Here is a 56516-nt window from a genome sequence, read left to right as displayed (position 1 = left end):
GTGGCGCGAGAGCGTACGTCAGTCGGACCAGGGATCGATGACGGGCACCCCCGCGGCCTCGAAGTCGGCGACATCGCGGGTTACGACTGTAAGCCCATGCCTGACCGCGCTCGCGGCGATTAACACGTCAGGATGGCTGAAGGTATGGCCACGCTTACGGCCGGATTCGATGATGAGGCTGCCACTGCAGCAGGGTGTCTTCGCAGAGGGGCAGGATGCGCTCTTCGAACATCGGGCGCAGGCGCGGATCGAGCCAGCGTGTCGACTTATCGCGGCGCTGGCGCCTTGCGACGAAGCTCGGAGAGGATGTTCGTGTCCAGCAGCCAACCGCTCACAACGCGACATCTCGGACAGGACCCCGCGTCTTCGGTTGTCCGAATTCGACATCAATAAGCTCGGCCTCGGCAAGCCGTTGGACTAGCACATCGCCTTTGGGCTCGCCGCACAGGCGCCGGTAGTCCTCTGCGGACAAGATGACAGCCTTCTCCTTGCCATTGACCATGACACGCTGGGAACCCGCCTCGCTCGCAAGCCGCTCCAACTCGCTGAATCGCGCCTTGGCATCTTGGAGTTTGCAAGGATCCTGCCTCTCGGCAACATCCTCGAAGTCCGTCTTAATTCAGTGGGTTAGAGACTGCGCAAATCGCAAATGTCTCGCTCCCCCGATGACAAGCGCGCGGTGCTCGCTCAATGCTGCCGCAGCGTAACAGCTCACTGACTCTTGCCACCAACCGACACCGCACGCCGCTGGCACGCTGAACCCAGCGATCACGGGCGAGGCGCGTGACTATCGACTCTTAATTGAAGAGCTGATGCTGATGGAGGAGGCCGGGTTCAAGAACCTCGACGAAGAGTGGTGGCACTTTACGCTCCGCGATGAGCCCTATCCGGAGACCTACTTCGACTTTCCAGTGCGCTAGAATGCCATCAGCTCTCGCTCTCGCCTTAGATTCAGACTCGATCGCCGTCTGAGGCCTCTACCGTTCTGCCCATCAATTACTCATACTACAGGCATGCAGCTGGAGTATGACCCTGACAAACGCGTCCTGAATCTGCGCAAGCACGGCGTTGATCTAGAGGACGCGAGCATCGTCTTGTCTGATCCCCGCGCACTGATCCGCGAGGATGCAGACGCGCTGGAGAAACAACGGTTCATCGCCGTTGGGTCCGACGCACTAGCGCGACTGCTGACTGTCGTCTATACCTATGGTCCGCCCGACATCATTCGGTTGATCTCGGCGCGTCGGGCGAGCGCCAAAGAACAGAGGGCTTATGAGAGCTGAATACGATATGACCGAGGGTCGGCGCGCAACCGAAGTTGATCATCTCAACCAGCTGCGCGCCAGTAAGACTCGAATCACCATGATGATCGATGACGACATCCTGGGTGCTTTCCGGCAAAAAGCTGAGGAACAGGGAACGGGATACCAGATGCTGATCAACCTTGCGCTACGCGAATTCCTCGGCAAACGGCCCATCGACGAAGAGTCGCTGCGTCGGGTTTTACGCGAGGAGCTGCACCGGGCTGCTTGACTGAAGCGGTATCAGGACACCTACTTCGTCTTCCCGGCTCCTTCGAACATAGGGCGCAGGCGATGGTCGATCTACCGGAGGATCTCAGAGAGTTCGATATCCTTTTCAAGCATATCGTTCACCATGTCGCCGATCGGCTGGCCGGTTGCCTGCGACCGAGCCTCTAGGTAGGCAAGCACGTCATCGCGCAACGTGACAGACACGCGCACCCGGCCAGCAAAACGATTCGACCTCGCGCGTGAGTAGTCGAGATCGTACTCGGGAAGCATGTCGTCAGGACTGTCGCTCATAATCTCGCTGCTCTTTTGGCGTCGCCAATCTTGCGCTGATGAGCCGAACATCACCATCGTGCGTCTCGGCAAACACAACAAGGCAGAGTCTGCGACCGTAGGTGTGGCCGATGATAATCTCGCGGCGCTCACCCTGTGAATGCCAGTCATCTGCAAAGATTTTCGCCAGCGGATCTTTGAAGACCTCAACGGCATCGTTGAAGTCGACACCGTGCTTGCGGAGGTTGCTAGCCGCCTTCGCTGAGTCCCACTCGAAAATCATGCCTTACACCGAAGACCCAACCTTCAAGTGAGCTCAGTCAGGTAAGCTCAGCTCAATGGTCATCGCCCGGAGGCTAAGCTAGGGCTCGGCTCAGTTGTTCTGAATCACAATCCGCGGGAACTTGGCCGCATAGTCCTTGGCCTGCAGCGAGAGCTTGGCGGCGGTCTTGCGGGCGATCTCGCGGTAGAGTTCGCTGATGCGCGAGTCCGGGTCCGCGACCACCGTCGGCTTGCCGCCATCGGTCTCCTCGCGGATCTGGATATCGAGCGGCAGGGCGCCGAGCATGTCGACACCGTACTGCTGCGACATGTTTTCGCCGCCGCCCTCGCCGAAGATGTGCTCTTCGTGGCCACAGTTGGAGCAGATGTGGATGCTCATGTTCTCGACGATACCGAGTACCGGCACCTCCACCTTCTGGAACATCTTCAGGCCCTTGCGGGCATCGAGCAGCGCGATGTCTTGCGGCGTGGTGACGATGACCGCGCCGGAGACCGGCACCTTCTGCGCCAGCGTCAGCTGGGTATCACCGGTGCCCGGCGGCAGGTCGATGACCAGGTAGTCGAGCTCGGACCAATTCGTGTCATTAAGTAACTGCTCGAGCGCCTGGGTGACCATCGGCCCGCGCCAGATCATCGGCGTCTCCTCCTCGATCAGGAAGCCGATCGACATGGTCTGCAGACCGTGGCTGGTCATCGGCTCCAGGCTCTTGCCATCCTTGGATTCCGGCTTACCGGAGACGCCGAGCATGCGCGGCTGCGATGGCCCGTAGATGTCCGCGTCCAGGATACCGACCTTGGCACCCTCGGCCGCCAGCGCCAGCGCCAGGTTGACCGCGGTGGTCGACTTGCCGACGCCGCCCTTGCCCGAGGCGACGGCGATGATGTTCTTGACGCTATCGATCGGCTTGAGCGACTTCTGCACCGAATGCGCCTTGACCTGCCAGCCGACATCGACCTGTGCCATGCTGACGCCATCCATGCCCTCGACCTGCGCCTTGACCGCATCGGCGATCGCTTGCTTGACCCCATTGGCCGGGAAGCCGAGCAGGACCTGGACCTTGACCTGATCGCCCTCGACCTCGATACCCTTGATACAGTTGGCGGAGACCAGATCCCGTCCCAGATGCGGCTCGGTATAGCCTTTGAGGGCGGCTTCGACAGTCTCTTTGGTCACTTCGGTCATGGGAAACTCCGTTGTCTATGGCGACCGCGGTAGCCCGCGGGCTGGCCTAAATCTGTAGGATGCGAGCGCCTTGCTTCGACGGCGATAGCTGACGAACCGGCCCCGACGCTGGCCATGGAACTGGTATCAGCAAGCGCTAATTCAAGCCTGCTTGGCGATCCGCCAGGCGCTGTCCGATAATGTTGGGCGCGTTTCAGCCACTTCGAGCACTGTTTCGGACGCACACGCTGTCTCGCCCCATTCCCTTGCCAACCTCAGAGCCCTCTGCAATGCGTCAACCCCGCGACATCCTGGTCACCAGCGCACTCCCCTACGCCAACGGCCCGATCCACATCGGCCACCTGGTGGAGTACATCCAGACCGATATCTGGGCGCGCTTCCAGAAGATGCGCGGCGAGCAGTGCTGGTACGTCTGCGCCGACGACGCGCACGGTACGCCGATCATGCTCAAGGCGCGCCAAGAGGGCATCACGCCCGAGGCGCTGATCGCGCGCGTCGCCGAGGAGCATCGCGCCGATTTCGATGGCTTCCGGATCGGCTTCGACAACTACCACTCGACCCATTCCGACGAGAACCGCCACTACGCAAGCCTGATCTACGCGCGCAACCGCGATGCCGGCCACATCGCCAAACGGACCATCGAGCAGGCCTATGACCCGGTCGAGCAGATGTTCCTGCCCGACCGCTTCATCAAAGGCGAGTGCCCGAAGTGTGGCGCTGCCGATCAGTACGGCGACAACTGTGAGGCCTGTGGCGCCAGCTACTCGCCGGCCGAGCTGAAGAACCCGCGCTCAGCGGTCTCCGGCGCCGTGCCCGAGCAGCGCAGCTCCGAGCACTATTTCTTTCGGCTCGCCGATTTCGAGCCGATGCTCAAGGCTTGGACCCGAGGCGGCGGCCTGCAAGGACAGGTCGCCAACAAGCTGGATGAATGGTTCGAGGCCGGCTTGCAAGAGTGGGACATCTCGCGCGATGCGCCCTACTTCGGCTTCGAGATCCCGGACCATCCGGGCAAGTTCTTCTATGTCTGGCTCGATGCGCCGATCGGCTACATGGCCAGCTTCCAGAACCTCTGTGACAGCGCCAAGGGTCGCGCGGCCGGGCTTGAGTTCGATCATTATTGGGCGCCCGAGAGTCCGGCCGAGGTCTATCACTTCATCGGCAAGGACATCATCTATTTTCATGCGCTGTTTTGGCCAGCCATGCTGCATGGCGCCGGCTTTCGCAGCCCCACTGCGGTCTTCGCGCACGGCTTCCTGACCGTCGATGGGCAGAAGATGTCCAAGTCGCGCGGCACCTTCATCAAGGCGCGGACCTATCTGGACCATCTCAATCCCGAGTATCTGCGCTACTACTTCGCCGCCAAGCTCGGCGCCGGTGTCGACGACATCGACCTGAGCCTGGACGACTTCCAGGCGCGGGTGAACTCGGATCTGGTCGGCAAGGTGGTCAACATCGCCAGCCGCACCGCCGGCTTCATCAGCAAGCGTTTCGACGGCCGACTCGCCGCCGAGCTGCCGGATTCCGCGCTGTTCGAGACCTTCGTCGCCGCTAACGCCGTCATCGCCGAAGCCTTCGAGGCACGCGAGTATAGCCGCGCGGTGCGCGAGATCATGAACCTCGCCGATCGCGCCAATCAGTACATCGACGAGCAGGCGCCTTGGGTGGTCGCCAAACAGGATGGGCGCGAGGCCGAGCTGCAGGGCATCTGCACCCAGGGGCTGAATCTGTTCCGACTACTGATCGGCTGGCTCAAACCGATCTTGCCCGGCACCGCCGAGGCCGCCGAGCAGTTCCTGCAGATCGCGCCGCTGAGCTGGGATCAGCTCGAGCAACCGCTGCTCGATCATGAGATTGCCAAGTTCAAGCCGCTGATGACCCGCATCGAGCCAAAACAGATCGCCGCCATGCTCGAGGCGTCGAAAGAGGACCTGAGCGCAGCGCCCTAACGCCGTCCGTCATCCTGACGGCTCAGCGCGGGTGCTCCAACGGGGTTGTCAAGGTTGGCAATCCGCACAATCTTTGCTCGGAAGCGCGACATACCATCAGCCGGTCCACCGCCGCCTGCCTCAAGCACTGAACACGAGTGAGCCATGTTTGACATTCATATCTATGCCGTTGGACTTGCCGTTGTGCTGTCGATCGCCGTCACCGCCTGGCTGGTCAGTATCCCGAAGCAGAATGTCAGCTTCGTCGATAGCCTCTGGTCGCTGTTCTTCCTGGCACTAACGCTGGTCTATATCACTTGGGCGCCAACCTTAGAGGCTCGCGCGTACATTCTGCTGTTCGTGGTCACGGTCTGGGCCACCCGGCTCTCGGTGTTCATCACGCTGCGCAATCGTGGCCAGCCCGAGGACCGACGTTATCAGGCCATCCGCGCCGAGAACGAGCCTGGATTCTGGTACAAGAGCCTGTATATCGTCTTTGGCCTGCAGGCGGTCTTGGCTTGGATCATCTCCCTGCCCCTGCTCGGTGGCATCCTGGGCGCCTCACCTTTGGGGTTACTGGATTATGCGGCCGTCCTACTCTGGCTCGTCGGTTTCGGGTTCGAGGCGATCGGCGACCAGCAGCTCGCGGCCTTCAAGGCCAATCCGGCCAACAAGGGCCAGGTGCTCGATCGCGGGCTCTGGCGCTACACCCGGCATCCGAATTACTTCGGCGAGGCCTGTATCTGGTGGGGCTTCTATCTGTTCGCACTCTCGGCCGGCGCCTGGTGGAGCATCATCGGCCCGATCCTGGTCACCATCCTGCTGCTGCGCGTCTCCGGGGTGAGCCTGCTCGAGAAAGACATCGGCGAGCGCCGGCCGGCCTATCGTGACTATATCCAGCGCACCAATGCCTTCTTCCCCGGCCCGCCGCGCGCAAGCGCCGAATCCGACTAACTGGCAACGAATTCAGCATCGACCTCTGGTATAACGACGCGCTGGGCCGGGTGCGTTTGACCAGTGACACCGGCAAAGGCGCCACATTGATCTACCGGAGACTCTGATGCAGAGATTCCAACCAACACGACCGTTGCTGCTCGCGGCCAGCATCCTCATCAGCCTGCTCAGCGGCTGTACCGAAACCGGAGGTGACCCGATGAAGACCGTCGATCATGTCGACCTGGAACGATTCATGGGCGACTGGTACGTCGTCGCGAATATCCCGACCTTCGTCGAGAAAGGCGCCCACAATGCCGTCGAGTCCTACGCCCTGAACCCGGACGGGACCATCGCTACCACCTTCACCTTCAACAAGGATGCGTTCGACGGCCCGCAGAAAGTCCATCATCCGAAGGGCTTCGTGCTGGATACGACGACCAATGCCCACTGGGGGATGCAGTTCATCTGGCCGATCAAGGCCGACTTTCGCATCATCTCTCTCGATGATAATTATCAGAACACAGTCATCGGCCGCGCCAAGCGGGACTATGTCTGGGTGATGTCGAGAACGCCTGAGTTCAGCGACGCGGAATTCGAGGAGATGAAGGCCTTCATCGAAAGCGTCGGTTACGATCCCAGCAAGCTCGAGCGCGTCCCGCAACAGGCTGGCTGAGGCGACGGTGGCAGCCGTGGTCATGGGCATGACTTAGGGTGACCCCAGGGCCGGCAGCGCGAATCGGGCCACGCCTGGTGATCGAGACTTGTTACAATCGCCAGCCAGTTGGACATGGCCCTGACCTTTGCCCGCGCGTCTGACGCGCCACTAGCGCTCGATCCGCAACACGCTTGACTGCTCCCCGCACACTGCTGGATGACCAAAAGCCCCTCGCCGCGCGCTGGCTGCGGCTTTCGGTCGGCCTTGGCCTCGGCAACGGGGTGCTGCTGATCCTCCAGGCCTGGTTGCTGGCCCAGGTGATCGATGCGCTGGTCTTCACCAACGCCGCACTGGCCGATGTCACAGGCTGGCTCTGGCCCCTGCTGGCGCTGTTCGCGCTGCGCGCGCTCCTCGCCTGGGCCTCCGAACAGAATGCCTTCCGCGCCGCCGCACAGGTCAAGATCAGCCTGCGCGATCGGCTCTATCGCCACATCCAGGCCGCCGGTCCAGCCTGGATGGCCGGCCAGCGCAGCGGCGCCATCGCCGAGGATCTCACGCGCGGCATCGAGGCCGTCGAGGCCTACTACTCACGCTATCTGCCGGCGATGTCGCTGACCGCGCTGATCCCGCTCACGATCCTGATCGTGGTGCTGCCGCTGGATTGGCTCTCGGCGCTGATCATGCTGGTGACCGCGCCGCTGATCCCGATTTTCATGATCCTGATCGGCAGCGGCGTCGAACGGCTGAATCAGCAGCTCTGGAAAGACCTCGCCCGAATGGGCGCGCATTTCCTCGACGTGATCCAGGGCATGACGACGCTGAAGCTGTTCAATGCCAGCCGCCGCGAGGCCGAGGTGATCGCGCGCATCTCCGAGGACTATCGCGCCAGCACCATGCGCGTGCTGCGCGTGGCCTTCCTGACCTCGGCGGTGCTCGAGCTGTTCTCGACCCTGGGGATTGCGATCATCGCCGTGTTCATCGGCTTTCGGCTCTATCAGTTGGAGCTGCCGATCCCGGAGCTGATCGCCCCGCCCGAGATCAGCTTCGTCACCGGTTTCTTCATCCTGCTGCTAGCGCCCGAGTTCTATGCGCCGCTGCGCAACCTCGGCACCCATTACCACGGCCGCATGGAGGCGATCGCCGCCGCCGAGCGCCTGGTGGCGGTGATGGAGACCGAACTGCCGGCGCCGCCGAAACAGGTGGCGAGTCTGAGCGCGGACAGCCCGCTGCAGATCCGCTTCGAGGGGGTCTCGTTCAGCTACGAACCCGGGCGACCCGCGCTCGCGGGCGCCCAGTTCGAAATCAATCCCGGCGAGCGCATCGCCCTGGTCGGGCCGAGCGGCGCCGGCAAGACCACGGTGGCGAGCCTCCTGCTCGGCTTCATCCGGCCCGAGGCGGGTCGCATCAGCGTCGATGGCGAGGATCTCAACGCGCTGGCGATCGACGACTGGCGCCGGCGCCTGGCCTGGCTGCCGCAGCAGCCGCGGCTGTTCCAAGGGACCATCGCCGACAACATCCGACTCGGCCTGCCCGATGCGACCCTCGATGAAGTCCGCCAAGCCGCCGAGCGCGCGCAGGCCACCGAGTTCATCGAGCGCCTGCCCCTCGGCTACGACAGCCCGGTCGGCGAGCGCGGTTCCGGGCTCTCGGGCGGTCAGATCCAGCGCGTTGCCCTCGCGCGCGCCTTCTTGCGCGATGCGCGGCTGGTGATCCTGGATGAGGCGACCGCGAGCCTGGACCCGGCCAGCGAGGCCCTGGTGCAACGCGCGGTCGATCAACTCGCCGAGGGCCGCTCGATGCTGATCATCGCCCATCGGCTGAGCACGGTGCGCAACGCCGATCGCATCCTGGTGATCGACGACGGGCGCATCGTCGAAGCCGGCACCCATGCCGAGCTGATCGAGCGCGATGGGCCTTATCGACGCATGGTGCGACTGCTGGAGCCGGGAGGCGCCCATGCCTGAGCTGATTCGGCTCTGGCACCTGTTCCGGCCTTATCGGGGCTGGATGCTCGGTGGCTTTGCGGTCGCGCTGATCACGCTGCTGGCCAATGTGACATTGATGGCCATCTCGGCCTGGTTCATCACCGCGATGGCGGTCGCCGGCGCGGCCGGGGTGGCGATGAACTATTTCACGCCGGCAGCCATCATCCGCGGCAGCGCCATCGCCCGCACCGCTGGGCGCTATTTCGAGCGCCTGATCACCCACGAGGCCACGCTGCGTCAACTCGCCGGGCTGCGGGTCTGGTTCTATCGGCATCTGGAGCCGCTCGCCCCCGCCCGGCTGATGGCGTACCACAGCGCCGATCTGCTGACCCGCATCCGCGCCGACATCGATGCTCTCGATAACCTCTATGTGCGGGTGCTGGTGCCGGTGCTGGTCGCGATCACCGCTGGGCTCGCGTTCTTCGTCTTCACGGCGCTGTTCGATCTGGGGCTCGCGCTGCTGTTGCTGGGCATGCTGCTGATCGCCGGCGTGCTGCTCCCCTGGTGGGGCCATCGGCTCGGCAAGCAGCCGGGCCGGCGCATCGTCGAGATCCAGGCCGAGCTGCGCCAGGCCGGCATCGACGGCACCCAGGGCCTGTCCGAGCTGCTCATCTATGGCGCCGCCGACAGCCATGCCCGGCACATGGATGCGCTCAGCCGGGCGCTGGTCGCCGAGCAGGCACGCATGAGCCAGCTCACCGGTATCGCTCAGGCCGCGACTGGACTGACCGCCAACCTGACCCTCTGGGGCATGCTCTGGTTCGGTATCCCGCTGGTGCATGATGGCAGCTTGGCGCCGCCGCAGCTGGCGATGCTGGCGCTGTTCTCGCTGGCGACCTTCGAGGCCGTCGCGCCCTTGCCGATGGCCTTCCAGCAGCTCGAATCGACGCTGACTGCCGCGCGCCGGCTGTTCGCGATCGTCGATACCGAGCCGGCGGTACCCGAGCCGACGGGTCCCACGCCACAACCGCGCGATCACGGGCTGTCGATCGAGGGGCTGCGTTTCCGCTATCCCAGCCCAGTGGCCGGCTCTGGCTCCGGCGGCTCAGACAGCCCTGATCCTGGCATGAGCTTAGGCTCCAGCTCAAGCTCGGGCATGCATTCGGACACCAAGCCACCGGCAATACTCGATGGCATCGACCTCGAGCTACCGCCAGGCCGGCGGGTCGCCATCGTCGGCGCCACCGGCTCCGGCAAGACTACGCTGTTCAATCTGTTGCTGCGCTTCTGGGCGCCGGAGGCCGGCTCCATCCGCCTCGGCGGCGAGCCGCTCGAGCATTTTCCGGGCGAGGACCTACGCCGCCGCATCGCCCTCGTCTCGCAGCATACGCATCTGTTCGATACCAGCATTCGCGAGAACCTGCTGATCGCCGCGCCGGAGGCGCCGCAGGGCCTGCTCGAGCAGGCCTGCGCGACGGCCCAGATCCACGACTTCATCGCCGAGCTGCCCGAGGGTTACGACACCTGGGTCGGCGAGACGGGAGTGCGGCTCTCCGGCGGCCAGGCGCGCCGCATCGCGATCGCGCGGGCGTTGCTGCGCGATGCGCCGATCCTGCTGCTGGATGAGCCCACCGAGGGCCTGGATGCCGTGACCGAGCGCGCGCTGATGGATGCGGTGCAGCGGCTGATGACCGGGCGCACGGTGCTGCTGATCACTCATAAGCCGGTCGCGCTGGCGCAGATGGACGAAATCCTGGTCCTCGATCAGGGCCGGGTCATCGAGCGTGGCACCCACGCCGAATTGCTCAAGGCTCCGATCTACCCGCGCCTGCTTGGATTGGATCTCGACGCCTGAGCTTGGCGGGCGCCCGCTGATGCCACCCTAACTGACCGGGCCCGAGGAGCCCATGGGGCCTTCAGCCAAGCTGCTCCTGCAAAAGTGCTAGGATCTGCTCGGCGGTCGCCGAGGTATCGCGCTGGCCGGCGTCGTCGTACACCCTGACCCGGCTCTCTTGGCCATCGCCCTCGACGCGGATCTGATAGGTCTTGGCGCCATCCGCACCATCGCCTCCTTTCCAGAACGCCATCTTCGATAGAATCCCCTTCTTTTTCTCACGCTTGCTCGGGTCGTCGTAGCGGACGAAGAATACGCCGGCGCTGCGATCGCGGTCCTCGACCGCAAACCCGGTGCGGTCGAGCGCAAGCCCAGTGCGCCTCCAGGCACGCCGGAACTCTTCCGCGATCACCAGCTCGCCGCCAGCCCCGGAGGTCACCAGTCGCGCGGCCGCGGCTTGTGGCGCCGAGGTCGTCGCCGTGGAACCACCGCCCTGTACCAGCATGCGCTGGGCGTTGCTGTCGGAGACACCGAGGAAGAGCATCAGCCGCCGCAGCATCTCCGCTTCTTTGCCAGGATCAGTCGGTGCCGGTTCCCAAATCGTCGTCGAGCCTTCGCCAGCGGTATTGCGCACCAGCCGCTCTTCCATACCACGGTGTGTGAGATAAACCTCGGCGGTGTCGGCGCGCGGCCCGGAGTCGATTCGGACCCGATACTGATCGCGGGTGGAGGTTGCATACAGACCACCGGCCACCTTGCGCAGCATATTGGTCACGAAGTCCTTGCGCAGTTCGGCGCGGTTCTCGAGCCAGTCGGTCTTCATGACGCCAACGGCCGGATCTTGTTCCTCGAGCAGAATCCCCTGCTGACGCCAGAAGGCGACGACCTTGGGCCAGACCACCTGCGGCGAGGCCTCGACCTCGAGCCAGCGCTGGTCGCCGGAGCGCTCCAGACTCACGCCGGAGACTTCGGGCAAGACCTCACTGCTGGCGGTCATCCGCTCACGCGACTGCTGTCCGCCGGCATAAGAGGAAAAGGTGGCCGTACCGCTCGGCCCCGGGATATCCAACGCGTCATTAAAACCGCTGCCGGCAAGATCGGGCGGCAGCTCGAGATTTTCCTCCGCTTCGCGTGACTTCTTGTACTCGACGCGGCGATCTGGCAGGTATTGGTCCAGCTTCTGCGCGCTCCCGCAGCCGGTCAACAGGAGTGTGGGCAGCGCCCATGTCGTGATGAGCATGGCCGCGCCCGGCAAGAGACGGCAGCCACCGGCAAGCTGGCGTAAAGGGCGTGCGGCGGCTCCATCGCAGGCACTCGCGAGTCCTCGCATCGAGAAAGCGGCTGTTTTCATCGGAGTCAGGTCAAACCATTCAGTTGAGGGGCACGCGCTTGCTTCATAAGACGCCCGCCTCGACCAGGGCCTCGCGGACCACGGCATGCTGCGATGGCGACAGCCAGGTGAGCGGTAGTCGAATGCCGGCCGGGATCTGCCCCATTTCATGGAGCGCCCATTTGACCGGTATAGGGTTGGATTCAACGAATAAGCGCTGGTGAAGCGGGTCCAGGCGCGCATTCAGTGCCCGCGCTTGCTCCACATCGCCGGCTAACGCCGCCGCGCACAGCTTGGCCATGAGCGCGGGCGCGACATTAGTCGTTACCGAGATCACCCCGTCTCCACCCTCGAGCATCAGCTCACAGCCGGTAGCGTCGTCACCACTGTAGATGGCAAACTCCGCGCCGGCGCCCGCGCGTAGCTCCGCGACCCGCCCCAACTCGCCGGTCGCGTCCTTGATGCCCACGATGCGCGGATGCCGAGCGAGTTCGATCGCCGTTGTCGGCAGGAGGTCACAGGCGGTCCGGCCGGGCACGTTATAGAGAATCTGCGGGATATCGACCGCATCGGCGATCTGCGTATGATGCGCGATCAGGCCGGCTTGGGTTGGTTTGTTGTAGTAGGGCGTCACCAATAAGGCCGCGTCGGCGCCGGTCTCGGCGGCACAGCGCGTCAGGCGGATCGCCTCCACAGTCGAGTTCGCGCCGGTGCCGGCGATGACCGGAATGCGGCCCGCCGCGGCCGCGACAGTGCGTGCTAGCACGTCGCAGTGCTCGTCCTCGTCCAACGTCGCCGACTCGCCGGTGGTGCCGACGGAGACGATGGCAGCGGTACCAGCCTGAATGTGTCGCTCAACGAGCTGCTCAAGCACCTCGCCGTCGACTTCGCCCTCTGCGCTCATCGGCGTCACGAGAGCGACGATGCTGCCTCGTATCATACCGTCCTACCCTCGGCAAAAAACCAGAACGGCATGGTATCTTGGTGGCTCGAAGCTTTACAAGCGCGGTCCGCGCTCGGCGCGGCAACGTTTGGCCGGACCTCATTGCTTGCTGCTACACTTCGCGCTCCCCGCCGCGAGCGCTCAGGAATTCAGCGATATGGCCACGCACAAGACTTACCTCGTCATCTCCGCGGTCGGTGCCGACCATCCCGGCCTGGTCAACGACCTCTCGCGCAGCATCCTCGAGCATGGGTGCAATATCGAAGACAGCCGCATGACGGTGCTCGGCGGCGAATTCGCGGCCATCTTGTTGGTCGAGGGTAAATGGAACACCCTCGCGAAGGTGGAGAACGCGCTGCCCGAGCTGCAACGCTCGCTCGATCTCACCCTCGTCTGCAAGCGCACCGGCGCGCGCGCGCAGGGCGAGGGCAAGCTGCCCTATGCGGTGGATGTGATCGCGATGGATCATCCCGGCATCGTCAACAACCTTGCCGGTTTCTTCGCCGAGCGGCGCATCAATATCGAAGACATGGCCACCACCACCTATGCCGCCGCGCATACCGGCACGCCCATGTTCGCGGTGCACATGACCGTCGGTATCCCGGCCGATACCCACATCGCCACCCTGCGCGAGGAATTCATGGATTACTGCGACGGGCTCAACCTGGATGCCGTGCTGGAGCCGCAGAAGGCCTGATGCGTCACCCGCCGGCGATAGCCTACTGTCATTGTCGGCGTCTCGGCCTGATCTGAGCGTGACACCCTCTGGTGTCGACGCTGTCGATCGATGGCGGCGGCCCCATGTTACTGGGTTCATGCAACGCCAACCTTGAGGAGAGCTTCGATGACCGTCGCAATCAACCAGCCGGTGCCCGATATCACCCTGCCCGCCACGGGCGACAAACAGCTCAAGCCGAGCGATTTTCGCGGCCAGCGCCTAGTGTTGTTCTTCTACCCCAAGGCGAGCACCTCCGGCTGCACTCAGGAAGGTCTCGACTTCACCGCCGCCGCCGAAGACTTCGCCGCCGCGAATACCGCCCTCCTCGGTGCCTCGCGCGACGGCCTCAAGGCGCAGGAAAACTTCAAGGCCAATCAACACTTCAGCTTCGACCTCCTTTCCGATCAGGACGAGGTGCTGTGCAAGGCGTTCGACGTCATCAAGCCCAAGAAGATGTATGGCAAGGAATCGCTCGGCATCGAGCGCAGCACCTTCCTGATCGATGAGCAGGGCACGCTGATCCAGGAATGGCGCGGGGTCAAGGTGCCGGGCCATGTCGACGAGGTGCTCGCCGCCGTGCGCGCACTCGGCTGAGATCAGGCTCGATGATCAAGCGCGACAGCGACCACTGCCTGTTCGTGCTCGACACCAATGTGTTGATGCACGACCCCACCGCCCTGTTCCGCTTCCAGGAGCACGATATCTACCTGCCGATGATCGTGCTCGAGGAACTCGATGCCGGCAAGAAGGGACTGTCGGAGGTCGCGCGCAACGTGCGTCAGGTGAGCCGCTTCCTCGATGAGCTGATGAGCGATGCCGATCGCGACGAGATCGAGGCCGGTCTGCCCATCCATCCGCTGAGCGAATTCGGACGCGGTTTCACCGAGGCGCCGACGGGTCGCCTCTTCTTCCAGACCGAGCGCCTGGGCACGGACTTGGCCAACGTGCTACCCGGCACCTCGGCCGATAACGATATCCTGGCCACGGCGCTGGAGCTGCAGCGGCGCGAGCCCTCGCCCGCGCGCTCGATCGTCATCGTCTCCAAGGACATCAACCTGCGCATCAAGGCCGCCGTGCTCGGGGTCGCCGCCGAGGACTACTCGAACGATCAGGTCCTCGATGATGTCAACCTGCTGTACACGGGCCAGGCGACCTTGCCCGGCGACTTCTGGGAGCACAATGCCAAAGCCGTCGACGCCTGGAAGGAGGAGGGGCGGACCTTCTACCGGATCAGCGGCCCGGATGTCTCGGAGTGGTACGTCAACGAATGTCTCAACCTCGAGGGCGACGACGCCTTCGAGGCGATCGTGCGCGAGAAGCACAGCGAGACCGAGGCGATCATCGAACTCGCCGAGGACTATCGCGTCCAGCGCCACAATGTCTGGGGCATCACCGCGCGCAACCGCGAGCAGAACTTCGCGCTCAACATGCTCATGGACCCGGATCTGGATTTCGTCACCCTGCTCGGCACCGCCGGCACCGGCAAGACCTTGCTGGCGCTGGCCGCCGGACTGGCGCAGGTGCTCGACCGCGGGCGCTACCGCGAGATCATCATGACCCGGGTCACGGTGCCGGTCGGCGAGGACATCGGCTTCCTGCCCGGCACCGAGGAAGAAAAGATGACGCCCTGGATGGGCGCCTTGATGGATAATCTCGAGGTGCTGACCCAGACCGAAGGCGGCGACTGGGGCCGCGCGGCGACCAATGACCTGGTGCGCAACCGGATTCGCATCTCATCACTGAACTACATGCGCGGTCGCACCTTCTTACATAAGTACATCATCCTCGATGAGGCACAGAACCTGACCGCCAAACAGATGAAGACCCTGATCACGCGCGCCGGCCCCGGCACCAAGATCGTCTGCCTGGGCAACATCGCGCAGATCGACACGCCCTATCTGACCGAGACCACCTCGGGGCTGACCTATGTGGTGGACCGCTTCAAGGACTGGGACCACAGCGGCCACATCACCCTGCGCCGGGGCGAGCGCTCAAGGCTCGCGGACTTCGCCTCGGACGCCCTATGACACCACCAAACACTGTGCAGAGGAGTACAACAAGATCATGCACCAAACACTACGTCACCTCCTGCTCGGCCTGTGCCTCCTGCTCGCCGCCGGCAGCGCCGTCGCTGCCGATGACATACTCGATGTGGTCTATCACATCAGCGATGAAGACAAGGTCGGGTTCGCGCTCAACAACATCCAGAACCATATCGATGGCGTGGGCGGACCCGAGAAGATCAACATCGTGCTCGTCGCGCATGGCCCGGCGGTGAGACGCTTCCATGACATCGAGGCGGTGAACCGGGTGCGCGAGAACGTCGCCAAGCTGCAGGAGCAAGGCGTGACCTTCGAGGCCTGCGCCAGGACCCTGGAGTTGATCAACTTCGACCGCGATGAACTGCTCGAGGGCTTCCTCATCGCCGAGCAGGGCGGCGTGACCCGCATCGCCGACTTGCAGTCGCAGGGCTATGTCTACATCCGCCCCTGAGGCGACCTCGGCCGGCGTCAAGGACGACGCCAGGCTGTCTCGCATCGGCCCGGTCGCCCTCACGCCCGGCGTCACCCGTCTCAACGGTTATACCTTTCTGCTCTCGGCCTTTCTGTCGATTGGCCTGATGACCTTCATCACCGCTGGGCAGACCTATATCCTCAATGCCCATCTGGGGGTTCCCCAATCGGCCCAGGGCACCCTCACCGGCGACCTGGTCTTTTTCACCGAGATCATCACCCTGCTGCTGTTCATGCCGGCCGGCATCCTGATCGACCGGATCAGCCGGCGCGGGGTGTTCGCCGTCGGCTTCCTGATGCTCGGTGCGACCTACGTCCTCTATCCGCTCGCCACCGGGGTGGAGTGGCTGTTCGCCTCGCGGGTGCTCTACGGCATCGGCGTGGTGGCGGTCGCAGGAGCGCTCTCGACGGTGCTGGTGGACTACCCCATCGAGCGCTGCCGGGGCAAACTCGTGGCCATGGTCGGGGTGCTGAGTGGCCTCGGCGTGGTGGTGATGAACCAGGGGTTCGGCTCGCTGCCGGAAGTGCTCACCGTGCGCGGCTTCGGACCCGTGGAAGCCGGGCTCTTGACCCATTTCGGGGTCGCTGGTCTCTGCGTCCTGGGCGCACTGGCGGTCCGTGCCGGGCTGCGCGGCGGTGTGCCGGTGCATCGCGAGGAGCGCCCGTCGGTGCGCGCGCTGTTGCTGAGCGGCTTCGCTCAGGCCCGCAATCCGCGCATCCTGCTCGCCTATGGCGCCGCCTTCATCGCCCGTGGCGATCAATCGGTCAACGCCGCCTTCCTGATCCTCTGGGGCACGCTCGCCGGGCGCGCCGCCGGCATGACCGACGCCGAAGCGGTGATGAACGGCACCCTGATCTTCGTCATCGCGCAGATCTCGGCGCTGGTCTGGGCACCGGTGATGGGGCCGATCCTCGATCGCATGGACCGCGTCACCGGACTTGCCATCTGCATGGTGCTGGCGGCCATCGGCAATCTCGCCCTGATCCTGCTCGCCGACCCCTATGGCGATTATCGGCTGGTCTTCTTCATCCTCCAGGGCATCGGTCAGATCAGCGTGTTCCTTGCCGCCCAATCGCTGATCGGCCAGGAGGCGCCCCGTAACCAGCGCGGCTCGGTGCTCAGCGCCTTCAACATCTCTGGCGCCCTCGGCATCCTGATCATCACCGCGATCGGCGGGCGGCTCTTTGACAGCGTTGATCCGCGCGCGCCTTTCGTCGTCGTCGGCGCGGTCAATCTCTTGCTCTTCCTCGCGAGCCTTTATGTGCGCCTGCGCACACCTCGACCGCCGCTGCGAGGCCAACCAGCTACCGACAGTCAAAGCCTCTCGGTTTGAGCTTCCCCCTGCAGGCACGACGACGCACCCGATCTGCCCAACACGCCACTCGCCCCAGGGGGGTGAACGCGCATGATCACGGCTTATCCTGCTGTGGGGTTTTCCCACCGAGAGCGGATCGCAAAATCGTAGCTGAGATAACCGTGATCCAGCTCTGTTGCCGGGGCCTTGCGTCGACAATGCTCCAGCACCCGCTCGGCCTGGCAGTAGAAGAAGCGCTCATCATGGGCGAAATGGCGCTTGCCCTCCGCGGAAAGCAGATTGAAGGCCACGCCCTGGGCTGCGGTCTGATACATCTGCTCAACCATCGCGAACACGAAGTCGTAATGATCCGGATACTGCTCATTGACCAGATTCAGCGCCCCTGACGAGAGTACGAAATCGTAGGTTCCCGCCTGCGGTCCCAGCCGGAGAAAGTCACCGGTGACGAAAGTGGCCTCGGGATAGCGGGCCGCGGCATGGTCAGTGAACTCGGGCATGATATCAATGCCCGTGTAGTCGATGTTGCGGTAACCCGCCTCGAGCAGAAACCCATACAGATCAGCGAATCCACAACCGACATCAAGCAGCGAAAACGCCGCATCCAGAGCTGGCGGCAACACCGGGAGCAACGCCGAGAAGCGCATGTGCTGGGTCGATACTGACGAAAACGACAACGCCCGGCAAGAGGTGCCATGACGTTGCAACAACCCGGCATAAAACTGCTTCGTCGCCTCGGACATTCGAAAACCTCCCGGCAAGACTGCTTACAACAGCGACTGCTGTCGTGCTTGGAATGGACAAACAAAAAGGGCCCAAGCTGGTGCTTGGGCCCTTTGGATTGGGGTGGACGATGGGAATCGAACCCACGACCGCAGGAGCCACAATCCTGTGCTCTACCAACTGAGCTACGTCCACCATCGACACGAAGCCGGCTAATTAATCTCAAGCATTCCATGCACGTTGTCAATAAGCGCATTGGGGACGCATTGGCGCGCCCGGCAGGACTCGAACCTGCGACCAACGGCTTAGAAGGCCGTTGCTCTATCCAGCTGAGCTACGGGCGCTCATTCTACCGCTCGCCTAGGTGCCGGGTCTCCCGACATGCGTGTTGGTCGGGGTAGAGGGATTCGAACCCCCGACATCCTGCTCCCAAAGCAGGCGCGCTACCAGACTGCGCTATACCCCGAGCTGTGCTATTTTCTTGCTTACCGGCCCATACAGGGTCGCCTAGCAAGCCCTTTAGAATACGCCCTGAGAGCGAAGGCGTCAACGCATGGACGCCCTCGCCTGCGCGAGACCCATGCAGGAATCCCGCCGCAAGGTTAGGATGCAGCGCTGAGCCAGAGTGGGACTGCGAAGCGGGACTGAGAGGAACGAGATGAGTGCAAAGATTTTAGACGGAAAGGCCATCGCGGCCGAAGTCCGTGCCGAGGTGGCGACCAAGGTCGCCGAGCGCCGGCGAGCAGGCAAACCAAGGCCAGGGCTTGCCGTAGTGCTCGTCGGCGATAATCCGGCCTCGCAGGTCTATGTGCGCAATAAGCACAAGGCCTGTGCCGAGGTCGGCTTCCACTCCGAGCTGCATGAGCTTCCCGCCAGCGTTTCCCAGGACGAACTGCTTGAAGTCGTCGACGCGCTGAACGCCGATCCCGCCATCAACGGCATCCTGGTACAGCTGCCGCTGCCGGCGCAGATCAATCCCGAGGCGGTGATCGAGCGCATCCTGCCGACCAAGGATGTCGACGGCTTCCATCCTTATAACGTCGGTCGGCTATCGTTGCGCATGCCGGTGCTGCGGCCCTGCACACCCAAAGGCGTCATGACGCTGCTCGAGCGCACCGGGCAAGCGCTGGAAGGCCTGGACGCGGTCGTCATCGGTCAGTCGAATATTGTCGGTCGACCGATGGCTCTGGAGCTGCTCGCGGCACGCTGCACGATCACCGTCTGTCATAGCCGGACCAAGGACCTCGCCGAAAAGGCGCGGGCGGCGGATATCCTCGTGGTCGCGATCGGCCGCGAGCGGTTCGTGCCCGGCGATTGGATCAAGCCCGGCGCGATGGTGATCGATGTCGGCATGAACCGAGACGCCGCCGGCAAGCTCTGCGGCGATGTCGATGTCGACGCTGCTCGCGAACATGCAAGCTGGATCACACCCGTCCCCGGTGGGGTTGGTCCCATGACCATCGCCAGCCTGCTCGAAAATACCTTGCAGGCCGCGGACCTCGCGGGTTGAGCAGGCCGCGATGTAGCGGGACCAATGCCGACGTCTCGCCTGTGGCTGGACACTTGTGCTATATGCGGCGCCAGGAGGTGCCGCCGGCGCCATCTTCAAGTTGAATCCCGGCCGCCTGGAGCTGGTCGCGGATGCGATCGGCTTCGGCGAAGTCGCGCGCCCAACGAGCCTCGGCACGCGCCGCGATCAGCGCCTCGATCTCCGCATCACCCGGCCCCTCCGTGCTGTCACCGCGCAGATAAGCCTCCGCATCCTGTTCCAAAAGTCCAAGCACAGCGGCGAGTTGGCGCAGTTCGGCAGCGAGCGCGGCCGCGGCCCGTGGATCAGCATCGCGCACACGGTTGATCTCGCGCGCAAGATCGAACAGCACCGCGAGCGCCTCGGGGGTGTTGAAATCGTCATTCATGGCGGCGGCGAAACGCGCGCGCGCCTGCTCGCTCCCAGGTGCCGCTGCAGTTGCCCACCGAGGCGCCCCCTCAGCCGCCCCTGCAGGCACTCGATGCATCCCATCAACCGTGCCTCCAGCCACCGCATCTCCAGCCACCGCCCCGGCTGCTTCCTCGGCTGGCTCCCAGATGGGCTCACCATCGGGCTCCTCGACAGCCGGCAAGCCGCGCAACGCCGTGTACAGGCGCGTGAGCGCCGCTCGCGCGCCATCGAGCTGACTATCATCATAATTGAGCGGGCTGCGATAATGACTGGTCAGGATAAAATAACGGATCTCCTCGGCCTGGTAGCGCGCCAGGATCTCGCGCACGGTGAAGAAGTTGCCCAGTGATTTGGACATCTTCTCGTCGTTGATGCGCACAAAGCCATTATGGATCCAGACGTTGACGAAGGGCTCACCGGTCGCCCCCTCGGACTGGGCGATCTCGTTCTCATGGTGCGGGAACTGCAGATCGGCTCCGCCACCATGGATGTCGAAATGATTGCCGAGCCGGCAAGTCGACATCGCCGAGCATTCGATGTGCCAGCCCGGTCGTCCCGCGCCCCAGGGCGCTGCCCAGGCCGGCTCACCCGGTTTTGCGGCCTTCCAGAGCGCGAAGTCGAGCGGATCCTGCTTGGCATCCTCGACATCGACCCGAGCCCCAGCACGCAGATCCCTGGGGTCCTTGCCGGACAGGCGTCCATAGCCCGGGAAGCTTGCGACGGCATAGTAGACATCGCCATTCGCGGCGACGTAGGCATGCCCATTTTCGATCAGACGCTCGATCATCGCGATGATCTCGTCGAGATGGGCAGTGGCGCGCGGCTCATCATTAGGCGGCAGGACACCGAGCGCCGCCGCGTCCTCGTGCATGGCGCCGATGAAACGCTCGGTCAGGGCCGTGAAGGGTTCATCGCTTTCGACAGCACGGGCCAGAATCTTATCGTCGATATCGGTGATATTGCGCACATAGGTCACCTCATAGCCGCTGCGCATCAGCCAGCGGTAGATCACATCGAAGACCACCAACACCCGCGCATGGCCGAGATGACAATAGTCGTAGACCGTCATGCCGCAGACATACATGCGGACCTTGCCGGGCTCGATCGGCTGAAAGGGTGCTTTGCGGCGGGTCAGGCTATTGTGGATGTGTAACATGAGAGGAGTGATCCCAAGCGACTGAGTAATCGATGCTAACAAAGGGGTCAGGTCTACCAAACCGCGGCGTCGGTGGATACCCTGAATGTGCGAACGGGCGAATCTCGCGGCCAGTTTTGATAAGCTGGCCCCGAAACCATGGAGAATCCTTAATGATTAAACTCAAGACCAATCACGGCGACATCTTGCTCGAGCTCGATCACGAGAACGCCCCGACCACGGCCGCGAACTTTGAGCAGTACGTGCGCGACGGCCACTACGATGGCACCCTGTTCCACCGCGTTATCAATGGCTTCATGATTCAAGGTGGCGGCATGGACGTCAACTTCGCGCCCAAAGCGACACGCCCCCCGATCGAGAACGAGGCCAACAATGGGCTCAAGAACAAGGTCGGCACCATCGCCATGGCCCGCACCAACGACCCGCATTCGGCCTCGTCGCAGTTCTTCATCAATGTGGCCGATAACAGCTTCCTCGACCACCCCGGACAGGATGGCTGGGGCTACTGCGCCTTCGGCAAGGTGACCGAGGGCATGGACGTCGTCAATGCCATCAAGGAGATCAAGACCGGCGGCCGCCAAGGTCATCAAGACGTTCCCGTCGAGGATGTCATCATCGAGAAGGCCGAGATCCTCGACTAACCCCGGCCGTGCAAGAGGCCACGCAGCAGCCGTGCCGAGGCACTGAGTGGACCATGATGCGGCATCGCCATGTTGAGTCGCCGCGCCCGGGCGAGACCCTGTTCATCGCCGATCTGCATCTCTCGCCGCAGCGGCCGGCACTGACCGAGCTTTTCGTCAGCTTCCTCGAGCACCGCGCCGCTGGCGCGCGTCAGCTCTACATCCTTGGTGATCTCTTCGACGCCTGGATCGGCGATGACGACGATTCGCTCCCCGAGGTGCGCATCGCCTTGCAGTGGCTGACGCGCCAGGGCACGCGCTGCGCACTCATGCATGGCAATCGCGACTTCCTCATCGGCCGCCGCTTCGCGCGGGCGACGGGCTGTGATCTCGTCCGCGACCCATGCCGCATCCAGCTCGGCGGCGAGCCGATCCTGTTGATGCACGGCGATCTCCTCTGCAGCGACGACATTGCCTACCAGCGCTTTCGCCGGCGAGTGCGCAACCCGCTAGTCCAGCGCCTGTTTCTCTGGTCGCCGCTACAGAAGCGCCGCCGCATCGCCGCGGATTATCGACAACGCAGCAGCGAAGCGATGACGGGCAAATCGGCCGAGATCATGGACGTGAACAGGAGCGCGATCAGCCTGCGGATGCAGCGCCATGCTGTCCGCCGGCTGATCCATGGTCATACCCACCGGCCAGGGGACCACGCGTTTAACCTCGATGGACAGCCCGCCATGAGGCATGTACTCGCGGACTGGCAAGAGACGCGTGGAGAAGCGCTGGTATATCGTGCGGGTAGCTGGCATCGCGAGCCCTGGGTCGGCAGTGCCGCCGAACGGCCCGAGCATAGCCAGAATAAACACTAGCTGCCCGATAAATCCAGCCCTAACTTATTGTAAAGGGTCCGAATCAGAATCCAGCCGGTATAGGCAACGATCAGCGTCAGGAGTCCAAACAGATCGAACAACGACAGATACTGCTTGAGATCGGTCAGGAAGTAGCCGCCAATCAGCAGCAGCGACGTAAAGGCACCATAGAACAGGAAGAAGGGCATGAATGACAGGCCCATCGAGGTCCAGAACGAATCGATCTCAGGCAAGCCGCCATTGGCCTCGGCCCGTTCACGGGCGCTGATCACCAATGTCCGATGCCGCGCGCTGCGCCAGAAGTAGAAGGCGCCCAGCACCAGCGCCAGGATGCCGATGTAGAAGCTCATGAATCGCCTCCCATGTTGGATATCCGCGGTTCAGCAGTTCCAGGCATGCAATGTGAGGGCTCAGCCCAGGGATGCCGTGCGTTGACGCTCGTCCAAGGTCGCGAACAGATCCAGGACCCAGACCAATTTCTCGCCGACCGACTGCGGAGTTTGCTGCTCCGTTAGGTGCTGGCCTGTAACTTGATCAGACCGCAGCACAGCAGACCGAGATCTCGCCGGTCCAGCCTTCGCCGCGGCCGCGCTGACCAAGAACTGATTCTCGGGCAATGCTGGATCGGCGCAGCGACGACCCGGAAATGGCGTTGCAGCCACGGCTCGACTTAATAATGTCACCTTGCGTCCCGGCGCAACGACCGCGCGTGTGGTGACGGAATCGTAGCCATTGCGAGCCACTTCGCGGCCGATCTCGGCGTAGAGCAGGCGAGCGGCATAGATCCCGGGACGGCAAGCCACTGGCAGCTTGGCAATGCCGGATTCGGCACGCTGATAGATCGCCTCGGACATGTCCAGCACGCGCTTGATGACGGCGCCGACGGCCTCGTTATAGGTCGGGTGCGCCAACCAGGCCTCGACGTCCAGGCCTTCCTCGCGCAGCCAGGCCTTGGGCAGATAGACGCGACCGTTGCGGGCATCTTCGCCCACATCGCGGCAGATATTAGTCAACTGCATGGCGGTGCCGAGATCACAGGCGCGTGCCAACACATGCGGCGCGCGTACGCCCATGATCACGGTCATCATGGCGCCGACGACGGCGGCGACGCGCGCGGAGTAATCGAGCACACCCTCGATGGTCTCATAGCTGCGCCCGTCGGCATCCCACTCGAAGCCCTCGAGCAAAGCCTCTGGCAGTGCGCGCGGTATCTCGAAGCGCTCGACCGTCGCCGCGAAGGCGCGATCCGGGGCCAGCGGTCGCGGCCGACCCTGATAGACCCGATCGAGTCGCTCGCGCAGCTCGGCGAGCGCCGCCTGCTGATCACGCTGCTCGTCGATCGCATCGTCGGCAACGCGGCAGAACGCATAAAGCGCGGCGGCTGGATCACGGATCATCTTAGGCAGAAAGAAGGATGCGGCGAAGAACGACTTTGAGCCGTTGCTCAGCAGCTGCCGACAGGCAGCTAGGTCCGTCGCATCCGAGGGATTGGTTTCACGCAAAAACAGAGGCATCGGGGACCACCGTATCCAGTACACGCGCTGTCGAGATGACGCCAGGCACACCCGCTCCGGGGTGGGTGCCAGCGCCGACCATGTAGAGGTGCTCGACCTCTTCGCTTTTATTGTGGGGCCGGAACCAAGCGCTTTGCATGAGAACCGGCTCCAGGCTAAACCCAGCACCCTTGACCGAGCAGAGGCGCTGCTCGAAGTCCTTAGGCGTGGTGATCAAGGACACCGCGAGCTGCTCCTCGAGGTCAGGCAGCAGGGTGTCGGACAGGTAGGCCGAGATGGCGCGCCGATAAGGCTCGGCGCGCTCGGCCCAGTCGATCTCCGCGTCCAGATGCGGCACCGGGGCGAGCACATAGAAGGTATCGCAGCCCTCGGGCGCGAGCGCGGGATCGGTCGCCGTCGGGCGGTGCAGATAGAGGCTGAAATCGTCCGCGAGCACCTTGCGATCGAAGATATCCTGCAGCAGCCCTTTGTAACGCGGCCCGAGCAGGATGCTGTGATGCTTGACCTCCTCGTAGCGGCGCTTGGTGCCGAAGTACCAGACGAACAGGCCGTTGGAGTAGCGCGCCTTGTCGAGCTTGGGATCGGTCCAGTGTTTGCGCGTGACGCCTGGCAGCAGATGCTTGTAGGTCCAAGCGACATCGGCGTTGGAGACGACGATATCGGCGCCGATGGACTCGCCGTCCTTGAGTTTGACGCCGGTCGCCTTGCCGTTCTCGACGGTGATCTCGGTCACCTCGGCGTTCAGGCGCAGCTCACCGCCCTGGCCCCGGATCAGATCGACCAGGCCATTGACGATGGCACCGGTGCCACCGATCGCCGAGTGCACGCCCCAATGGCGCTCGAGATACGAGATCAGCGTGTAGATGGAGGTGACCGTGAACGGGTTGCCACCGATCAGCAGCGGATGGAACGAGAGCGCGACGCGCAGCCGCTCGTCCTTGACGTACTGCGAGACCATCGCGTAGACGCTGCGATAGCTGCGCAGCTTGACCATCTTCGGCACGATACGCGCCATCTCTTGCCACTGCGTGAACGGCACATGGCCGAGTTCGACGAAGCCGACCTGGAAGATCTCCTCGCTGGCTTTTATGAACCGCTCGTAGCCGGCGACATCGTCCGGTGCGAAGCGCTCGACCTGCGCGCGCATGGCCTCGGCATCGCCATTGGTGTCGAAGACCGCGCCATCATCGAAGCGGATGCGATAGAAGGGGTCCATCGGGCGCAGATCGATCTCGTCCCTGAAGCGGCGTCCACACATCTCCCAGAGTTCGTCGAGCAGAAAGGGCGCGGTGATGATGGTCGGACCGGCGTCGAAGGTGAAACCATCGATCTCGTGCACATAGGCCCGCCCGCCCGGGGCGTCGAGTTTCTCGACGACGCTCACCTGGTAGCCGCGGTAACCGAGGCGAATCGCCGCAGCAAGCCCGCCAAAACCGCTACCGATGATGACGGCTTTTGGTTTTTTCGCGGCATCGAGCGTGCGCGCTGCTATGGTGCCAGCCGGGGGGGGGTCAATGGTCAAAGTGTCAACTCGGGCTGATGTCAATCATTCCTGACAGTATAGCAGCCGAATTTTTTCGCGCCAGCGAAGCATGCACCCATCACAGGCGAGGCTTGCTGTATGTCAACCCAAGCGTGGGCCCTTGATCATGAGGCCATGCGCGGTATACCTTGCAGCCAGCATCAGGCGCTCACAGCACCCACTAGTGCAACAGCCGCTGTTTTTTGAGCCATCCGGGCAGGCACGTTCACCAGCTATCGCACAGCTTAACTCTCCATGGATTCCCCTCTTCGGCGTCTAGCGCCAATCCTCAAAGGCGCTCGCGGTCACAGGGCTGATACACTGCGTTGGCAGGTTCCAGACCTTATCGACTTCGACTATTACGTCGACGAAGACGAGCGCCTGCTGCACGAGCAACCGGCGCAGCGGAAATACCTGGCCGAGCGTGACCGCCACCTCTACAAAGACCAGATCGCACCGATCATCGGCGAGGCCGACGCCCATAGCAGCAAGCATCGCAATCGCGCGCTGCGCTGGTGGCTCGAACTGCGCCGCAAGCAAGAAGACCCCGGACTCGCCGAGCTGCTTCCCGGCCAGGCCTTCGCTCGTGCGCAACGCCTCGTCTCTACCGCGATGGGAGTGATTGGTTTCGCCGTTGGCCTCGGCGCTGCCTCAACCCTGCTGCATTATGAGGGTGACCACCCGGTCAATGTCTCCTGGTACCTATTTTGGCTGGTGCTACTCCAGCTGATCCTGGTCGGCACCACGATCGGGCTCTGGTACGGGCGCCGCTCGAAAATAATCAAGGGCGCCACCCAAGATCTCTCATTGCTTGGGCAAGTCCTGCGGCCGCTGTTCTCGCGCGCGGCGCGTTGGATTCAAAAGCAGCGAATCACCCATGTCGCCCCTGAGCTGCGCGAGCGGACCAAGGCCAAGCAGGGGCTGTTGCAGGCCAACTATGCCCTCTACGGCCCCGCGAGCTATCTCCCGATGCTCGTGCCGGCCCAGGTCTTCGGCATTGGCTTCAACATCGGCGCCATCCTCATGACCATCGCCATGATCTGGTTCGCCGACCTCGGTTTCGGCTGGGGGTCGGCGATGAATATCAGCGCCGAGACCGTCCAGCATCTCGCACGCCTGATCGCGCTGCCTTGGAGCTGGCTGTTCGGCGAGGGCGTCGGCGTACCGACGCTGCAAGAGATCGCCGGGACGCGCATCAGCCTCAAGGACCCACTCTACGTCCTCAATGCCGATCAACTGCGCTCTTGGCGTTGGTTCCTGGTGCTAGCCGTCTTCACCTATGGCCTGCTGCCGCGGGTCGCGCTGCTCGGTCTCTCGGCCTTCAAGCAGCGGCGAGCCCTCGCGACCTTGCCGTTCACGCACCAAAGCGCGCAGGCACCCTATGCACGCATGATCACGCCAAGTATCGAGATTCGCACGATACACACAGGCGCGGGACCGGAGATGCCGATCCCCGCGCCGCTCAAGCCACTGACCCGGCCAACCTCGGCTCCGCGGCCGCCAAAGACACCCGTCGCGCCTGAAGCCTCGACGCCCGCTCCCAAGGAGGAGTTGGCAGCGCCCGCGAGCCCCCCAGCACCAGCACCGGGAGCCGACCAACCAAGCGCGCGCCAGGCCTCGCCTGAACCGGCCACTGCGGCCGGACAACCAACCCCGCTCATTGCCCAGCTTCCGCCATCCGCGGCCTCATCAGAACGTATCTCGGTAGAGGCCGATGCCTGCCTCCTGCTGCTGCATATCGACGTCGCCGACATGCTCGAGGAGCAGGACCACGCTCGCCTGCAACAGCTACTGCGCGACCAAACGGGCTGGCGAGTCGCGGCCGCGGCCACCTATGGCGGCGGACGGGCCATGACCGAGCAAGCAATCGAGATGATCCGTCACGCAACCTGGAGCGCGCCACCGGCGCGGATCGCCCTTATCCAAGACGGCTCCCAGCCACCGATTACCGAGAATCTACGTCTCCTGCGCGCGGTCCGTTCCGCTGCTGGCAACCAGGCCCAGGTGCTGCTGGCGCTGACCGGGGATCCCGACGACGACAGGGATGATCCGCTACCGCCATTAAGCGGTTTTGATTTCGCCGATTGGCAGCGCAAGATCGAGCAGATGGGCGACCCTTATCTGCGCTTGATCATGCTTGCCCCCCCTGATGACGAGGCATCTTGATGGAAACCCAGGTTCCGACACTCGCCATCGTTGGCCATCCCAATGCCGGCAAGTCGTCCGTAGTCGCGACGCTGACCGAAAACGACCGCATCGCCATCGACAAGCGCGCCGGTACCACGACGCGCTCCGATCAATATCCGGTCGAGATCGATGGCAAGACCGTGTTGCGCTTCATTGATACCCCAGGTTTCCAAAATCCCACCGACATTCTCGAGTGGTTTCAACGCCATCCCGGCGGTACCGATCTAGCGCGCGCCTTCCTTGAGGCCCATCGGCACGATCACCTCTACAGTCACGACTGCGCGCTGCTGAAACCCATCGCCGAAGGTGCCGGCATCATCCTGGTGGTCGACGGCTCCAAGCGGATCAAGGAAAAGGACCGCACTGAGATGGAGTTGCTGCGCCTTACCGGCCGGCCACGCATGGCCATCTTCAACAACCTCTCCGCCAACGACAAATACCTCGCAGCTTGGCAGGATGCGTTGAATAAGTCGTTCAATTCGGTGCGCGCGTTCAATGCCCACCGTGCGACCTATGCCGAACGGATCGCCCTGCTCAACGCCCTCAAGGCCATCGATCAGCGCTGGGAGCCGATGCTGGACGAGACCGTGCGCGCCTTCGAGCGCGATTGGCAGCGGCGCATCGAACAAAGCGTCACCAGTCTCCTGGAACTGCTGCGCGAGGCGTTGACCTTCAAGGTGGTCAAGATCGTCAAAGCGAATGAGCTGGATTCCGATCGGGATCGCGAAAAGATCCGTCAGCACTTGACTGAAAACCTGCAGGAAGGGCTCCGCAAGCTTGAGCAAAAGACCCAGGCAGAAATCCGCGAGCATTTCAAACACCATGTCTGGAACGTCTCGCCAAGCTCCTTGCTGGTCAAGGATCTGTTCTCCGATGAGGTCGAGCGCCGCCTGGGTCTCAATCGCCACCAGACAGTACTCGCCAGCGCCGCCGCCGGCGCGGCTACCGGTGGTGCCATCGACCTCGGCGTCGGCGGCCTCTCATTCGGCGCCGGCACCCTGATCGGTGCTGGCCTCGGCAGCGTGCTCGGCGTGCTCGGCACCTCGCAACTGGCCAAGCTCGACATCCAGCGCACGCTCGGTGTCGAGCGCTTCACGCTCGGGCCGGTCAGCAACCCGCGCTTCCCGTTCATCCTGCTCGATCGCAGCATCCTCTATTGCGCGCGCGCGATGAATTGGGCGCATGGTCGCCAGGCCGCCGATGAGAGCGCCCCCAACCGCGTGCCCGATCAGACTGCGAAAGTCCAGCAGGGCTTCACCGAGGCCCTCGCCGGCGAGGACCACAAAGCGCTGGCCAAATTCTTCGCCGCCGCCCGCAAGGGCAAGGACTGCGCCCAAGAACAGCGCGTGCGCGAGATCATCCGCAGCGTCCTCCAGGATCTGTCCAACGACAAGATCGATAGCCGCGCGCATCTCTAAGCGATGACCCAACTGGCGCTGATCGTCCTGATCCCGTTCATCGGCGCCCTGTTGCCGTCCTGGGCGCTCACCGCCGGGCGGCTGTGGTCGGCCTGGGTCACCGGCGGTGTCGTCGTCTCGGCACTGGCGTTGCTGGTCGCCCCGGCCTGGGCGGTGATGCAGGGCGAGACCCTGCTCTGGCAATTGGACTGGCTGCCGGCGCTGGGGCTCTCGCTCGGCTTTCGTCTGGACGGACTGGCGCTGCTGTTCGCGTTGATGATCCTGGTCATCGGCCTGTTGGTGATCCTCTACGCGCGCTGGTACCTGGCCGAGCGCGATCCGATGGGCCGTTTCTACGCCTATCTGCTGCTGTTCATGGGGTCGATGCTCGGGCTGGTGATGTCCGAGAACCTGATTCAGCTGCTGATGTTCTGGGAGCTGACCAGCATCAGCTCGTTCCTGCTGATCAGCTATTGGCGCCAGCGCGAGGACGCGCGCCGTGGCGCGCGCATGGCGCTGGCAATCACCGGCGGTGGCGGCCTGGCGCTGCTCGGCGGCATCCTGCTGCTCGGCGAGATCGTCGGCAGCTATGACCTCAGCACCGTGCTCGCCGCGCGTGAGATCATCCACGCGCACCCGCTCTACCTGCCGGCGCTGGTGCTGATCCTGCTCGGGATCTTCACCAAATCGGCGCAATTCCCGTTCCATTTCTGGCTGCCGCATGCGATGGCGGCACCCACCCCGGTCAGCGCCTATCTGCACTCGGCGACCATGGTCAAGGCGGGCGTCTTCCTGCTCGCGCGCCTGTTCCCGGCCCTCTCCGGCTCCGAGGCCTGGACCTGGCTGGTCGCGCCCACCGGCATGGCCACGCTGCTGATCGGCGCCTACACCGCGCTGTTCAAGCATGACCTCAAGGGGCTGCTGGCCTATTCGACCATCAGTCATCTCGGCCTGATCACGCTGCTGTTCGGCATCGGCTCCCCGCTGGCTGCGGTGGCGGGTCTGTTCCACATCATGAACCACGCCACCTTCAAGGCGTCGCTGTTCATGGCCGCCGGCATCATCGATCACGAGGCCGGCACGCGGGATATGCGCCGCCTGGCCGGTCTCTGGCGGTTCATGCCGCAGACCGGCCTGCTGGCGATGATCGCCGCCGCCGCCATGGCTGGGGTGCCCCTGCTCAACGGCTTCCTTTCGAAGGAGATGTTCTTCGAGAAGACCGTCTACATGGCCACCTTCGAGGAGAGCACCTGGTTGCTGCCGGTGCTGGCGACCATCGCCGGTGCGCTGGCGGTCGCCTACTCGCTGCGCTTCATCCATGATGTCTTCTTCAACGGCACCCCGACCGACCTGCCGCGCACCCCGCATGAGCCCGTGCGTTGGATGCGCGTGCCGGTCGAGATCTTGGTGGTGATCTGTATCGCGGTCGGCATCTTTCCGAGCCTGACCTTCGGGCCGCTGCTCGCGGTCGCGGCCGGCGCCACGCTGCAGGCGCCTCTGCCGGCGTACAGTCTCAAGGTCTGGCACGGGTTCACGCCAGCGCTCGGCATGAGCATGCTGGCGCTGTCCGGCGGTGCGCTGATCTACGCGATTCGACGGCCGCTGTTTCGCTGGCACGAGCGCACGCTCGGTCAGCTCGATGCGCGCTGGCTCTACGAGGTCTGGGAGCGCGCGCTGTTGCAGGGCAGCCGGGTGCTCGATCATCTGATCCATCGCCGCTCGCTGCAGGACATGCTCGCGGTGCTGATCATCGCCGCCGCCGCCATGCTGCTGCTGGGCTTCTGGGGCATGCCCCTGACCGGCAGCGCGACCCTGACGCCGCTCGATCCGGTCAGCGCGGCCGCCGCCTTCTGTCTCGCGGTGGGCGCCCTCGGCACCGTGGTCCTGCACCGACAGCGCTGGACCGCGCTGGTGATGCTGAGCGTGGTGGGGTTGATCATCGCGCTCGCCTTCGTCAAGTTCTCGGCGCCGGACCTGGCGCTCACTCAGCTCGCGGTGGAGATGGTGACCATCATCCTGCTGCTGCTGGCGCTGCACTTCCTGCCGGCCGAGACGCCACGCGAGTCCTCGCTGGCGCGCAAGCTGCGCGATCTGCTGCTGGCGCTGCTCGGTGGCGGCCTGACCACGGTGCTGACCTGGGCGGTGCTGACCCGTCCCTACGACAGCATTTCCGATTGGCTCCTGCGCAACAGCGTGCCCGGTGGCGGTGGCAGCAATGTCGTCAACGTCATCCTGGTCGACTTTCGTGGCTTCGACACCCTCGGTGAGATCACAGTGCTCGCGATCGCGGCGATCGGCATCTACATGATGCTGCGCGATCTGCGCCTCGAGGCCCCGCGCGCCGATGCTCAGGGCCGGCCCTGGAGCAGCGATGCCCACCCGCTGATCCTGGCCACCTTCTCACGCCTGCTGCTGCCGCTGGCCCTGATGGTCGCGGTGTTCATCCTGCTGCGTGGGCATCACCTGCCGGGTGGCGGCTTCATCGCCGGGCTCATCATCGCGGTGGCGCTGGTGATGCAATATCTCGCCAATGGTGTCCTCTGGACCCAGACGCGCCTGTCCGGCGAGCTGCATCCGCTGATCGGCCTGGGTCTGCTGCTCGCCACCGCCACCGGACTCGGCAGTTGGTACTTCGGCGCGCCCTTCCTGACTTCGGCTCATGGCCATTGGTCTGTGCCGATCCTGGGCGAGATCGAGCTGGCCTCGGCGATGCTGTTCGACATCGGCGTGATGCTGGTCGTGATCGGCATCACCCTGGTCATCCTGATCCGGCTCGGGCGCATCGGCCTGATGCAACGTCGGGCACCCATCTCCAACAGCGACCCCAAACCCTGATGGAAGCGCTCATCGCCCTGGTCATCGGCCTGCTCGCCGGTTGCGGCATCTATCTGCTGTTGCGGGCGCGCACCTTTCCGGTCGTGCTCGGCATCACCCTGCTCTCCTATGCGGTGAACCTGTTCCTGTTCGTGATGGGACGCTTGAGCATCGGGGTGCCGGCGATCATCGAACCGGGCCGCTCGGCCTATGCCGACCCACTGCCGCAGGCGCTGGTGCTGACCGCGATCGTGATCGGCTTCGGCATGACCGCCTTCGTCGTCGTGCTCGCCCTGCGCGCGCGCGCTGATCTCGGCAACGACCATGTGGACGGGCGCGAGCCATGAGCGCAGTCACCGCCCATGGGGTGATCGCGCCGATCCTGGTGCCACTGCTGACCGGGACGCTCCTGGTGCTGTTGCGCGGCAGCGCCACGCCTCTGCGGCGCACCCTCAGCATGCTCGGTGTCCAGTTGTTGCTCGGCGTCTCGCTCTGGCTGTTGTTGCAGGTCGCCGATGGCGAGATCCTGGTCTATCGGCTCGGCAACTGGGCCGCGCCCCATGGCATCGTGCTGGTCGCCGACCGGCTCGCGGCTGGGATGGTGCTACTGACCTCGGTGCTGGCGCTGTTTGCGATGATGCATGCGATCCAGGGCAGCGATCGTCGTGGCCGTCAGTTCCATGTGCTGTTCCAATTCCTGCTGATGGGGCTGAACGGCGCTTTCCTGACCGGTGACCTGTTCAATCTCTTCGTCTTCTTCGAGATCCTGCTGATCGCCTCGTACGGGCTGCTACTGCATGGCGGTGGCGCGGCGCGCAGTCGTGCCGGCCTGCATTATGTGGTGATCAACCTGGTCGGCTCGAGCCTGTTTTTGTTCGCGGTGGGCACCCTCTACGGTGTGCTCGGCACCCTCAACATGGCCGATCTCTCGCAGCGGGTCGCGGCGCTGGGGCCAGAGGATATCGGGCTGGTGCGCGCGGCGGCGCTGTTGCTGTTCCTGGTCTTCGCGCTCAAGGCGGCGCTGGCGCCGCTGCATCTGTGGCTGCCGGGCGCCTATTCGGCGGCGGGGCCGGCTGCGGTCGCCTTGTTCGCGATCATGACCAAGGTCGGTGCCTATTCGATCCTGCGCGTCTACAGCCTGATCTTTGGCGCCGACGCCGGCCCGCTCGCCGGTCTGGTCGATCCCTGGATGCTGGTGCTCGGGCTGATCACCCTCGTGGTCGGCACCCTTGGCGCGCTCGCCAGCCAGCGCCTGGCCCTGTTGGTCTCGCATCTGGTGGTGGTCTCCGCCGGCAGCATCCTGACCGCCTTCGGCCTCGGCGGCGAGGCGGCGCTGAGCGCGGGCCTGTACTACACATTCCAATCGACCCTGGTCGTGGCGGCCCTGTTCATGCTCACCGAGAATGTGGCCCGCACCCGGGGCGCCTTCGGCGATGAACTGCGCGCCGGGCCCATGCTGCCGGCCGCGAATCTGCTCGGCGGGCTGTTCCTGGTGCTGGCGCTGGCGGTCGCCGGGCTGCCGCCTCTGTCGGGGTTCATCGGCAAGGTGCTGATCCTTAAGGCGAGTGTCGGCGCGCCGGCGGCGATGCCTTGGATCATGGCGATCGTGCTGATCACCGGCCTGCTGACGCTCATCGCCCTGGCCCGTGCCGGCAGCACGCTGTTCTTCAAGACCGAGACCCATGCCAGGACCGCGAGCTTGCCCAATGTGGCCAAGCTGGTACCGGTCGCCGCGCTCGCCGGGATCAGCCTGCTGTTCGTCGTCTTCGCAAGCCCGATCCACGGCTACGCGCAGGCTGCCGCCGCGCAGTTGGTCGACCCCGGTGGATATCTCGAGGCGGTGCTGGGTGCCGGGGCCACTGATAACGACGCCGACGCCGACACTGACACCGAGCCAGCAAAAATGGCCGAAGTGGCCGGGCCACGGCGAACGACCGTCCATTCACCGCCCGATCAAATCATGCCCGCACACTGATGAAACCGCTTCTGCCGCACCCGATTCTGTCGTTGATGCTGCTTGGCCTCTGGCTGCTGCTGGTCAATTCGATCGCGCCCGGTCAGATCCTGCTCGGCGCGCTGCTCGCCTGGCTGATCCCGCTCTACACGGTGCGTTTCTGGACCGCGCAGGTGCGCATCCGTCGGCCGTTGTCGCTGCTGCGGCTGGCCGGTACCGTGCTCGTCGATATCGTCGTTGCGAACCTCGCGGTCGCGCGGCTCATCGTCGGGCCGATGGCGCGCATCCAGCCGGCCTTCATCCGCATGCCGCTGCGCCTGCAGGGCAACGTCGGCGTGAGTCTGCTGGCGAATATCGTCACCTTGACGCCCGGCACCCTGTCGGCCTCGCTCAGTCCCGATCGCAGCGAATTGATCATCCACGCGTTGCAGGGCCATGATCCAGGCGCGATCATCGCCGATATCCGCACGCGCTATGAGCAGCCATTGCTCGATGCATTGGAGCAGCGTTGATCAGACTTGATCGAGGCGCCACGCCGCATGCTGCGAGCCCAGTGATGCAAGCCCAGAGTCAATGGAGATGAGGTGATGAGCGACTTGACCGAAACCGGTTTGATCCTGAACTCAGCACTCATGATCGGCTTCCTGCTGGTGACCGCTGCGGTGTTGTTATCGCTCTGGCGGCTGATCGTCGGGCCGGACAAGCCAGATCGCATCCTGGCGTTGGATACCCTCTATGTGAATACGATCGCGTTGCTGGTGCTGCTCGATATCAAACTCGCCAGCAGCCTCTACTTCGAGGCCGCACTGCTGATCGCGTTGTTCGGTTTTGTTGGTACTGTCGCCCTGGCCAAATTCCTCACCCGTGGCGATATCATCGAATAGGAGCCAAACCATGGATCTGTTGATGGAATCGCTGATCGCGGTGCTGATCCTCATCGGCGCCGCCTTTACCTGTCTGGGTTCGATCGGCCTCGTGCGCCTGCGCGATTTCTATGAGCGGCTGCACACGCCAACCAAGGCCACCACGCTTGGCGTCGGCAGCCTGCTCATCGCCTCGGCGATCTTCTTTAGCTGGACAATGCCAGGGATCTCATTGCACGAAGTCTTGGTCGCCGTCTTCCTGTTCATCACCGCCCCGGTCAGCGCCCACCTCATGGCCAAGGCCGCGCTCCACTTGCGCGAGCGCGGTGAAACCGGACTGCCACCGGAGACGACCCTGCAGAGGCATGATGGGAGCGGCCGGTTGAGTGAAGACAAAGATGGCAACCAAGACGGAAACGCCGCCGATTCAGGCTGATGCTGGTAAGCGGGGCTGCACGATCAGTGATCGATGAAACACCCTTGGCAATAAAAGGTTTTCAATTACTATTAGCGCTGTTCGTATTATTACTATCAGCAGCAGCAGCGTCCAATGAGCAATTACCTGTATCCATGTCACAAGTTATATTCAGTTCCCCAGGAGATTTAGGGGTTGCAGTAATCGTATCATCACCACCGATACCTGATGGGGTGGAAATTGTTTCACATGCGCTTTTTTCAGGGGCCTCGAACGTATAACCAGAATCAAGCGTTTTATTAGCAAGCTGCGACTTCGCATAGGCTGAAGCCTCAGCCAGACAGGCTTTTTCTGCGGAAGACTTTTGGATGCCTTGATAAGAAGGGACCGCTATCGCTACCAAGATGCCGATAATGGCCACAACGATCATCAGTTCGATCAACGTAAAACCGGCTTGATAGCTTTTCACCTGACACCTCTTCATGATGGATGCGTGCAGTACCCTATACAGGAAAGACGATATGGTGCACTGTCGCAGGCAGTGTCGGCAAGCACGCCTCGCACCCGGGCGCGGCCCAAGACCGCCAGCGCCAAGACCCACCCTTATCCGGAGGACTGACCCATGCCCGATCAACCCGTCGCCATCGTCACCGGCGCCTACCGTGGCCTTGGCTACGAGACCTGCCGCCAACTCGCTCAGCAAGGCTACCGGGTCGTGCTCGGCGCAAGACGCGGAGCAGAAGGCCAGGCGGCCGTCGATGCGCTTGTCCAGGAAGGGCTGACCGTGAGTTTCGATCTGTTGGACGTCACCGACGAGACCTCACGCCTCGGGCTCCGCGACCGCATTCAGCAGGAGTTCGGACGCTTGGACGTGCTGGTCAATAACGCCGGCATCTTTCCCGACCCCGCGCCCGGTGATCCCCAATCGAGCATCCTGCAGGCCGATCTCGAGCCGATGCGGCGCGCCTTCGAGACCAACACGCTCGCCGCCCTGCGCCTGTGCCAACTGTTGATCCCGCTGATGAACAGCGAGGGGCGGATCGTCAACATCGCGTCCGGGATGGGCCAGCTCAGCGACATGAATGGCTTTTGCCCTGCTTATCGGCTGTCGAAGACCGCGCTGAACGCGGTGACCCGCATCTTTGCCGACGAACTTGGCGCCGACAGCGGCATCAAGATCAATTCGGTCTGCCCGGGCTGGGTCCGCACCGAGATGGGTGGGTCGAATGCGCACCTGAGCATCGAGGAGGGCGTCAAGGGCATCCTCTGGGCCGCGACCCTGCCCGCTGATGGCCCGAGCGGTGGCTTCTTCCGTCACGGCGAACCGATCCCCTGGTGAAGAGCGGCGCATAAAAAAGGCCCGGCAGGGGGAATGCCGGGCCGAACTGTCTCTTGGGAGAGAGACGAGGAGGACACTGAACCGACCGGCTGCCCATGCAGCCGATCAGGATTTGCCACAGTGAGCGCCTAGCGGCGTCAGTGCATGAACAGGCCACCATTGACCGGCAGGTTGGCGCCGGTGACATAACCGTTAGCCTCATCGAGCAAGAATGCGACCGCGCTTGCGATCTCTTCCGGACGCCCCATGCGGCGCATCGGTACGCTGGCGACGATCGCCTCGCGCACGTCATCGCGCATCGCCAAGGTCATCGGTGTTTCGACGTAACCAGGCGAGACGGTGTTCGCGGTGACGCCCTTCGCCGCGCCTTCCTGCGCCAGCGTCATGGTGATGCCGTGCATGCCGGCCTTGGCCGCGGCATAGTTGGCCTGGCCGAACTGGCCGCGCTGACCGTTGACCGAGGAGATGTTGACCACGCGCCCGAAGCCGGCCTCGAGCATGTCGTCCCAGACCTGGCGGGTGACGTTGAACACGCTGTTGAGGTTGACATCGATGACCGCGCGCCACTGCGCCTCGTCCATCTTCTTGAAGGTCTTGTCGCGGGTGATGCCCGCGCAGTTGACCAGCGCCGAGACCGGCCCCTGATCGGCCTTGATGGCGGCGATCATCCGCCCGCAATCCTCGAAATCGGAGACATCGGCGGCGATGGTATCGACACTCAGCCCTTCGCCCGTCAGATCGTTGCGCCAGGCCTGCGCGGCCTCCTGCTCGGAGGGGTGATGATTGGCCACCACGCGCCAGCCCTCTTGCGCCAGGCGTCGGCAGATGGCGGTGCCAATGCCGCCAATGCCGCCGGTGACCAAGGCCACCCGGCCAGCCGGTTTGTTTGAGTCAGTCATAGTCGTCATTCCCGAGTCTGTGGCGAGCGACGATGGAGCCAAGACGTCGCTGGACGCACCCAAGGGTTCGGGGTCGCCCAGCGCCTGCGGCTCGATCCCGAGGCTTGCCCTTCAGGCCTTGGCCGTTGCCTCGACCAGACCGCCGCCCTTGCGCATCTCGGCCATCGTGGCCTCGAACCAGGCGCGGTACTCGTCACGGGTCTCGGTCGCCAACTGCAGGCTGGTCTTGGACTCGGCCATCATCTGCTCGCTGGCTTCCTTGGTCATGTCGACCTGGGTCTTGTACAGATCGCTGTAGCCGCGCGCCTCGGTGGCCGCGCGCATCAGCTTGGTGCCCTGCTCCATCCAACGGCCGAACAGGTCCATCTGACGGGTCGCCATGCGCTCGGCGACCTTCATGTTCAGCTCGCCCAGCGCGGTCATCCGCTCAACGCTGTTGTTGGTGAGGTCGTTCAGGGTCTTCATGTTGTCATTCAGGTTCATCGCAGTGCTCCGGTTTGTGCAGTGCAGCATTTGTTGCAGTGCACAATAGTACCGCTTCCGCCCTCTGTCAAGACCATTGAGACGAAAAATGCTGCACTGCAGCATGATGCGGCGCGACCGCTCACGCTGATCCTCTACAGCGTGCTAAACCCGAGTAACACACACAACCAATAAGGAATAAGCGATCGACCGCATAGACAATTCCAGGGGTTTTATCCGTGTATTAGGGGTACCCTGATGCGAGTCGCTGATGGTCCGGCCTTGGGAGACCGCATCATGCGTCGACCGGTCCAGATGCAGCGCAAAGACGCTCAAGCCGCGTGCCGCCACCTGCGGCCGCCGCTGACACGAATGACAACACTGAGGAAGACACCCCCGATGGCACTTGACCAATCCGTCCGTTATGCCGATCTCAGCCTGCGCGAAGACGACCTGATCGCCGGCGGCAAGCATATTCTGTGCGCCTACAAGATGAAGCCGCAAACCGGCTACGGTTACCTGGAAGCCGCGGCCCACTTCGCCGCCGAGTCTTCCACCGGCACCAATGTCGAGGTCTCCACCACCGACGATTACACCAAGAACTTTGACGCCATCGTCTATCAGATCGACGAGGCGACCGAGGAGATGCGCATCGCCTATCCGATCGATCTGTTCGATCGCAACATGACCGACGGGCGCATGATGCTGGTCTCCTTCCTGACCCTGACCATCGGCAACAATCAGGGCATGGGCGACATCGCGCACGCCCAGATGTATGACTTCTACATGCCGCCGCGTGCCATCCAGCTGTTCGACGGCCCGGCCAAGGACATCTCCGACATGTGGCGCATGCTCGGCCGCCCGGTGGTCGATGGCGGCTACATCGCCGGCACCATCATCAAGCCCAAGCTCGGTCTGCGCCCGGAGCCCTTCGCGGCTGCGGCCTATCAGTTCTGGCTCGGGGGCGATTTCATCAAGAACGATGAGCCCCAGGGCAACCAAGTGTTCTGCCCGGCCAGGAAGGTCTATCCGCTGGTCTATGATTCCATGAAGCGGGCGATGGACGAGACCGGCGAGGCCAAGCTGTTCTCGGCCAATATCACCGCCGATGATCATTTCGAGATGTGCGCGCGTGCCGACTTCATTCTGGAGGCCTTCGGCCCCGATGCCGACAAGGTGGCCTTCCTGGTCGATGGCTATGTCGGTGGCCCCGGCATGGTGACCACCGCCCGTCGCCAGTATCCGGGTCAATACCTGCACTATCACCGCGCTGGTCATGGCGCCGTGACCTCGCCCAATTCCAAGCGCGGCTACACCGCCTATGTGCTGGCCAAGATGGCACGTTTGCAGGGCGCCTCGGGCATCCATGTCGGCACCATGGGCTATGGCAAGATGGAAGGCAGCAAGGATGATCGCAACATCGCCTACATCATCGAGCGCGACAGCTACACCGGCCCGGCCTATCACCAGGAATGGTTCGGCATGAAGCCCACCACCCCGATCATCTCCGGCGGCATGAACGCCCTGCGCCTGCCGGGCTTCTTCGAGAACCTCGGCCACGGCAACGTGATCAACACCGCCGGTGGCGGCTCCTACGGCCACATCGACAGCCCGGCCGCCGGCGCCCTGTCGCTGCGCCAGGCCTATGAATGCTGGAAGGCCGGCGCCGATCCCATCGAGTGGGCGCGTGAGCACAAGGAGTTCGCCCGCGCCTTCGAGTCCTTCCCGCACGATGCCGATGCCATCTACCCCGGCTGGCGCGACAAACTGGGTGCCGCAGCGCATAAGTAAGCGCTCGAGCAACCCGATGGATGCCCCCGCACCAACGGGGGCCTTTGTTGACAGGGACGAACGCGCGCACAGCCAAGGCCCACTCGATCACTCACCGCTCACCACCAACAATGGCCGAACACGACCAGTACCTCATCCAACGAGAGCCCTTCTACCAGCCGCTGGCACAGGAGGTTGCGCTCTACCAGGCGGCCTGGGATGAGCGCCTGCCGGTGATGATCAAGGGGCCGACTGGCTGCGGCAAATCGCGCTTCGTCGAGTACATGGCCTGGACGCTGGGGCGCCCGCTGATCACCGTCGCTTGCAACGAGGACATGACCGCCTCCGACCTGGTCGGGCGCTATCTGCTCGATGCCAATGGCACGCATTGGCTCGACGGCCCCCTGACCACCGCCGCGCGCATCGGCGCGATCTGCTACCTCGATGAGATCGTCGAGGCACGCCAGGACACCACGGTGGTGATCCATCCGCTCACCGATCATCGCCGCACCCTGCCACTGGACAAGAAGGGCGAGCTGGTCGAGGCGCATGCCGACTTCCAACTGGTGATTTCCTACAATCCCGGCTATCAGTCGCTGATGAAGGATCTCAAGCAGTCGACCAAGCAGCGTTTTGCCGCGCTGCACTTCGACTATGCCGATCATGACACCGAAGCCGGGATCATCGTCCGCGAGACTGGCCTGCCCCAGGAGCAGGCACGGCAATTGGTCAAGATCGCCGAGACGGCGCGCAACCTCAAGGGCCATGGCCTCGATGAAGGCATCTCCACCCGGCTGCTGGTCTATGCCGCGCGCCTGATCAAGCGCGCCATCGCGCCACGTCTGGCCTGCCGCATGGCGCTGGTCGATCCGATCACCGACGATGCCGAGATCCGCGATACCCTCTATCACGCCATCGACGCCGTGTTCGGCGCCGACTGATCACGGCTGCAGCCGCTCCCGCCGATGACCGACGAAGACCTCCGCCTGTCGGCCTATCGCGCCCGGCTGGCGTGCAATTTCCCGCAGATCGAGCCGATCCTCGCCGACTGCCTGCGCGATGCCGAGGCGCGACTCTCGCAACAGGGACTGGCGGACTATCTCGATGGCGCCTCCCTGGTATGCATGATCGGACGCGGCGTCGAGCCCGTGCTGATCTACCTGCAGGAGCTGCCACGCATCGCCGAGCGCCTCGGTGAGGACTGCCTGGAGCTGGTCTCACGCAGCGTCTGGCGTCTGTCGCGCACCCCCAATGGCGCCGCCATTCCGGTGTTCATGCAGAGCATCACCGGGGTGACCGCACGCCTGGGCAGCTATGAGTTGTTCGAGCTGACCATCGATCTGCTGATGGACTTCGCCCGGCGTACCAGCGCCTCGATCCACGGCAACCAATCGGCCACTCTGCCCAGCCCCAGCCTGGCGCTGTTGCTCGAACGCCTGCCGCAACTGCTCGGCGAGCTGTCGCTGAGCGGGCTGCGCCGCTGGATCGACTACGGCTTGCAGCATTTTCTCACCCACCCGGAGCGACAGAAAGACTACTTTAGCCTGCAATCCCCCGACAGCCGCGCCATCCTCCAGCGTGAACGCCACGGCACCCTGCTGGTCGATCACGAACGCCCGCTGGAACTGTATTTGCGCGCCCTATGGCAGGATGGCGATCTGTTGATCCCCTACTCCACCGCCTTCGATCAGCTGCGCAAGCCGCAGCCCTACTACGACGCCCTCGGCATCCGCCTGCCCGACGCCTATGATGCGCGCGCCGGGATCAGTGGCCTGGATCGCTATCGCGCCCTGCTCGCCCACATCGCCGCCCACCGGCGTTGGAGCGGCTCGATCGTCGCCGACAACTACAGCCCTTTTCAACGCCTGGCCATCGATGTATTCGAGGACTGCCGCGTCGAGCAACTGGCCATCCAGGCGTATCCCGGCCTGCGCCCGCTGTGGCTGGCGCTGCACCCGCAGCCCGCCGAGGACGCCTGCGATCCCGACCGCCACTCCTGCATCCGCCACCGCCTGGCGCTGTTCTCGCGCGCGGTGCTCGACCCCGAGCACGGCTACCGCAACCCGGATCTGCTGGCGTTCCTCGAACGCTTCCAGGCGCTGCTGGCGCAACCCAACCACGGCACCGAGGACGCCGCCGCGCTGGCCATCGCCTACATCGCCCGCACTCGCCGCCAGTCCGACCTCTCGCCCCAGGTGTGGTTCACCGACACCGAGGTCGATTATCGCGACGACAACCGCCATCTGTGGCGCTACATCGAAGCCGGCGACGAGGAGGAGTCCTTCGACGAGCCGCCGCGCCGCAGCATCGAAGAGCCCGACCGTCTGCCCCCGCGCCATTATCCGGAATGGGACTATCAGGGCCGGCACTACCGCCCCGACTGGGTCAGTCTGTATGAAAGCTTGCATCCCTCGGGAGAGGCGGCGTCCATCGACCAACTGCTCGCCCACCATGCCGGTCTGGCCAAGCGCCTGCACCAGCTCTTGGAGCGGCTCAAGCCACAGCTCGCGGTGCGCCAACGCTACCAGGAGGACGGCAGCGAGCTGGATCTGGACATCGCCATCCGTGCTCTGACCGACTTGCGTGCCGGCCGCCAGCCCGACCCGCGCATCAACATGCACCATCGCACCGATGGACGCGACATCGCCGTCACCCTGCTGCTCGATCTCTCCGAATCGATCAACCAGACGCCCGAGGGCTGTTCCCAGAGCATCCTCGAACTCAGCCAGGCCGCCGTCGCCTTGCTCGGCTGGGCCATCGAGGCCCTCGGCGACGAGTTCGCCATCGCTGGCTTTTCCTCCAACAGCCGCCACGAGGTGCGTTACCTGCACATCAAGGGCTTCAGCGAACCCTGGGGCACGGATGTCAAGGCACGCCTGGCGGCCATGCAGGCGGGCTGGTCGACCCGTATGGGCGCCGCTCTGCGCCACGCCGGGCACAGCCTGTCACACCGCAAGGCCGACAAGAAACTGTTGCTGATCTTAAGCGACGGCGAGCCGGCGGATATCGACGAGACCGACCCTCAACGCCTGATCGAAGATGCCCGCAAGGCGGTGCAAGAACTCAACGCGACGGGTATCTACAGCTACTGCATCAACCTCGATCCCTTCGCCGATGATTACGTTGGCGCCATCTTCGGGCGTCACTACAGCGTGATCGATTGTGTCGAACGCTTGCCCGAGCGCCTGCCACAGCTCTTCATGAGCCTGACGCGTTAACTCGTCTCGGTGGAATCGGAATCCTCGCGCGCACTGGTCTCCCCGAAACCCGCCGCGCGCAGGAACTCCTTCTGCGCATTGGCCCACAGTTCGAGGTTGCGCTCGGTCATCCGACCCATGAGTTCAAAGGGTTTGGTGCCGAGATCCTCGGCCAGATGCTGCTGCTGGCGCGCGAAGGCCTCGAGCGATTGCTCCAGATAGTGCGCGAACATCCCCTGCATGGTGCCGCCATAGAAGCGGATGATCTGCGCGAGCATGTTGGCGCTGAACAGCGGCTCGCCGCCGGTCTCCTCCTCGAGCATGATCTGCAGGAGGATCGAGCGGGTGAGATCCGCATCGTTGGCGGTATCCAAGACCCGAAACGGCGTGCCCTGCATCACCAGCGCGCGCACGTCCGCTAACGTGATGTAGCGGCTCAACTCGGTGTCGTAGAGGCGCCGATTCGGATATTTCTTGATGATGCGCTCGGCGGTCATCGCATGAACCTGCTGCGTCACTGACTCATCGAGTCAGTGTAGCCCAGCACGAAGACACGCAAACTGTGTGGGATCAACGCATGCACCCGGCATATCGCTAAAACGGCCCAGCAACCGGCTCACAAGCCGGCCGGCTTGCTGGGACAGCTCGGCGATCGTGTCGAATCAATCGCGCGCCACCGCCAAGGCCACTCCCTGGCCACCGCCGATGCAGAGCGTCGCTAGGCCCTTCTTCGCATCGCGTCGCTGCATCTCGTGCAGCAGGGTCACCAGCACGCGGGCCCCGGAGGCGCCGATCGGATGGCCGATCGAGATCGCGCCACCGTTGACGTTGACCTTGTCCTCATCCCAGCCCATTTCCTGGTTGACCGAGAGCGCCTGCGCGGCAAACGCCTCATTGGCCTCGATCAGGTCCAGATCGGCGACCGTCCAGCCGGCCTTCTCCAAGCACTGGGTCGAGGCCGGGATCGGGCCGGTGCCCATGATCGCCGGGTCGACGCCTGCGCTGGCGAAGGCGACCACCCGCGCCAGCGGGGTCAGCCCGAGCGCCTTGGCCTTGGACTCGCTCATCACCATGACCGCAGCGGCGCCATCGTTGACGCCGGAGGCGTTACCCGCGGTCACCGTGCCTTCCTTATCGAAGGCCGGGCGCAATTTGCCGAGGGTCTCGGCGCTGGTATTCGCGCGCGGGAACTCATCGCGCTCGAAGATCACTGGATCGCCCTTGCGCTGCGGCACGGTGACCGGCACGATCTCATCGGCGAAGCGGTTGGCGGCCTGCGCTTGCTCGGTCTTCTGCTGCGAGGCGGCGGCGAACTGATCTTGGAGATCGCGCGAGAAGCCGTAGTGTTTGGCGATGTTCTCGGCGGTCACGCCCATGTGGCACTGATTGAAGGCATCCATCAGGCCATCGCTGAGCATGGTGTCGACCATCTTCCAGTCGCCCATGCGCTGGCCCTGACGCGAACCGGGAACCACATGCGCCGACTGGCTCATGCTCTCCTGACCGCCGGCGATCACCACCTCGGCCTCGCCGAGAGCCACCGCCTGCATCGCCAGATGCACCGCCTTGAGTCCGCTGCCGCAGACCTTATTGATGGTCATCGCCGGCACCTTATGCGGCAGCCCGGCATTGAGCGTGGTCTGGCGCGCTGGATTCTGGCCGACGCCGGCTGCCAGCACCTGCCCGAGGATCACCTCATCGACCTGTTCCGGATCGAGTCCGGTCTTGTCCAGCAGCGCCTTGATCACGGTGGTGCCCAGCGCTGTTGCCGGCAGCGAGGCGAGGCTACCACCGAAGTTTCCGACTGGAGTGCGCACAGCGGCGACGATCACGACATTCTCTGGCATGGGATATCCTCCTCAGGATAAGACTCAACAAAAGATCAGGCTCATGCGGCAAGCCCCCTACCACGAGCCAGGGATCATAAAGCGTTTGTGAGTGATGCATAGGGGTCGCGCACGCGTGACGCTGGCTCGGGGGAGTGCAATCCGGCGCGCGGCGTCAGAGTCTACGGCCTTTTGTTGCAGTGCACAAATTTCCATGCTAGCTTCGTTCGCACACGATCTGAGGAGGCCCTGGCAGGGGTAAGCACGATGGCACAAAACGCATTCTTCGACGACAGCTGGCTCAAGCTGCAACGCGACTATTGGGACGGACTGGCCAAGATGGGCCAGCAGGCGATGGGCTTCGACAGCGGCCGAGCCCAGAGCGACAGCAGCGCATCGGCGCCCTGGCTGGCGGCGATGGAGCAGTGGCGCAAGGCCTTCGCCCCGGCCGCCAGCGACCCGGCGCGCGACTTCATGCAGCGGTTGATGGACCAAGGCAAGGCCTATTTCGGACTCGCCGAGCAGTTCACCAAGGGTTTCGGTGACGCGGGTCTCGGTCAGGGCGGTGACAGCACCCGCGCCTGGGACTGGCTCAACCAGACCATCGAGCAGATGCAAAAAGGTTTCAGCGGCCTCGGCGCTGACCAGGATGAGAGCCTGCGTCGGATGCTCGGCTTTTGGGAGATGCCGCTCGACACCTGGCAGCGGATGATGTCATCGCTCTCGCCGATGATGCCCGGCGACCTGCTGCGCAACATGCCAAGCGGGATGATGCGCGGCCCGATGCAAGAAGGCCTCGAGCAGATGCTCTCGGCACCCGGCCTCGGCTATTCGCGCGAGGAGCAGGCCCAGTATCAAGAGCTGATGCGCGCCGGTATCGACTACCAACGCGCCTTTCAGGACTACAGCAGCTTCTTCAATCAGCTCGGCGTCAAGGCCCTGCACCGGTTGCGCGATGCGCTGCAGCAGAAATCCGAGGCCGGTGAGACCATCGACTCCGCCCGCGGCCTCTACGACACCTGGGTCGGCTGCTGCGAGGCGGTCTACGCCGATGAGGTCATCACGCCGGACTACTCGCGTGTGCACGGCCGTCTGATCAACGCCCAGATGGCGCTCAAGCAGCGCCTCTCGGTGATGGTCGATGAGTCGCTCGGCGCGATGAACATGCCCACTCGCAGCGAGCTGCGCACCCTGCAGGATCGACTGCAAGAGACGCGCCGTGAGAACAAGCAGTTGCGCCAGGAACTCGACCAGATCCAGCGGCGGCTCGCAACCCTGCCAGCGGGCGCGCCGGCCAGCAGCGACACCAGCACGAGCGGATCGGGCACGGGCGCCAAGACCACCACAGCGACGACCACCGGCTCGGCCACGACGGGGGCGGCGAAGAAGACCAGCGCCCGCAAGAAGACGGCCGCCAAGTCGAGCACCAAGTCCAGCGAAGGCTGATGCAGCGTCCGCCGGCCAGTGGTGCGGCCGATGGAGCGGCCCGTAACGCGCTGCGCCGCCTCGCCCCAGCTGAGGCGACGGCCAACACCACCGATTCAATCCCCAAGCACACCACGGACACCGCCAAGACGGGTCCGGGTCAGCCATCTACAGAGGAGCGCCGCCGCATGTTTCCCATCGATATCCGCCCCGACAAGCTCGGCGAGGAGATGCTCGACTACAGCCGCAAGCTCGGTCAGGGCATGCAGAACCTGCTCGATGCCGGCGAGATCGACAGCGGCGTCAGCCCCAAGGATGCGGTCTACCGCGAGGACAAGCTGGTGCTCTATCGCTACCAGCGCCCGGCCGCAGTCGCCCAGCAAGCGGTGCCCCTGCTGGTGGTCTACGCGCTGGTCAACCGCCCCTACATGACCGACATCCAGGAAGACCGCTCGACCATCAAGGGCCTGCTCGCCACCGGCCAGGACGTCTATCTGATCGACTGGGGCTACCCGGATCAGGCCGATCGCTCGCTGACCCTCGACGACTACATCAACGGCTACATCGATCGCTGCGTCGACCACATCCGCCACACCCATGGTGTCTACAAGGTCAACATCCTCGGTATCTGCCAGGGCGGCAGCTTCAGCCTGATGTACAGCGCGCTGCATCCGGACAAGGTGCGCAACCTGGTCACCATGGTCACCCCGGTCGACTTCAAGACCCCGGACAACATGCTGTCGAACTGGGTGCAGCATGTCGATGTCGACCTCGCCGTCGATACCATGGGCAACATCCCTGGCGAGCTGCTGAACTGGTCCTTCCTGTCGCTGAAGCCATTCAGCCTCACCGGCCAGAAGTACGTCAACATGGTCGACATGCTCGACAAGCCCGAGAAGGCCAAGAACTTCCTGCGCATGGAGCAATGGATCTTCGACAGCCCCGACCAGGCCGGCGAGACCTTCCGCCAGTTCATCAAGGACTTCTACCAGGGCAACGCCTTCATCAACGGCACCACGCGCGTCGGCGAGCGCCCGGTCGACCTCAAACAGATCCGCTGCCCGGTGCTCAATATCTACGCGCTGCAGGATCATCTGGTGCCGCCGGATGCGTCCAAGGCGCTCAATGGTCTGACCGGCAGCGAGGACTACACCGAACTCGCCTTCCCCGGTGGCCACATTGGCATCTATGTCAGCGGCAAGGCGCAGAAAGAGGTCACCCCGGCGATCGGCGAGTGGTTAAACGCGCATTAACGAATGGTTAAACGCGCGTATTAATAACTGGAGCCTGATCAGGCTTCTTTCACCTGAGTTGGTTTGATCATCGAAGATGGTGCCCAGGGACAGAATCGAACTGCCGACACGGGGATTTTCAGTCCCCAGACCCTGCCGCAATAGCGGGGGCTGAAGCCGCTAAATCCCGCCATGGGTGACACTATGGGTGACAGTGCACTGTAAATCCATGCTAAGGTGACACCATGCGCCGCAGTGCGAACTGACGCGCAAAACGAAACAGCCCAGGGTGGCACCCCCAGGCTGTTTCCGTCACCACCTGCTGTTCGGAGCAGCACATGGCAACCATTGAGAAAGTAACCCGCGAGTCCGGCACCGTCTACAAGGCGAAGGTCCGCAAGCAGGGGCACCCTACCGTTACCCACAGCTTCAAGACCCGATCAGCTGCCGAACGCTGGGGCCGCAAGTACGAAGCACAGATAGACGAAGGCAACGCCGGGCTAATCAGCGAAGCCCAGCAGCACAAGCTGGCCGATGCGATCAAGAAGTACCGCGCCGAATTCCTGCCCAAGCTGCGCCCCGAGACTGCCCGCAAATATGAGCAGCATCTAGATTATTGGGAGCCGCACCTAGGCCACCTTCGCCTATCCGAGCTGACCGCCGCCAAGATTGCCGAGCACCGTGATCTGCTTGCGACTACCTCGATCCCGAGCAAGGCCAAGTCTGCCGACAAAGCAGGGCCGCCCCGCTATCGAAGCCCTGCCACCATCAACCGACACCTTGCCACCTTGGGGGCCGTGCTGACCGCTTGCGTCAAGCAGTGGCACTGGCTGCAAGTCTCGCCGCTTCAGCAGGTGGCAAAGGGCAGTGAGAACAACGCCGGTACTCGATACCTGTCCGAGGATGAGCTGCAGCGCCTGCTGGCCGCCTGCCACGAATCTGAAAGCCCCGATCTGCTGCTGGCCGTGCTGCTGTCGATCACCACCGGGGCACGGCAAGGCGAAATCCTGAATCTGCGCTGGAAGGATATTGATCTGCAGGCCGGGGTGGTGCAGGTGCGGGTGGACAACGAAACCAGCACCAAGGGGGGCATTCGTAGCCTACCGATCGCCGCCCAGGTGCTGCCGCTACTGCAGGCCCGCAAGAAGCAGCGCCAGCAGGGCAAGGTGACACCGCTTAACGATGACGGGCTGCTGTTCCCGAGCCGGGTATCGGATAAGCAACCCTTGCAGCTGCGCACCCCATGGGAAACCGCACTGCGCCGCGCCAAGATCGAGCATTTCAGGTGGCACGATCTACGCCACAGCTGCGCCAGCTTCCTAGCCCGCAACGGGGCAAGCCTGCTGGAAATCGGCAACGTCCTAGGCCACAAGTCCGCGAACACCACCAAACGCTATGCCCACCTGAGCGAGCAGCATACGCATGCACTGGTGCGCAACATGGCTGATGGTCTGCTGGGCACGGCAGGGGGTGAAGGATGAGCAGCAGCCTCGATAGCCTGATCCTAGAGCACCTTCGCCATATCCGGGGCCGGGTGGATCAGATCGCAGATGATGTGTCCGAGCTGAAGCACCGCATGACTGCCCTCGAAGGCAACATGGGACTCGTCAAACGTGAAGTGGCCTATGGGGATGAAACCGACGCCCGCCAGCAGCTGACCCTCGACAAGCTGGCCGATCGGCTGGAACGGATCGAGCGCCGCCTTGAGCTGGCAGGGGGTGAGGGATGAACCAAGGTCCGCACCTTTCGGGATTACACCAGAGTGTAAGCACGCTCTACGAGGCATTAGAGCAGATTTGGCGCGAATGGGGGCAAGCTGTACCAATAACAGAATATGCTCGGGGAAAAATGCCCATCACAGGTGTTCATGTCCTAGTACAGGTTCCTGGAAATGCGCCGATCAAACTAAAGACATTTGATACTACCGTGCTACACCGCTCTTTCTCAGATGACCGTGAACGAAGGTGTGTCAAATACCTTTGTGAAACTGTTCATGCCCTTGACCACCTGAGCACCTTGGATGATGGGAATATTGCTAACGAGCATTGGCAGGAACTTTGTCATGCCCATGAAATAGTATTAGCTGCTGTAATGCACAACATTAAAGCAGCAGAAAATGCAGCTAAAAAAATGGCAGAGCTACGCCACAAAGATAACCATGCTGACAGAGCTTTCATTCAGCAGTGGTATCGAGAAAACCGCGCTACCTACGAGAAAGAACTAGGCGGTAAAGGGGGCAAGGATGCTGCTGCAACCGATGCAAAAGAGCAGCGCCTTGTAGGTCAGGGATGGAGAACGATCAGGGGTTATCTGAATAACGTCTAGCGCCTACGGTCTGCGCAAACTGCCCCCTTTGCGCAGACCTGGCAGCTTCCGGGCATGGCTTCAGACCGTGCCCGAATATCTCGATGCTACCCATGCACCGCAGCGCAACCCCGCGCCGCGCATGAACCATGAGGTAGCATTTCCATGCCTTCGACCCTCGAAGCTGCCCGAGTGCAGCATGAACTGCCCGAGCTGCCGTCACCATGGCGCAGCATTCCCGCCCTAGCTGAGCGCCTGAATGCTGGCGCGAAAACCCCGACCCTGACCGCCCATGCGATCCGGCACTATGTCCGCCGCGCCGATCAGAACGGACTGCAGCCGCATGTCCGCCGCCTTGGTCGCAAGCTGCTAGTCAACGAAGCCGGGTTTATCGCCTGGCTGGAACAGCAGGGGGCTGCACAATGAAACAGCACCTTGATCTGACCATAGCCGCGCTACGCACTCTGTTGGCTGATCTTCCGCCCTTCTACACCGTGCTAGCTGGGGGAGTGCCTGCCCTTACCCTGCTGCGCAACGATGAAAACGGCACGATTAGTCTCGATGATGCGCCCCTCGATGGGCTGGATTTGATACCTGACGATCAGGTGCTGTTCGCTACGGATACGGATATTCCTAGGCCGATGACTGCAGAGCAGTGGGCCGCGCATTACCTGCCCAATGCGGATGCCGCTGTTCAAAACGCCTTAGCGACGATTGCCGCTAGTGCAGGTGACGTGTCTGCAGATATAAACCTAGCCCCGGCTGTTTGGGAACAGTATCTAGCGGGGGCATTGTCGGACAGCTTTTCCCGTTTCTCGAAAGAAGGGGGAGCCGCCTGATGGATATCAATTCCCTCTTTCCATCGAACTACCTGAAAGCCGCCGATCTGCAGGGGCAGGTGCGCAGAGTGACCATTGAAGCCTGCCAACCTGAGCAGCTAGGCCAAGGCGAGATCAAGCCCGCCCTTCAATTCCGAGGGGTGCCTAAAAAGCTGATCTTGAACAAAACGAACGGGCTATTGATCGCCGCCAGTTTCGGCACCGAAACCACCGCATGGGCAGGCCGTGAAATCGAGCTGTACCCCGAAAACGTCATGTTTCAGGGGCAAGTAGTGCCCGCGATCCGGGTACGGGTACCGATCGGGGCCGCCCAAGCACCAGCAGCTGCCGCTGATCCGTTCGCACAAGCTGCACCAGCACCGCAAGCCCCAGCGCCAGCAGCCCCTCAGCCGCCCCAGGCTGCACCGCCCTCGATACCGGCACCAGCGCAGCAGCCGCCCGCTGCAACCGCACCAGCAGCCCCTGATCCTGCCCCAGCTGCACCGCAGCAAGCCGAGCAGGCCCCAGCTGCCGCCGCACCGCAGCAACAGCCCGAGCAGGCCGCAACGCCCGCCCAAGCTGAACTGCCGATTGACTGGTAATCGAGACTGATGCAAGCCGCCCCCGCGAGCACCGGGGGTAGGCTGCTGAGAGGTATTCCCGTGAGCACTATCATTCTAGACCGGGTGGCCCCGCGCCGCCCAGGGGGCTGCTGATATGCACCAGCAAGCCCTCGCTATCGAAACCACCGCACCCTTGCCCCCGATCGCCCAAGCCGCCGCCGATCTAGTGCAGCTAGGCATTGTGCCGCTACGGGTGCAGCACAAGGGCAAGGCCCCGACTGCGAACGCCTGGCAACAGACCACCATGCCCTCGATGGATGACATACCGCGTCAATTCGCCGGGCAGTGCAATCTCGGGGCTCTGCTGGGTGCCCCGTCCGCTGAATTGGCGGACGTTGATCTGGACTGTACCGAAGCCGGGCAGCTGGCCCCGAAGCTGCTACCCGCGAGCTGGTGCTATGGCCGCGATGATGAGGCCGGGGTATTCCAGCTTCGCCATATCCTGCTGCGCTGTCCGGGGATCGGCAAGACCGCCTTTGATGCCCCCGCCCGACTGCACCCCTCGAAGCAGGGCCGCCGCATTATCGAGATACTGGCGACCGGGCAGCAGGCCGTGGTGCCGCCTTCGATCCACAAGACCGGGCAGCAGCTGCGCTGGAAACAGGCCCCGAGTGATGGCCCCCTGGCTGAGATCAGCGCCGATCAGCTGCAACAGCAGGTGGCCCGAGTGGCCGGGGCCGCGCTGCTGGTGCGACATTGGGCCGAATTTGAAGGGAGCCGCCATGATCTGACCGCCGCCCTGGCTGGTGCCTGTTGGCATGCCAGCTGGCCGCGAGCAGAGATTGAGCAGGTACTGGTGGCCATGCTGCAGGTGGCCGATGATCCCGAGCGCCGCGACCGGGCTAGGGCCGTGCAGGACACCCTCGACCGTGCCGAGTCCGGACAACCCGTCACTGGCTGGCCCCGTGCTGCCGAGCTGCTAGGGCATGATCTGGCTGCATGCCTGCAAACATGGTGGCAGGTTGGCATGCAGGGCACTGCCGATCTGGGCTTGACCTTCGGGGGGCAGACTGCCGAGCAGGTGCAGGTGCCGCAATCACCGGGCACGGCTGCTGCCGATGATTGCGCCGGGCTGACCTTCGGGGGCCGATCGGCTGAGCAGGCCACCGGCACCAGCAGCCCCTCGACCGCATGGGCCACCGGGTTAGACTGGCCCGAGCTGTTGGAATTCGAGACAGGCACCGATCCCGCCGCAGCTGCTGCCCAAGCCTACCCCCTCGATGCCCTAGGGCCGATCCTGCAGCCTGCCGTGCAAGCCCTGACCGAGCGCCAGCAGGTGCCCGTGGCACTGGCCGCGCAATCCTGCTGGGCCGCCGCTGCTGCCGTGGTGCAGGAACGCTATAACGTGATCTGCGATGGCCGCACCATCCCGCTCAGTCTCTGGCTGGTGCTGGTGGCCCTGCCGGGGGAGCGCAAGACCAGCACCGACGAACAAGCCTTTCGGCTGATCTATATCCGCATGAAGGAAGCCATGGTGCGCTACCAGACTGCCCTCGAAGCCTGGAAGTCCGCCAAGCTGGGCAAAGATGCCCCTGATCCGGGGCCACGCCCGCGCAAGCCTGCATGGCTGCTGACCAGCTGCACCACCGAGGGGTTAGTCAAGACCCTCGATATGCACTGGCCCGCCCTGACCTTGACCAACAGCGATGCCGCCGCTTGGCTCGGGGGCTACAGCATGCGGGAGGGGAGGGACACGGCAACCGCTGCTGTGCTGTCGGGGCTATGGTCTGGCAGCTTTCATGCTGAAGCAAAGGCAAGCCTCGATGAAGCGACCGCGCTGTATGGCCGCCGCCTATCGCTGAGCATGATGCTGCAGCCCGAGGTGGCCGCCGCGCTATTCGACAGCCGCACCTTGGCCGGGCAGGGATTCCTGAGCCGATGCCTGCCCGCGTTTCCGCCCTCGACCATTGGCAGCAGACCCTATCGCCGTCGCACCGAGGATGACCGGCTGCACCGCTTCGAGCAGGCCCTTGATGCCCTGCTGGCGCGTACCCCCGAGATCAACCTCGTCACGGGTGAACTGCAGCCCCAGGCCCTGCCCCTCGATGATGTTGCTTTCGAGAGCTGGATCAGCGTTCACAACCGCTATGAGTCTGCCCTGCTAGGCGAGTACCGCGATATCCGAGAGGTGGCGAACAAGGCCCCTGAGCAGGTGCTGCGACTGGCCGGGGTGCAGGCCGCCCTGGAAGGGGCCGGGCAGGTGCAGCAGGGGCATATCGACAGGGCCGCCCGCTTGATGGATTGGCATCTAGGCGAGTGGCAACGGATCAGCGCCAAGCTGGTAGAGCACCGCCGAGAGGTGGCCCTGCCGAAGCAACTGCATGATTGGATGCTGCAACGCCTGACTGTTGCCGGGCAAACGGTATTCAGTCTGCGAGAGACGTACAAGGATGGGCCGCGCATGGTGCGGGGGCAGTCTCAGCTGGCGCGTGAACTGATGGCTGAGCTACTGCGCCGGGGCTATGTCCGGGTGCATGGCAAGGGCTACGAACTACGCCCTGATGATGCCTAACCTCCAAGGGGACTATCTGGCCCCCTGGCGACATGGCCCCCAGCACCTGCAGACCTTGGCCCCCAATGGCCCCCAAACGGGTGCAGTGTCGCCATGGGGCCAAGGGTGCCCCTGCAAAACAGGTGGAGAACTGCCCGCGTTAGCCTGTGGATAACCCGTTGATCGAAATCAGTCGCCTTTTATCCACAGATCATGCACAGCATCCATGCCCAATAGCACCCCCTTTATGCTTTCAGCAACCTGCTGTCATGCAATCGGTTTTGTGCCATTAGGCGACTTATTCACGCCGCTTATTATCACTACGAATGACATATAAAAACTTTGATAATAAGCCCGAGCACAGGCCCGACGTTGATGCTTGACCCTACCCTGATCCGTTATGTTACCGATTCGAGCGAAGCCGCCCGCCGCGCCGCCCAGCTGGCCGCTGAACCCGTGCTTGGCGTCGATATCGAAACCTATCCTGCAGCCGCCTATCGTGATCGCCCAGGGGCTGCCCTCGATCCGCAGACTGCCGAGATCAGGCTGCTACAGGTGGCCGCCCTCGATGGCCGGGTGGCCCTGTTTGATCTGCAGCAGGTGCCCCTCGATGCCCTAGCCCCGCTCAGTGCCGCCCCATGGGCCACCTTTAACGGCAGCTTCGAGTATCGGCACCTGACCCATGCCGGGCTGACCGTGCCGCGCTTGCATGATGGCATGCTGCTAGACCGGCTGCTGTCGCACCGACTGCGCAAGCTGGCTGAAGTCTCAGCCGATGTGCTGCAGGTGGATATGGACAAGACCGAGCAGGTAAGCGATTGGGGCACGGCTGAGCTGTCCGAGCACCAGCTGCACTATGCCGCCCTGGATGCCCTGGCAACCGTGCGCATTGCCCGCGAGCTGCTGCCGAAGGTAGAGCGCAACGATCAGCGCCGCCTGTACGCCCTATGGTGCGATGTGCTGCCGGTACTGGCCGGGCTGCAGCTGCAGGGGCAATGCTTCGATTGGGCCGGGCATGCCGCGCTGCAGGCCACCTGGCAGCAGGAACGTGACCGGCTGCAGGGGGAGCTGCAAGAACACCTAGGCCCCGAGGTCTCGCCCAACAGTGGCCCGCAGCTGGGCAGCTGGCTACAGCAGCGCCTGGATGCCGACACCCTGAAACGCTGGCCGAAGACCGAGAAAACAGGCCGCCTGAAAACCGATGCCGATAGCCTAGCCCTGTTTGCGCACCTGCCCATGGTGCAGCCGCTGCTGCGCTACAAGGCCGTGAGTAAGCTGCTGAGCACCTACGGCAGCAGCTACTGCAAGCACCGGCACCCCGTTACCGATCAGCTGCACCCTGAATTCAGCCTAGGCTTTACTCGATCAGGCCGGGCTGTTGCCAGCAAACCCAATACCCAACAGGCCCCGAAGCAAGGTACCTTTCGAGAGCTGTTCACAGCACCCCCTGGCAAGGTGCTTGTCAGTGCCGACTATTCACAGATCGAACTGGTAGTGGCCGCGCTGCTTTCCGGGGATCAGGCTATGTTGGACGTGTACCGCAAAGGGGGTGATCTGCACCGCAGCACCGCCGCCGCGATCGCCGGGGTAGCCCCCGAGCAAGTGACACCGCAGCAGCGCCAAGCCGCAAAGCCCGTGAACTTCGGCAACCTGTTTGGGCAAGGCCCTGCTGGGCTGGCGCGAACGGCACAGGTGGACTATGGGGTAGCCATGAGCAGCGCCGATGCAAAGCAGGCCCTGCTGCGGTTCCAGTTGGCCTATCCGCAGCTTGAGCAGTGGAAACGGCAACAGGTGGCCCAAGCCCAACAGTTTCGGCAGGTGCGCACCCGCTTGGGGCTGGTGCGAGACTTCGACGCCCAAGGGGAGGGGTATCTGCGGGGTGAAGCACAGAACATTCCGGTACAGGGCAGTGCTGCCGAAGTCCTCATGTCCGCACTGCGCAGACTACCCCAAGCCCTGACCGGCACCGATGCCGCGCTTTACCATACCGTGCATGATGAGATCACACTGCAGGTGCCCCTCGACCATGCCGAGACTGCCGTCGAAGCCCTGCAGGATGCGATGGTGCAGGGATTCCTCGATGTGTTTCCCGATGCTGGCGACGTGGTGGCCGTGCCCGAGGTCAAGCAGGGGGCAAGCTGGGCTGCGGTGCACTAAGACGCTGTACAGGAACTAACTATCTGATATATAATACATAATTTACGGCTCATGGGGCGATTTTTTGACCAAACCCCTTTTCATTCGGAGCAACCGGTATGACTTCAGACGGCGCTCATCCACGTGCAAGGTACCCAAGTGACTTGTCAGACGAAGAATGGGCTATCATTGAACCAATCATCAACGAGCTTGATCCCTATAAGACAGGACGTAAGCGCGAATCAAATCTTCGCGAGATTCTGAACGCGATCTTTTATCTAAACAAAACAGGATGTCCATGGCGTTATTTGCCAAAAGACTTCCCTTCTTATCATCTTGTTAATTACTACTATAATAAGTGGACGCATAGCGGACTACTCGAGCAGATCAACGCTGCGTTGCGCGCACGTCTGCGCCAAAAGGAAGATCGCAATCCAGATCCCAGTGGCGCGATCATTGATAGCCAAAGCGTCAAAGGCACGCCTGAGTCGTCGATTGAGTCTGGCTTTGATGGGGGCAAGCTCGTCAAGGGCCGTAAGCGCCATATTGTAGTCGATACAATGGGTTGTCTCTTGGTCGTCTACGTGCATGCCGCCAACATCTTTGATGGCAAAGCGGCCCGCGACGTCCTGACCCGTTTGTTCGTCATCCTGCAAAGCGTA

At 63.4% G+C, this 56516-nt stretch carries 54 protein-coding genes, 3 tRNA genes and 1 pseudogene; 39 read left to right on the top strand and 19 right to left on the bottom strand.

The window, feature by feature from the left end:
* Positions 1–331 precede the first annotated feature (331 nt).
* A complete protein-coding gene (locus CCR82_RS03845) occupies positions 332–619 on the bottom strand; it encodes a type II toxin-antitoxin system prevent-host-death family antitoxin (protein WP_201244101.1) in 288 nt (95 codons plus the stop codon).
* A 103-nt stretch (positions 620–722) separates the two neighbouring features.
* Here CCR82_RS03845 and CCR82_RS18865 point away from each other — a divergent pair.
* The 3 genes and pseudogenes from CCR82_RS18865 to CCR82_RS03830 form a co-directional block, all read left to right on the top strand.
* A pseudogene (locus tag CCR82_RS18865) lies at positions 723–920 on the top strand (M15 family metallopeptidase); the annotation flags it as partial.
* Between the two features lie 93 nt (positions 921–1013).
* Entirely contained in the window at positions 1014–1283 is a 270-nt protein-coding gene (locus CCR82_RS03835; protein WP_201244082.1) for a BrnT family toxin, read from the top strand.
* A gap of 7 nt (positions 1284–1290) precedes the next feature.
* Positions 1291–1533 carry a BrnA antitoxin family protein gene (locus tag CCR82_RS03830; RefSeq protein ID WP_242513237.1) on the top strand — a complete coding sequence of 81 codons (243 nt, stop codon included), beginning with the start codon at positions 1291–1293 and terminating at the stop codon, positions 1531–1533.
* A gap of 71 nt (positions 1534–1604) precedes the next feature.
* On the opposite strand, the gene CCR82_RS03825 is transcribed toward CCR82_RS03830, so the two are convergent.
* The 3 genes from CCR82_RS03825 to apbC all read right to left on the bottom strand — a co-directional run bounded on the left by CCR82_RS03825 (position 1605) and on the right by apbC (position 3267).
* A complete protein-coding gene (locus CCR82_RS03825) occupies positions 1605–1823 on the bottom strand; it encodes a hypothetical protein (protein WP_201244080.1) in 219 nt (72 codons plus the stop codon).
* Positions 1807–2085: a BrnT family toxin gene (locus CCR82_RS03820; RefSeq protein WP_201244079.1), complete on the bottom strand. Its 279-nt coding sequence runs from the start codon at positions 2083–2085 to the stop codon at positions 1807–1809. The genes CCR82_RS03825 and CCR82_RS03820 overlap by 17 nt, the downstream gene beginning before the upstream one ends.
* A gap of 90 nt (positions 2086–2175) precedes the next feature.
* On the bottom strand, positions 2176–3267 hold the full coding sequence (apbC, locus tag CCR82_RS03815) for an iron-sulfur cluster carrier protein ApbC (protein ID WP_201244078.1): 1092 nt from the start codon (positions 3265–3267) through the stop codon (positions 2176–2178).
* 269 nt (positions 3268–3536) lie between these two features.
* On the opposite strand from apbC, the gene metG reads away from it, so the two are divergent.
* The 5 genes from metG (at position 3537) to CCR82_RS03790 (ending at position 10563) form a co-directional block, all read left to right on the top strand.
* Positions 3537–5213, top strand: coding sequence for a methionine--tRNA ligase (metG, locus tag CCR82_RS03810; RefSeq protein ID WP_242513236.1), 1677 nt, complete (start codon positions 3537–3539; stop codon positions 5211–5213).
* Positions 5214–5357: 144 nt separating this feature from the next.
* Positions 5358–6146 (top strand): DUF1295 domain-containing protein, encoded by a 789-nt coding sequence (locus CCR82_RS03805; RefSeq protein WP_201244077.1) that lies wholly within the window; start codon positions 5358–5360, stop codon positions 6144–6146.
* A gap of 106 nt (positions 6147–6252) precedes the next feature.
* Positions 6253–6801, top strand: a complete 549-nt coding sequence (locus CCR82_RS03800; protein WP_201244076.1) for a lipocalin family protein — start codon at positions 6253–6255, stop codon at positions 6799–6801.
* 173 nt (positions 6802–6974) lie between these two features.
* Positions 6975–8747, top strand: a complete 1773-nt coding sequence (gene cydD, locus CCR82_RS03795; protein ID WP_242513235.1) for a thiol reductant ABC exporter subunit CydD — start codon at positions 6975–6977, stop codon at positions 8745–8747.
* A complete protein-coding gene (locus CCR82_RS03790; protein WP_201244075.1) occupies positions 8740–10563 on the top strand; it encodes an amino acid ABC transporter ATP-binding/permease protein in 1824 nt (607 codons plus the stop codon). The genes cydD and CCR82_RS03790 overlap by 8 nt, the downstream gene beginning before the upstream one ends.
* 61 nt (positions 10564–10624) lie before the next feature.
* Here the strand turns inward: CCR82_RS03790 and CCR82_RS03785 are convergent, their stop codons facing one another.
* Together CCR82_RS03785 and dapA are read right to left on the bottom strand one after the other, a co-directional pair.
* Positions 10625–11782, bottom strand: coding sequence for an outer membrane protein assembly factor BamC (locus tag CCR82_RS03785; RefSeq protein ID WP_201244074.1), 1158 nt, complete (start codon positions 11780–11782; stop codon positions 10625–10627).
* A gap of 154 nt (positions 11783–11936) precedes the next feature.
* Positions 11937–12812 carry a 4-hydroxy-tetrahydrodipicolinate synthase gene (dapA, locus tag CCR82_RS03780; protein ID WP_201244073.1) on the bottom strand — a complete coding sequence of 292 codons (876 nt, stop codon included), beginning with the start codon at positions 12810–12812 and terminating at the stop codon, positions 11937–11939.
* 160 nt (positions 12813–12972) lie between these two features.
* Here dapA and CCR82_RS03775 point away from each other — a divergent pair, with 160 nt between their 5' ends.
* From CCR82_RS03775 to CCR82_RS03755, 5 genes are all read left to right on the top strand, one after another.
* Positions 12973–13512: a glycine cleavage system transcriptional repressor gene (locus CCR82_RS03775; RefSeq protein ID WP_201244098.1), complete on the top strand. Its 540-nt coding sequence runs from the start codon at positions 12973–12975 to the stop codon at positions 13510–13512.
* A 147-nt stretch (positions 13513–13659) separates the two neighbouring features.
* Positions 13660–14127: a peroxiredoxin gene (locus CCR82_RS03770; protein WP_201244072.1), complete on the top strand. Its 468-nt coding sequence runs from the start codon at positions 13660–13662 to the stop codon at positions 14125–14127.
* Between the two features lie 11 nt (positions 14128–14138).
* A complete protein-coding gene (locus CCR82_RS03765; protein ID WP_201244071.1) occupies positions 14139–15560 on the top strand; it encodes a PhoH family protein in 1422 nt (473 codons plus the stop codon).
* A 37-nt stretch (positions 15561–15597) separates the two neighbouring features.
* Positions 15598–16026, top strand: a complete 429-nt coding sequence (locus CCR82_RS03760; RefSeq protein ID WP_201244070.1) for a DsrE family protein — start codon at positions 15598–15600, stop codon at positions 16024–16026.
* Entirely contained in the window at positions 16007–17380 is a 1374-nt protein-coding gene (locus CCR82_RS03755; RefSeq protein ID WP_201244064.1) for an MFS transporter, read from the top strand. The genes CCR82_RS03760 and CCR82_RS03755 overlap by 20 nt, the downstream gene beginning before the upstream one ends.
* An 83-nt stretch (positions 17381–17463) precedes the next feature.
* Here the strand turns inward: CCR82_RS03755 and CCR82_RS03750 are convergent, their stop codons facing one another.
* From CCR82_RS03750 to CCR82_RS03735, 4 genes are all read right to left on the bottom strand, one after another.
* Positions 17464–18006: a class I SAM-dependent methyltransferase gene (locus CCR82_RS03750; protein WP_201244059.1), complete on the bottom strand. Its 543-nt coding sequence runs from the start codon at positions 18004–18006 to the stop codon at positions 17464–17466.
* A gap of 195 nt (positions 18007–18201) precedes the next feature.
* A tRNA-His gene (locus CCR82_RS03745) sits at positions 18202–18277 on the bottom strand.
* A gap of 72 nt (positions 18278–18349) precedes the next feature.
* Positions 18350–18426: transfer RNA gene (locus tag CCR82_RS03740), tRNA-Arg, on the bottom strand.
* A gap of 45 nt (positions 18427–18471) precedes the next feature.
* A tRNA-Pro gene (locus CCR82_RS03735) sits at positions 18472–18548 on the bottom strand.
* A gap of 192 nt (positions 18549–18740) precedes the next feature.
* Here CCR82_RS03735 and folD point away from each other — a divergent pair.
* On the top strand, positions 18741–19592 hold the full coding sequence (gene folD, locus CCR82_RS03730; protein ID WP_201244057.1) for a bifunctional methylenetetrahydrofolate dehydrogenase/methenyltetrahydrofolate cyclohydrolase FolD: 852 nt from the start codon (positions 18741–18743) through the stop codon (positions 19590–19592).
* Positions 19593–19650: 58 nt separating this feature from the next.
* Here the strand turns inward: folD and cysS are convergent, their stop codons facing one another.
* The gene (gene cysS / locus CCR82_RS19265) at positions 19651–21177 is read right to left on the bottom strand and encodes a cysteine--tRNA ligase (RefSeq protein ID WP_201244056.1); all 1527 of its coding nucleotides are present in this window, start codon (positions 21175–21177) and stop codon (positions 19651–19653) included.
* Positions 21178–21329: 152 nt separating this feature from the next.
* On the opposite strand from cysS, the gene CCR82_RS03720 reads away from it, so the two are divergent.
* On the top strand, positions 21330–21818 hold the full coding sequence (locus CCR82_RS03720) for a peptidylprolyl isomerase (RefSeq protein WP_201244054.1): 489 nt from the start codon (positions 21330–21332) through the stop codon (positions 21816–21818).
* Positions 21819–21871: 53 nt separating this feature from the next.
* Positions 21872–22666 (top strand): UDP-2,3-diacylglucosamine diphosphatase, encoded by a 795-nt coding sequence (locus CCR82_RS03715; protein WP_242513234.1) that lies wholly within the window; start codon positions 21872–21874, stop codon positions 22664–22666.
* Here the strand turns inward: CCR82_RS03715 and CCR82_RS03710 are convergent.
* From CCR82_RS03710 to CCR82_RS03700, 3 genes are read right to left on the bottom strand one after another with little or no spacing between them, the layout of a single operon-like run.
* On the bottom strand, positions 22663–23016 hold the full coding sequence (locus CCR82_RS03710; RefSeq protein ID WP_201244052.1) for a hypothetical protein: 354 nt from the start codon (positions 23014–23016) through the stop codon (positions 22663–22665). The genes CCR82_RS03715 and CCR82_RS03710 overlap by 4 nt on opposite strands.
* Before the next feature lie 60 nt (positions 23017–23076).
* Positions 23077–24180, bottom strand: a complete 1104-nt coding sequence (locus tag CCR82_RS03705) for a phytoene/squalene synthase family protein (RefSeq protein ID WP_201244050.1) — start codon at positions 24178–24180, stop codon at positions 23077–23079.
* Positions 24161–25696 (bottom strand): phytoene desaturase, encoded by a 1536-nt coding sequence (locus CCR82_RS03700; protein ID WP_420827310.1) that lies wholly within the window; start codon positions 25694–25696, stop codon positions 24161–24163. The genes CCR82_RS03705 and CCR82_RS03700 overlap by 20 nt, the downstream gene beginning before the upstream one ends.
* Positions 25697–25957: 261 nt before the next feature.
* Between CCR82_RS03700 and CCR82_RS03695 the strand changes: the two genes are divergently transcribed.
* The 8 genes from CCR82_RS03695 (at position 25958) to CCR82_RS03660 (ending at position 35353) form a co-directional block, all read left to right on the top strand.
* Entirely contained in the window at positions 25958–27868 is a 1911-nt protein-coding gene (locus CCR82_RS03695) for a DUF2868 domain-containing protein (protein WP_201244048.1), read from the top strand.
* A complete protein-coding gene (locus tag CCR82_RS03690; protein WP_201244047.1) occupies positions 27868–29307 on the top strand; it encodes a GTPase/DUF3482 domain-containing protein in 1440 nt (479 codons plus the stop codon). Before CCR82_RS03695 ends, CCR82_RS03690 begins: the two co-directional genes overlap by 1 nt.
* 3 nt (positions 29308–29310) lie before the next feature.
* Complete coding sequence (locus CCR82_RS03685; RefSeq protein ID WP_201244045.1) at positions 29311–32121, top strand: monovalent cation/H+ antiporter subunit A; 2811 nt, start codon at positions 29311–29313, stop codon at positions 32119–32121.
* Positions 32121–32447, top strand: a complete 327-nt coding sequence (locus tag CCR82_RS03680) for a Na+/H+ antiporter subunit C (protein ID WP_201244043.1) — start codon at positions 32121–32123, stop codon at positions 32445–32447. Before CCR82_RS03685 ends, CCR82_RS03680 begins: the two co-directional genes overlap by 1 nt.
* Positions 32444–34075 carry a monovalent cation/H+ antiporter subunit D gene (locus CCR82_RS03675; RefSeq protein ID WP_201244042.1) on the top strand — a complete coding sequence of 544 codons (1632 nt, stop codon included), beginning with the start codon at positions 32444–32446 and terminating at the stop codon, positions 34073–34075. The genes CCR82_RS03680 and CCR82_RS03675 overlap by 4 nt, the downstream gene beginning before the upstream one ends.
* The gene (locus CCR82_RS03670) at positions 34075–34566 is read left to right on the top strand and encodes a Na+/H+ antiporter subunit E (RefSeq protein ID WP_338073097.1); all 492 of its coding nucleotides are present in this window, start codon (positions 34075–34077) and stop codon (positions 34564–34566) included. The genes CCR82_RS03675 and CCR82_RS03670 overlap by 1 nt, the downstream gene beginning before the upstream one ends.
* A 75-nt stretch (positions 34567–34641) precedes the next feature.
* Positions 34642–34938, top strand: coding sequence for a K+/H+ antiporter subunit F (locus tag CCR82_RS03665; RefSeq protein ID WP_207190911.1), 297 nt, complete (start codon positions 34642–34644; stop codon positions 34936–34938).
* A gap of 10 nt (positions 34939–34948) precedes the next feature.
* Positions 34949–35353: a Na+/H+ antiporter subunit G gene (locus CCR82_RS03660; protein WP_201244041.1), complete on the top strand. Its 405-nt coding sequence runs from the start codon at positions 34949–34951 to the stop codon at positions 35351–35353.
* Between the two features lie 61 nt (positions 35354–35414).
* On the opposite strand, the gene CCR82_RS19260 is transcribed toward CCR82_RS03660, so the two are convergent.
* A complete protein-coding gene (locus tag CCR82_RS19260; protein WP_420827309.1) occupies positions 35415–35816 on the bottom strand; it encodes a type IV pilin protein in 402 nt (133 codons plus the stop codon).
* Positions 35817–35954: 138 nt separating this feature from the next.
* On the opposite strand from CCR82_RS19260, the gene CCR82_RS03650 reads away from it, so the two are divergent.
* Positions 35955–36671: an SDR family oxidoreductase gene (locus CCR82_RS03650; protein ID WP_201244039.1), complete on the top strand. Its 717-nt coding sequence runs from the start codon at positions 35955–35957 to the stop codon at positions 36669–36671.
* 137 nt (positions 36672–36808) lie between these two features.
* On the opposite strand, the gene phbB is transcribed toward CCR82_RS03650, so the two are convergent.
* On the bottom strand, positions 36809–37570 hold the full coding sequence (gene phbB, locus CCR82_RS03645) for an acetoacetyl-CoA reductase (RefSeq protein ID WP_201244034.1): 762 nt from the start codon (positions 37568–37570) through the stop codon (positions 36809–36811).
* Positions 37571–37681: 111 nt separating this feature from the next.
* Positions 37682–38053: a phasin family protein gene (locus CCR82_RS03640; protein WP_201244032.1), complete on the bottom strand. Its 372-nt coding sequence runs from the start codon at positions 38051–38053 to the stop codon at positions 37682–37684.
* Positions 38054–38431: 378 nt separating this feature from the next.
* On the opposite strand from CCR82_RS03640, the gene CCR82_RS03635 reads away from it, so the two are divergent.
* The 3 genes from CCR82_RS03635 to CCR82_RS03625 all read left to right on the top strand — a co-directional run bounded on the left by CCR82_RS03635 (position 38432) and on the right by CCR82_RS03625 (position 43020).
* A complete protein-coding gene (locus CCR82_RS03635) occupies positions 38432–39823 on the top strand; it encodes a ribulose-bisphosphate carboxylase (protein ID WP_201244030.1) in 1392 nt (463 codons plus the stop codon).
* A 110-nt stretch (positions 39824–39933) separates the two neighbouring features.
* Positions 39934–40743: a CbbQ/NirQ/NorQ/GpvN family protein gene (locus tag CCR82_RS03630; RefSeq protein WP_201244028.1), complete on the top strand. Its 810-nt coding sequence runs from the start codon at positions 39934–39936 to the stop codon at positions 40741–40743.
* A gap of 24 nt (positions 40744–40767) precedes the next feature.
* Positions 40768–43020 carry a nitric oxide reductase activation protein NorD gene (locus CCR82_RS03625; RefSeq protein ID WP_201244026.1) on the top strand — a complete coding sequence of 751 codons (2253 nt, stop codon included), beginning with the start codon at positions 40768–40770 and terminating at the stop codon, positions 43018–43020.
* Here CCR82_RS03625 and phaR read toward each other — a convergent pair.
* Together phaR and CCR82_RS03615 are read right to left on the bottom strand one after the other, a co-directional pair.
* Positions 43017–43496, bottom strand: coding sequence for a polyhydroxyalkanoate synthesis repressor PhaR (gene phaR, locus CCR82_RS03620; protein WP_201244093.1), 480 nt, complete (start codon positions 43494–43496; stop codon positions 43017–43019). The two genes, CCR82_RS03625 and phaR, sit on opposite strands and share 4 nt — an antisense overlap.
* A gap of 165 nt (positions 43497–43661) precedes the next feature.
* The gene (locus tag CCR82_RS03615; RefSeq protein WP_201244024.1) at positions 43662–44846 is read right to left on the bottom strand and encodes an acetyl-CoA C-acetyltransferase; all 1185 of its coding nucleotides are present in this window, start codon (positions 44844–44846) and stop codon (positions 43662–43664) included.
* Between the two features lie 246 nt (positions 44847–45092).
* On the opposite strand from CCR82_RS03615, the gene phaE reads away from it, so the two are divergent.
* The 11 genes from phaE to CCR82_RS03560 form a co-directional block, all read left to right on the top strand.
* On the top strand, positions 45093–46271 hold the full coding sequence (gene phaE / locus CCR82_RS03610; RefSeq protein ID WP_201244022.1) for a class III poly(R)-hydroxyalkanoic acid synthase subunit PhaE: 1179 nt from the start codon (positions 45093–45095) through the stop codon (positions 46269–46271).
* 167 nt (positions 46272–46438) lie between these two features.
* Positions 46439–47503 (top strand): class III poly(R)-hydroxyalkanoic acid synthase subunit PhaC, encoded by a 1065-nt coding sequence (locus tag CCR82_RS03605; RefSeq protein WP_201244092.1) that lies wholly within the window; start codon positions 46439–46441, stop codon positions 47501–47503.
* Between the two features lie 317 nt (positions 47504–47820).
* Positions 47821–48963: a tyrosine-type recombinase/integrase gene (locus CCR82_RS03600; protein WP_201244020.1), complete on the top strand. Its 1143-nt coding sequence runs from the start codon at positions 47821–47823 to the stop codon at positions 48961–48963.
* Positions 48960–49211 (top strand): hypothetical protein, encoded by a 252-nt coding sequence (locus CCR82_RS03595; protein WP_201244018.1) that lies wholly within the window; start codon positions 48960–48962, stop codon positions 49209–49211. The genes CCR82_RS03600 and CCR82_RS03595 overlap by 4 nt, the downstream gene beginning before the upstream one ends.
* A complete protein-coding gene (locus tag CCR82_RS03590; protein WP_201244016.1) occupies positions 49208–49807 on the top strand; it encodes a hypothetical protein in 600 nt (199 codons plus the stop codon). The genes CCR82_RS03595 and CCR82_RS03590 overlap by 4 nt, the downstream gene beginning before the upstream one ends.
* Before the next feature lie 144 nt (positions 49808–49951).
* Positions 49952–50212, top strand: a complete 261-nt coding sequence (locus tag CCR82_RS03585) for a hypothetical protein (RefSeq protein WP_201244014.1) — start codon at positions 49952–49954, stop codon at positions 50210–50212.
* Positions 50209–50625 (top strand): hypothetical protein, encoded by a 417-nt coding sequence (locus CCR82_RS03580; RefSeq protein ID WP_201244012.1) that lies wholly within the window; start codon positions 50209–50211, stop codon positions 50623–50625. The genes CCR82_RS03585 and CCR82_RS03580 overlap by 4 nt, the downstream gene beginning before the upstream one ends.
* Positions 50625–51206 carry a hypothetical protein gene (locus CCR82_RS03575; protein WP_201244010.1) on the top strand — a complete coding sequence of 194 codons (582 nt, stop codon included), beginning with the start codon at positions 50625–50627 and terminating at the stop codon, positions 51204–51206. Before CCR82_RS03580 ends, CCR82_RS03575 begins: the two co-directional genes overlap by 1 nt.
* Positions 51207–51321: 115 nt before the next feature.
* A complete protein-coding gene (locus CCR82_RS03570) occupies positions 51322–53739 on the top strand; it encodes a DUF3987 domain-containing protein (protein WP_201244008.1) in 2418 nt (805 codons plus the stop codon).
* Between the two features lie 354 nt (positions 53740–54093).
* The gene (locus CCR82_RS03565; protein ID WP_201244007.1) at positions 54094–55875 is read left to right on the top strand and encodes a DNA polymerase; all 1782 of its coding nucleotides are present in this window, start codon (positions 54094–54096) and stop codon (positions 55873–55875) included.
* 98 nt (positions 55876–55973) lie between these two features.
* On the top strand, positions 55974–56516 hold a 543-nt coding region (locus CCR82_RS03560; RefSeq protein ID WP_201244005.1), incomplete at its 3' end, for an IS5 family transposase.

Source organism: Halochromatium salexigens (assembly GCF_016653295.1).
Lineage (GTDB): Bacteria > Pseudomonadota > Gammaproteobacteria > Chromatiales > Chromatiaceae > Lamprobacter > Lamprobacter salexigens.
The sequence above is the reverse complement of the archived record's forward strand: the minus strand, read 5'-3'. Positions and strand labels throughout refer to the sequence as shown.

Bases quoted from the DNA above. Each gene is read 5' to 3' on its own strand.
- CCR82_RS03695 (WP_201244048.1), top strand. From the start codon at position 25,958: ATGGATTCCCCTCTTCGGCGTCTAGCGCCAATCCTCAAAGGCGCTCGC.
- CCR82_RS03790 (WP_201244075.1), top strand. From the start codon at position 8,740: ATGCCTGAGCTGATTCGGCTCTGGCACCTGTTCCGGCCTTATCGGGGC.
- CCR82_RS03750 (WP_201244059.1), bottom strand. From the start codon at position 18,006: ATGCGCTTCTCGGCGTTGCTCCCGGTGTTGCCGCCAGCTCTGGATGCG.
- CCR82_RS03690 (WP_201244047.1), top strand. From the start codon at position 27,868: ATGGAAACCCAGGTTCCGACACTCGCCATCGTTGGCCATCCCAATGCC.
- CCR82_RS19260 (WP_420827309.1), bottom strand. From the start codon at position 35,816: ATGAAGAGGTGTCAGGTGAAAAGCTATCAAGCCGGTTTTACGTTGATC.
- CCR82_RS03755 (WP_201244064.1), top strand. From the start codon at position 16,007: ATGTCTACATCCGCCCCTGAGGCGACCTCGGCCGGCGTCAAGGACGAC.
- CCR82_RS03660 (WP_201244041.1), top strand. From the start codon at position 34,949: ATGGATCTGTTGATGGAATCGCTGATCGCGGTGCTGATCCTCATCGGC.
- metG (WP_242513236.1), top strand. From the start codon at position 3,537: ATGCGTCAACCCCGCGACATCCTGGTCACCAGCGCACTCCCCTACGCC.
- dapA (WP_201244073.1), bottom strand. From the start codon at position 12,812: ATGATACGAGGCAGCATCGTCGCTCTCGTGACGCCGATGAGCGCAGAG.
- CCR82_RS03680 (WP_201244043.1), top strand. From the start codon at position 32,121: ATGGAAGCGCTCATCGCCCTGGTCATCGGCCTGCTCGCCGGTTGCGGC.
- CCR82_RS03765 (WP_201244071.1), top strand. From the start codon at position 14,139: ATGATCAAGCGCGACAGCGACCACTGCCTGTTCGTGCTCGACACCAAT.
- CCR82_RS03835 (WP_201244082.1), top strand. From the start codon at position 1,014: ATGCAGCTGGAGTATGACCCTGACAAACGCGTCCTGAATCTGCGCAAG.
- phbB (WP_201244034.1), bottom strand. From the start codon at position 37,570: ATGACTGACTCAAACAAACCGGCTGGCCGGGTGGCCTTGGTCACCGGC.
- CCR82_RS03615 (WP_201244024.1), bottom strand. From the start codon at position 44,846: ATGCCAGAGAATGTCGTGATCGTCGCCGCTGTGCGCACTCCAGTCGGA.
- CCR82_RS03650 (WP_201244039.1), top strand. From the start codon at position 35,955: ATGCCCGATCAACCCGTCGCCATCGTCACCGGCGCCTACCGTGGCCTT.
- CCR82_RS03720 (WP_201244054.1), top strand. From the start codon at position 21,330: ATGATTAAACTCAAGACCAATCACGGCGACATCTTGCTCGAGCTCGAT.
- CCR82_RS03820 (WP_201244079.1), bottom strand. From the start codon at position 2,085: ATGATTTTCGAGTGGGACTCAGCGAAGGCGGCTAGCAACCTCCGCAAG.
- folD (WP_201244057.1), top strand. From the start codon at position 18,741: ATGAGTGCAAAGATTTTAGACGGAAAGGCCATCGCGGCCGAAGTCCGT.
- CCR82_RS03665 (WP_207190911.1), top strand. From the start codon at position 34,642: ATGAGCGACTTGACCGAAACCGGTTTGATCCTGAACTCAGCACTCATG.
- cysS (WP_201244056.1), bottom strand. From the start codon at position 21,177: ATGTTACACATCCACAATAGCCTGACCCGCCGCAAAGCACCCTTTCAG.
- CCR82_RS03630 (WP_201244028.1), top strand. From the start codon at position 39,934: ATGGCCGAACACGACCAGTACCTCATCCAACGAGAGCCCTTCTACCAG.
- CCR82_RS03805 (WP_201244077.1), top strand. From the start codon at position 5,358: ATGTTTGACATTCATATCTATGCCGTTGGACTTGCCGTTGTGCTGTCG.
- CCR82_RS03685 (WP_201244045.1), top strand. From the start codon at position 29,311: ATGACCCAACTGGCGCTGATCGTCCTGATCCCGTTCATCGGCGCCCTG.
- CCR82_RS03705 (WP_201244050.1), bottom strand. From the start codon at position 24,180: ATGCCTCTGTTTTTGCGTGAAACCAATCCCTCGGATGCGACGGACCTA.
- CCR82_RS03785 (WP_201244074.1), bottom strand. From the start codon at position 11,782: ATGCTCATCACGACATGGGCGCTGCCCACACTCCTGTTGACCGGCTGC.
- CCR82_RS03585 (WP_201244014.1), top strand. From the start codon at position 49,952: ATGCCTTCGACCCTCGAAGCTGCCCGAGTGCAGCATGAACTGCCCGAG.
- CCR82_RS03580 (WP_201244012.1), top strand. From the start codon at position 50,209: ATGAAACAGCACCTTGATCTGACCATAGCCGCGCTACGCACTCTGTTG.
- CCR82_RS03595 (WP_201244018.1), top strand. From the start codon at position 48,960: ATGAGCAGCAGCCTCGATAGCCTGATCCTAGAGCACCTTCGCCATATC.
- CCR82_RS03570 (WP_201244008.1), top strand. From the start codon at position 51,322: ATGCACCAGCAAGCCCTCGCTATCGAAACCACCGCACCCTTGCCCCCG.
- CCR82_RS03590 (WP_201244016.1), top strand. From the start codon at position 49,208: ATGAACCAAGGTCCGCACCTTTCGGGATTACACCAGAGTGTAAGCACG.
- CCR82_RS03770 (WP_201244072.1), top strand. From the start codon at position 13,660: ATGACCGTCGCAATCAACCAGCCGGTGCCCGATATCACCCTGCCCGCC.
- CCR82_RS03800 (WP_201244076.1), top strand. From the start codon at position 6,253: ATGCAGAGATTCCAACCAACACGACCGTTGCTGCTCGCGGCCAGCATC.
- phaR (WP_201244093.1), bottom strand. From the start codon at position 43,496: ATGACCGCCGAGCGCATCATCAAGAAATATCCGAATCGGCGCCTCTAC.
- CCR82_RS03715 (WP_242513234.1), top strand. From the start codon at position 21,872: ATGATGCGGCATCGCCATGTTGAGTCGCCGCGCCCGGGCGAGACCCTG.
- CCR82_RS03825 (WP_201244080.1), bottom strand. From the start codon at position 1,823: ATGAGCGACAGTCCTGACGACATGCTTCCCGAGTACGATCTCGACTAC.
- CCR82_RS03775 (WP_201244098.1), top strand. From the start codon at position 12,973: ATGGCCACGCACAAGACTTACCTCGTCATCTCCGCGGTCGGTGCCGAC.
- CCR82_RS03675 (WP_201244042.1), top strand. From the start codon at position 32,444: ATGAGCGCAGTCACCGCCCATGGGGTGATCGCGCCGATCCTGGTGCCA.
- CCR82_RS03670 (WP_338073097.1), top strand. From the start codon at position 34,075: ATGAAACCGCTTCTGCCGCACCCGATTCTGTCGTTGATGCTGCTTGGC.
- CCR82_RS03710 (WP_201244052.1), bottom strand. From the start codon at position 23,016: ATGAGCTTCTACATCGGCATCCTGGCGCTGGTGCTGGGCGCCTTCTAC.
- CCR82_RS03600 (WP_201244020.1), top strand. From the start codon at position 47,821: ATGGCAACCATTGAGAAAGTAACCCGCGAGTCCGGCACCGTCTACAAG.
- CCR82_RS03565 (WP_201244007.1), top strand. From the start codon at position 54,094: ATGCTTGACCCTACCCTGATCCGTTATGTTACCGATTCGAGCGAAGCC.
- CCR82_RS03625 (WP_201244026.1), top strand. From the start codon at position 40,768: ATGACCGACGAAGACCTCCGCCTGTCGGCCTATCGCGCCCGGCTGGCG.
- CCR82_RS03830 (WP_242513237.1), top strand. From the start codon at position 1,291: ATGACCGAGGGTCGGCGCGCAACCGAAGTTGATCATCTCAACCAGCTG.
- apbC (WP_201244078.1), bottom strand. From the start codon at position 3,267: ATGACCGAAGTGACCAAAGAGACTGTCGAAGCCGCCCTCAAAGGCTAT.
- CCR82_RS03640 (WP_201244032.1), bottom strand. From the start codon at position 38,053: ATGAACCTGAATGACAACATGAAGACCCTGAACGACCTCACCAACAAC.
- phaE (WP_201244022.1), top strand. From the start codon at position 45,093: ATGGCACAAAACGCATTCTTCGACGACAGCTGGCTCAAGCTGCAACGC.
- CCR82_RS03635 (WP_201244030.1), top strand. From the start codon at position 38,432: ATGGCACTTGACCAATCCGTCCGTTATGCCGATCTCAGCCTGCGCGAA.
- CCR82_RS03605 (WP_201244092.1), top strand. From the start codon at position 46,439: ATGTTTCCCATCGATATCCGCCCCGACAAGCTCGGCGAGGAGATGCTC.
- CCR82_RS03575 (WP_201244010.1), top strand. From the start codon at position 50,625: ATGGATATCAATTCCCTCTTTCCATCGAACTACCTGAAAGCCGCCGAT.
- CCR82_RS03760 (WP_201244070.1), top strand. From the start codon at position 15,598: ATGCACCAAACACTACGTCACCTCCTGCTCGGCCTGTGCCTCCTGCTC.